General features: G+C 54.8%; 47 protein-coding genes (2 of these 47 cut by a window edge). 33 read left to right on the forward strand and 14 right to left on the reverse strand.

Translation table 11 applies throughout. The features are described from left to right. Positions 1-707, forward strand: partial view of a prolipoprotein diacylglyceryl transferase gene (gene lgt / locus VFO10_RS14740; protein WP_325141437.1) — the 3' portion only. Its footprint begins 121 nt before the window's first position; the window shows 707 of its 828 coding nt (coding positions 122-828); the start codon falls outside the window, past its left edge; its stop codon occupies positions 705-707. A gap of 33 nt (positions 708-740) precedes the next feature. Here lgt and VFO10_RS14745 read toward each other — a convergent pair whose 3' ends face one another. Beyond that, positions 741-896, reverse strand: coding sequence for a hypothetical protein (locus VFO10_RS14745; RefSeq protein WP_325141439.1), 156 nt, complete (start codon positions 894-896; stop codon positions 741-743). 86 nt (positions 897-982) lie between these two features. On the opposite strand from VFO10_RS14745, the gene VFO10_RS14750 reads away from it, so the two are divergent. The 7 genes from VFO10_RS14750 to VFO10_RS14780 all read left to right on the forward strand — a co-directional run bounded on the left by VFO10_RS14750 (position 983) and on the right by VFO10_RS14780 (position 12,929). After that, positions 983-1,987, forward strand: a complete 1,005-nt coding sequence (locus VFO10_RS14750; RefSeq protein WP_325141441.1) for a M28 family metallopeptidase — start codon at positions 983-985, stop codon at positions 1,985-1,987. A gap of 223 nt (positions 1,988-2,210) precedes the next feature. Next, the gene (locus tag VFO10_RS14755; RefSeq protein ID WP_325141443.1) at positions 2,211-4,412 is read left to right on the forward strand and encodes a glutamine synthetase III; all 2,202 of its coding nucleotides are present in this window, start codon (positions 2,211-2,213) and stop codon (positions 4,410-4,412) included. 114 nt (positions 4,413-4,526) lie between these two features. Then, positions 4,527-5,201, forward strand: a complete 675-nt coding sequence (locus VFO10_RS14760) for a hypothetical protein (RefSeq protein WP_325141445.1) — start codon at positions 4,527-4,529, stop codon at positions 5,199-5,201. Positions 5,202-5,212: 11 nt separating this feature from the next. Beyond that, a complete protein-coding gene (locus VFO10_RS14765; RefSeq protein WP_325141447.1) occupies positions 5,213-5,995 on the forward strand; it encodes an orotidine 5'-phosphate decarboxylase / HUMPS family protein in 783 nt (260 codons plus the stop codon). A 207-nt stretch (positions 5,996-6,202) separates the two neighbouring features. Continuing rightward, a complete protein-coding gene (locus VFO10_RS14770; protein WP_325141449.1) occupies positions 6,203-7,972 on the forward strand; it encodes an aromatic amino acid hydroxylase in 1,770 nt (589 codons plus the stop codon). 158 nt (positions 7,973-8,130) lie between these two features. After that, positions 8,131-12,351, forward strand: a complete 4,221-nt coding sequence (locus VFO10_RS14775; protein ID WP_325141451.1) for an ATP-binding protein — start codon at positions 8,131-8,133, stop codon at positions 12,349-12,351. A gap of 101 nt (positions 12,352-12,452) precedes the next feature. Further along, on the forward strand, positions 12,453-12,929 hold the full coding sequence (locus tag VFO10_RS14780) for an acyl-CoA thioesterase (RefSeq protein ID WP_325141579.1): 477 nt from the start codon (positions 12,453-12,455) through the stop codon (positions 12,927-12,929). On the opposite strand, the gene VFO10_RS14785 is transcribed toward VFO10_RS14780, so the two are convergent. Continuing rightward, the gene (locus VFO10_RS14785; protein WP_325141453.1) at positions 12,930-13,385 is read right to left on the reverse strand and encodes a hypothetical protein; all 456 of its coding nucleotides are present in this window, start codon (positions 13,383-13,385) and stop codon (positions 12,930-12,932) included. 198 nt (positions 13,386-13,583) lie between these two features. Here VFO10_RS14785 and VFO10_RS14790 point away from each other — a divergent pair, with 198 nt between their 5' ends. The 3 genes from VFO10_RS14790 to VFO10_RS14800 all read left to right on the forward strand — a co-directional run bounded on the left by VFO10_RS14790 (position 13,584) and on the right by VFO10_RS14800 (position 16,445). Continuing rightward, complete coding sequence (locus VFO10_RS14790; RefSeq protein ID WP_325141455.1) at positions 13,584-14,027, forward strand: DUF4189 domain-containing protein; 444 nt, start codon at positions 13,584-13,586, stop codon at positions 14,025-14,027. A gap of 105 nt (positions 14,028-14,132) precedes the next feature. Beyond that, positions 14,133-15,428 (forward strand): hypothetical protein, encoded by a 1,296-nt coding sequence (locus tag VFO10_RS14795; RefSeq protein ID WP_325141457.1) that lies wholly within the window; start codon positions 14,133-14,135, stop codon positions 15,426-15,428. A gap of 249 nt (positions 15,429-15,677) precedes the next feature. Further along, positions 15,678-16,445, forward strand: a complete 768-nt coding sequence (locus tag VFO10_RS14800) for an FkbM family methyltransferase (RefSeq protein ID WP_325141459.1) — start codon at positions 15,678-15,680, stop codon at positions 16,443-16,445. Here VFO10_RS14800 and VFO10_RS14805 read toward each other — a convergent pair. From VFO10_RS14805 to mnmA, 6 genes are all read right to left on the reverse strand, one after another. Further along, a complete protein-coding gene (locus VFO10_RS14805; protein ID WP_325141460.1) occupies positions 16,431-17,327 on the reverse strand; it encodes a hypothetical protein in 897 nt (298 codons plus the stop codon). The two genes, VFO10_RS14800 and VFO10_RS14805, sit on opposite strands and share 15 nt — an antisense overlap. Further along, the gene (locus VFO10_RS14810) at positions 17,324-18,352 is read right to left on the reverse strand and encodes a glycosyltransferase family 4 protein (protein WP_325141462.1); all 1,029 of its coding nucleotides are present in this window, start codon (positions 18,350-18,352) and stop codon (positions 17,324-17,326) included. The genes VFO10_RS14805 and VFO10_RS14810 overlap by 4 nt, the downstream gene beginning before the upstream one ends. Before the next feature lie 327 nt (positions 18,353-18,679). Beyond that, a complete protein-coding gene (locus tag VFO10_RS14815) occupies positions 18,680-19,492 on the reverse strand; it encodes an FkbM family methyltransferase (RefSeq protein ID WP_325141464.1) in 813 nt (270 codons plus the stop codon). Positions 19,493-19,601: 109 nt separating this feature from the next. Continuing rightward, positions 19,602-20,774, reverse strand: a complete 1,173-nt coding sequence (locus tag VFO10_RS14820) for a glycosyltransferase family 4 protein (protein ID WP_325141466.1) — start codon at positions 20,772-20,774, stop codon at positions 19,602-19,604. Next, positions 20,771-22,012 (reverse strand): O-antigen ligase family protein, encoded by a 1,242-nt coding sequence (locus VFO10_RS14825; protein WP_325141468.1) that lies wholly within the window; start codon positions 22,010-22,012, stop codon positions 20,771-20,773. Before VFO10_RS14825 ends, VFO10_RS14820 begins: the two co-directional genes overlap by 4 nt. A 37-nt stretch (positions 22,013-22,049) precedes the next feature. Continuing rightward, entirely contained in the window at positions 22,050-23,105 is a 1,056-nt protein-coding gene (mnmA, locus tag VFO10_RS14830) for a tRNA 2-thiouridine(34) synthase MnmA (protein WP_325141469.1), read from the reverse strand. A 146-nt stretch (positions 23,106-23,251) separates the two neighbouring features. Between mnmA and VFO10_RS14835 the strand changes: the two genes are divergently transcribed. Further along, on the forward strand, positions 23,252-23,647 hold the full coding sequence (locus tag VFO10_RS14835; protein ID WP_325141471.1) for a hypothetical protein: 396 nt from the start codon (positions 23,252-23,254) through the stop codon (positions 23,645-23,647). A gap of 105 nt (positions 23,648-23,752) precedes the next feature. Further along, positions 23,753-25,348, forward strand: coding sequence for a bifunctional phosphoribosylaminoimidazolecarboxamide formyltransferase/IMP cyclohydrolase (gene purH, locus VFO10_RS14840; protein ID WP_325141473.1), 1,596 nt, complete (start codon positions 23,753-23,755; stop codon positions 25,346-25,348). A 47-nt stretch (positions 25,349-25,395) separates the two neighbouring features. On the opposite strand, the gene VFO10_RS14845 is transcribed toward purH, so the two are convergent. Next, positions 25,396-28,131: a trypsin-like serine protease gene (locus VFO10_RS14845; RefSeq protein ID WP_325141476.1), complete on the reverse strand. Its 2,736-nt coding sequence runs from the start codon at positions 28,129-28,131 to the stop codon at positions 25,396-25,398. A gap of 8 nt (positions 28,132-28,139) precedes the next feature. After that, positions 28,140-28,808: a hypothetical protein gene (locus VFO10_RS14850; RefSeq protein WP_325141478.1), complete on the reverse strand. Its 669-nt coding sequence runs from the start codon at positions 28,806-28,808 to the stop codon at positions 28,140-28,142. A 309-nt stretch (positions 28,809-29,117) separates the two neighbouring features. Here VFO10_RS14850 and VFO10_RS14855 point away from each other — a divergent pair, with 309 nt between their 5' ends. After that, the gene (locus tag VFO10_RS14855; RefSeq protein WP_325141480.1) at positions 29,118-29,447 is read left to right on the forward strand and encodes a hypothetical protein; all 330 of its coding nucleotides are present in this window, start codon (positions 29,118-29,120) and stop codon (positions 29,445-29,447) included. A gap of 65 nt (positions 29,448-29,512) precedes the next feature. On the opposite strand, the gene VFO10_RS14860 is transcribed toward VFO10_RS14855, so the two are convergent. Then, on the reverse strand, positions 29,513-30,844 hold the full coding sequence (locus tag VFO10_RS14860; RefSeq protein WP_325141482.1) for a PhoH family protein: 1,332 nt from the start codon (positions 30,842-30,844) through the stop codon (positions 29,513-29,515). Between the two features lie 236 nt (positions 30,845-31,080). On the opposite strand from VFO10_RS14860, the gene VFO10_RS14865 reads away from it, so the two are divergent. Further along, positions 31,081-33,351 (forward strand): hypothetical protein, encoded by a 2,271-nt coding sequence (locus VFO10_RS14865; protein WP_325141484.1) that lies wholly within the window; start codon positions 31,081-31,083, stop codon positions 33,349-33,351. Between the two features lie 37 nt (positions 33,352-33,388). Here the strand turns inward: VFO10_RS14865 and VFO10_RS14870 are convergent, their stop codons facing one another. Then, positions 33,389-34,636 (reverse strand): hypothetical protein, encoded by a 1,248-nt coding sequence (locus VFO10_RS14870; protein WP_325141485.1) that lies wholly within the window; start codon positions 34,634-34,636, stop codon positions 33,389-33,391. Positions 34,637-34,732: 96 nt separating this feature from the next. On the opposite strand from VFO10_RS14870, the gene VFO10_RS14875 reads away from it, so the two are divergent. The 12 genes from VFO10_RS14875 to VFO10_RS14930 all read left to right on the forward strand — a co-directional run bounded on the left by VFO10_RS14875 (position 34,733) and on the right by VFO10_RS14930 (position 44,632). Then, positions 34,733-35,011 (forward strand): hypothetical protein, encoded by a 279-nt coding sequence (locus VFO10_RS14875; protein WP_325141487.1) that lies wholly within the window; start codon positions 34,733-34,735, stop codon positions 35,009-35,011. A 135-nt stretch (positions 35,012-35,146) separates the two neighbouring features. Continuing rightward, the gene (gene infC, locus VFO10_RS14880; protein ID WP_325141489.1) at positions 35,147-35,632 is read left to right on the forward strand and encodes a translation initiation factor IF-3; all 486 of its coding nucleotides are present in this window, start codon (positions 35,147-35,149) and stop codon (positions 35,630-35,632) included. Between the two features lie 153 nt (positions 35,633-35,785). Beyond that, positions 35,786-36,172 carry a hypothetical protein gene (locus VFO10_RS14885; RefSeq protein ID WP_325141491.1) on the forward strand — a complete coding sequence of 129 codons (387 nt, stop codon included), beginning with the start codon at positions 35,786-35,788 and terminating at the stop codon, positions 36,170-36,172. 76 nt (positions 36,173-36,248) lie between these two features. Further along, the gene (locus VFO10_RS14890) at positions 36,249-36,776 is read left to right on the forward strand and encodes a hypothetical protein (protein ID WP_325141493.1); all 528 of its coding nucleotides are present in this window, start codon (positions 36,249-36,251) and stop codon (positions 36,774-36,776) included. 24 nt (positions 36,777-36,800) lie between these two features. Further along, the gene (locus tag VFO10_RS14895; protein WP_325141495.1) at positions 36,801-37,751 is read left to right on the forward strand and encodes a ribose-phosphate diphosphokinase; all 951 of its coding nucleotides are present in this window, start codon (positions 36,801-36,803) and stop codon (positions 37,749-37,751) included. A gap of 320 nt (positions 37,752-38,071) precedes the next feature. Beyond that, on the forward strand, positions 38,072-38,890 hold the full coding sequence (locus VFO10_RS14900; protein ID WP_325141497.1) for an SDR family oxidoreductase: 819 nt from the start codon (positions 38,072-38,074) through the stop codon (positions 38,888-38,890). 15 nt (positions 38,891-38,905) lie between these two features. Beyond that, positions 38,906-39,385 (forward strand): FabA/FabZ family ACP-dehydratase, encoded by a 480-nt coding sequence (locus tag VFO10_RS14905; RefSeq protein ID WP_325141499.1) that lies wholly within the window; start codon positions 38,906-38,908, stop codon positions 39,383-39,385. Further along, positions 39,378-40,658, forward strand: coding sequence for a beta-ketoacyl-[acyl-carrier-protein] synthase family protein (locus tag VFO10_RS14910; RefSeq protein ID WP_325141501.1), 1,281 nt, complete (start codon positions 39,378-39,380; stop codon positions 40,656-40,658). Before VFO10_RS14905 ends, VFO10_RS14910 begins: the two co-directional genes overlap by 8 nt. 1 nt (position 40,659) lies before the next feature. Beyond that, entirely contained in the window at positions 40,660-40,908 is a 249-nt protein-coding gene (locus tag VFO10_RS14915) for an acyl carrier protein (protein WP_324964654.1), read from the forward strand. Positions 40,909-40,978: 70 nt separating this feature from the next. Then, complete coding sequence (locus tag VFO10_RS14920) at positions 40,979-41,725, forward strand: 1-acyl-sn-glycerol-3-phosphate acyltransferase (RefSeq protein WP_325141503.1); 747 nt, start codon at positions 40,979-40,981, stop codon at positions 41,723-41,725. Beyond that, entirely contained in the window at positions 41,709-42,269 is a 561-nt protein-coding gene (locus tag VFO10_RS14925) for a 4'-phosphopantetheinyl transferase superfamily protein (protein ID WP_325141505.1), read from the forward strand. The genes VFO10_RS14920 and VFO10_RS14925 overlap by 17 nt, the downstream gene beginning before the upstream one ends. 62 nt (positions 42,270-42,331) lie before the next feature. Further along, on the forward strand, positions 42,332-44,632 hold the full coding sequence (locus tag VFO10_RS14930) for a UvrD-helicase domain-containing protein (protein WP_325141507.1): 2,301 nt from the start codon (positions 42,332-42,334) through the stop codon (positions 44,630-44,632). On the opposite strand, the gene VFO10_RS14935 is transcribed toward VFO10_RS14930, so the two are convergent. Continuing rightward, on the reverse strand, positions 44,629-45,012 hold the full coding sequence (locus tag VFO10_RS14935) for a hypothetical protein (protein WP_325141509.1): 384 nt from the start codon (positions 45,010-45,012) through the stop codon (positions 44,629-44,631). The two genes, VFO10_RS14930 and VFO10_RS14935, sit on opposite strands and share 4 nt — an antisense overlap. 286 nt (positions 45,013-45,298) lie before the next feature. Between VFO10_RS14935 and VFO10_RS14940 the strand changes: the two genes are divergently transcribed. The 3 genes from VFO10_RS14940 (at position 45,299) to VFO10_RS14950 (ending at position 52,228) form a co-directional block, all read left to right on the forward strand. Then, the gene (locus VFO10_RS14940; RefSeq protein ID WP_325141510.1) at positions 45,299-48,082 is read left to right on the forward strand and encodes a 7TM diverse intracellular signaling domain-containing protein; all 2,784 of its coding nucleotides are present in this window, start codon (positions 45,299-45,301) and stop codon (positions 48,080-48,082) included. Positions 48,083-48,087: 5 nt separating this feature from the next. Next, positions 48,088-50,868: a 7TM-DISM domain-containing protein gene (locus VFO10_RS14945; protein ID WP_325141512.1), complete on the forward strand. Its 2,781-nt coding sequence runs from the start codon at positions 48,088-48,090 to the stop codon at positions 50,866-50,868. An 85-nt stretch (positions 50,869-50,953) separates the two neighbouring features. Next, positions 50,954-52,228, forward strand: a complete 1,275-nt coding sequence (locus VFO10_RS14950) for a hypothetical protein (protein WP_325141514.1) — start codon at positions 50,954-50,956, stop codon at positions 52,226-52,228. Here the strand turns inward: VFO10_RS14950 and VFO10_RS14955 are convergent. Further along, a complete protein-coding gene (locus tag VFO10_RS14955; protein ID WP_349259372.1) occupies positions 52,225-53,247 on the reverse strand; it encodes a cysteine synthase A in 1,023 nt (340 codons plus the stop codon). The genes VFO10_RS14950 and VFO10_RS14955 overlap by 4 nt on opposite strands. Positions 53,248-53,858: 611 nt before the next feature. On the opposite strand from VFO10_RS14955, the gene VFO10_RS14960 reads away from it, so the two are divergent. The 3 genes from VFO10_RS14960 to VFO10_RS14970 all read left to right on the forward strand — a co-directional run. Further along, positions 53,859-55,055: a hypothetical protein gene (locus VFO10_RS14960; protein WP_325141518.1), complete on the forward strand. Its 1,197-nt coding sequence runs from the start codon at positions 53,859-53,861 to the stop codon at positions 55,053-55,055. A 135-nt stretch (positions 55,056-55,190) separates the two neighbouring features. Further along, complete coding sequence (locus VFO10_RS14965) at positions 55,191-57,167, forward strand: hypothetical protein (RefSeq protein WP_325141519.1); 1,977 nt, start codon at positions 55,191-55,193, stop codon at positions 57,165-57,167. Positions 57,168-57,217: 50 nt separating this feature from the next. Next, positions 57,218-57,671: the 5' portion of a DUF2797 domain-containing protein gene (locus VFO10_RS14970; protein WP_414697034.1), read on the forward strand. The gene runs 305 nt beyond the window's last position; only the first 454 of its 759 coding nucleotides appear in the window; its start codon is at positions 57,218-57,220; its stop codon lies off the right edge, out of view.

Genomic DNA, 57,671 nt, shown 5'->3' on the forward strand with positions numbered 1-57,671 from the left:
TCTTCAAGCGTGAAGGCTACAATGAAGAAGACCTGTCATCGCTGCTCTTTCACGTCATGCTCGGCACCATCATCGGCGCGCGCCTGGGCCACTGCCTCTTCTACGAACCCGAATACTACCTGAGCCACCCCCTGGAAATTCTTTTCATCTGGAAAGGCGGACTGGCCAGTCACGGTGGGACCATTGGCGTCATAATTGCTGTCTGGCTCTATAAACGCAAGCATCCCGACCAAGGCTACGTTTGGCTGGCCGATCGTCTGTCGATCGCCATCGCTTTCACCGCGGCCTGTATTCGCATCGGCAACTTTTTCAATTCCGAGATTCTGGGCAAGCCCAGTGATGTGCCCTGGGCCATCATCTTCAAACGCGCGGGCGAAACCGTGCCACGGCACCCGGCCATGCTTTACGAGTCGGCCAGTTACCTCGTCCTCACCGGCCTGCTTTATTTGCTCTATCAGAAAACGGAAGCCAAAAGACGCGGCCAGATGATCGGCCTGATGTTCTTCTGGATCTTCACCTCGCGCTTTTTCATCGAGTTTTTCAAAGAGAATCAGGTGCCCTTTGAAAATGATCTGCCCTTGAACATGGGCCAGATCCTCAGCATTCCGTTCATCATCCTCGGACTTCTGGCCTTCTCGGGCAAGCTCCTCGAATGGCTGCCCTGGCTTGACGGCACGACCCGGAACCAGGCAAAGAAAAAGGCATGAACGAAGGGAAGGCTCAGGCCTTCCTTTTCCATTTCAGGGCGAGGACGCTGCGTCAGCCTCAGGAGTGCTGCCCGAATTTTCGCTGGTTTGAGTTGCGGAATTCTTGATCCAGTCCTTAATATCGAAACCGAATTGCAAATAGAGAACCACGGCCAATGCGAAGGCCGTTAAAATTAAACGAAACCACATGCTGAGACTCCTCTTTTGCTGCCATTATAAGGCCTGCTCGGGCGGAGCGTAAAGCTCAGGTTACGACCCTTGAAAAGGAGCCTCTTATGATTCGCGGCCAAATCCTTCTGATCGCCGTGTTGATGTCAGGCGCTTTCTGCAAATCCAAGGTGGAGCCCGGACAGGCGCTCCTGCCCTGGGACGAAACGCGGGTCCGAAGCGCCCTTGAATTTTTGGCCGCCGAACCGCACCCCCTGGGATCCGCCCGCCAGGGCCAGCTTGCCGATTGGCTGCAGAAGGAAAGTGAAGCCATAGGTCTGACGGTTACGGTCGATACCTTCACGGCCTCGGTTCCCGATCCGGCCTACCTCGGCAGCAGCGGCGGCAGCGTCATGCAAAAACTCACCTTGGATCTGACAGCGCGCAATGTCTACGCGCAGCTCAAGGTTCCCAATGCGGACTGCGTTGTGCTTCTGGGTTCTCATTACGATAGCAAAAGGCTGGAAACAGGCCCAGGCTTCGGCGCCAATGATTCCGGGTCTTCATCCGCCGCTCTTCTGGAAATCATGCGCCAGATGAAAGAGCAGAGCGACCTCAAGTGTTCAATCATGGCCGTCTGGTTTGATGGCGAGGAAGCCTATCTTCCCGAATGGCGCGATGGCGAGGAGCGGCATCCCGCCAGGCAGCAGGATAACCTTTATGGAAGCCGACATCTGGCGGGTCAACTGCAAAGCTGTGCCTCCGCGCAATGTCTTCCCACACATTTAGGTGGGGAAAAAGTGAAGGCCCTTGTGCTTTTGGATATGATCGGAATGCCGAACGTCAAGCTCACGCTGGATTCCTTATCCGACTCCCAGCTCATGAACATGGCCGTTGCTCTTGACCGCGAGATGTTTCAAGGCGAACTTTATGGACGATCCTACTCCAAGAGCGCCGTCGATGATCATGTGCCCTTCATGGAAAAGGGCGTGCCGGCCATAGATCTGATCGACTTTGATAACCTTCAGACCTGGCATCAGCCTTCGGATCGCCTCGAAACCCTGGATTATAAGAGTATCGAGAAGGTCAGCCAGCTGGCGATGGCGATGCTGCTTAAACTTGCGCAACCTTAAAACCTGGAATCCTGCGCCTTGGATGGACAGGGGTTTTTGCAGCAAAATTACCGAAAAGCTTGAACCTTTTCCGCATTTCCTCCCAAATGGAAGCTTTTTTCCACGCGCAGCGCCTCACCTTTTTCAAGGGCTGCGTTTTCATTTTCCAAACCCTGTGATATTCCCTTGTTTTCAGGTTCCCTATCCCAGATATTTTGGCGCTATCACAGGAGGAGACTATCGCATGAGCCTATTGTCATCCGACACCGTGTTCCACCCCATTCGTACCATTGACCGTCCCCGCACGAGCGATAATAAATTGGCTCGCGTTACGGACTACTTTGGTTCCAACGTGTTTGATCTTCGTGCCATGCGCAAACGTCTTTCCAGCCAGGATGTGGAGACGCTTGATAACGTCATGAAATTTGGCGGAAAAATCGACCCTCACCTCGCCAGTCGTATTGCGACGGCTGTCCGCGAGTGGGCTTCGGAGCGCGGCGCGACTCATTATTGCCACTGGTTCCAACCGCAAACCGGTTCAACCGCGGAAAAGCATGATGCCTTCCTTTGGTTCGATAAGGCCGGCTCGCCCATCGAGCGTTTCACCGGCGCCGAACTCCTGCAGAGCGAGCCCGATGCCTCCAGCTTCCCATCAGGCGGCTTGAGGGCGACCTTCGAAGCCCGCGGATATACCGGCTGGGATCCTTCGAGTCCCATGTTCATCATGGAAACGGAAAGCGGCAAGACACTTTATATCCCTTCTGTTTTCATCAGCTACCACGGCGAAGCCCTCGATTATAAAACCCCCCTCCTCCGTTCCAATGCGATCCTCAACGAAGCAGCTGTGAAAACGATGCGACTTCTCGGCGAGAAGAACGTGTCACACGTTGTGAATACGATTGGTGCCGAGCAGGAATTCTTTGTCATCGAGAAGCAATACTATGACAAGCGTCCCGACCTGAGCATGACGGGCCGCACGGTTCTGGGCCATAAGCCTGCCAAAGGCCAGGAACTGGAAGACCACTATTTCGGTCACATCCCCAGCCGCGTTCAATCCTTCATCAATGAAGCCGAACTTGAACTCTATAAGCTGGCCGTGCCTCTGAAAACTCGTCACAACGAAGTGGCTCCGCACCAGTTCGAAGTGGCTCCTATTTTCGAAAACTCCAACATTGCTGCCGACCACAATCAGCTTCTGATGAAGGTGATGAAGCAGATCGCCGTGCGTCACGGTTTTGTGGTTCTCTTCCATGAAAAACCTTTTGCGGGCGTCAACGGCAGCGGCAAGCACTTGAACTGGTCGCTGGCGGATAACACTGGCAGGAACCTTCTGGAGCCCGGTCATACGCCTCATGAAAACATCGTGTTCCTGACCTTCCTCTGCGCAACGCTGCAGGGCATTCACGATCATGCTGATGTTCTGCGGGCCTCGATCGCCGCCACCGGCAACGATCACCGCCTCGGCGCCAACGAAGCTCCTCCTGCCATCATCAGCGCCTTCCTCGGTGATACCCTGGATCGCATTCTGAATGCTTTGGAATCGGGCAGGACCGAAGGTCTTTCTGCCGAACGCGTGATGCTCGACCTGGGCGTCAGCCATCTGCAGGAAGTGGCGAAAGACAACACCGACCGCAACCGGACTTCGCCTTTTGCCTTCACCGGCAATAAATTCGAGTTCCGCGCCGTGGGTTCAAGCTCTCCCATCAACTATCCGGCCACGATTCTGAACGCCGCCGTGGCTTCAGGCCTGAAAAAGGTCAACGCCAAGCTGGAAGCCAAAGCGAAAAACGGCGTGGTTTCTCCTGAAGATACCATTTCGGTTCTGCGCGGCGTGATCGCGGACACCAAAAAAATCCGCTTCGAAGGCAACGGCTATTCCCAGGAATGGCGTGATGAAGCGGCTCGCCGCGGCCTCAGCAACTACCCGAACACTCCAGCGGCCCTGGAAGTTCTGGCTGATAAGAGCAAAACTGAATTCCTCGTCGAAGGTCGCATCTTCCGTTCGGAAGACGTCGCCAGCCGACTCGCGATTCAGCAGGAGCGTTACCTGAAGCAGCGTTTGATTGAAATCAACTGCGCTTTGGAACTCACCGAGACGGCCATTCTTCCGACGGCGTTCTGCTATCTGAAGGATCTCACCACTCTTGTGAAAAACTCGCAGGAACTCGGTCTTGAGTCCGGCGCCAAGGAAGTGGCGATGATGCTCGGCAAAGAAACCGCCCAGCTGACTCACAAAATCCAGGCCCTTCGCACAGCTGTGACCAAACTCACAGCAGGTGATGCGATGGAACACGATCATCTTCCAGCGACAGCCAGATCGATGGCCAACACCGTTTATCCGCAGCTCGAAGAACTGCGTGAAGCGAGCGACCGCGTGGAAGCCATGCTCCCTCGCGACAAGCAGCCTCTGCCTACTTACGCCGATATGCTCTTCGGCATCGGTTGATACAGTCCGCCTCGCCGCCCTTCCGGGGCGGCGTTTCCCCCTTAAATTCAAGCCTTTTCCAACTCCAGCCTTTGGTGTAGGATGCGCCCAAACTTGCCATAGGGGACCGTTTCGATGACCCTCAGCTTCTCCGAATTCATTCTCAACAATGAAATCATTGGTTTTTTCGATAAACCTCTGACCCTGAAGAGCGGCCGCCTCAGCCATTTTTACGTAAATTGGCGTAAGTCCACCAACGACGCCTGGATGCTCGATCAGTTGACCGACTACCTTGTGACGTTCATGCGTGAAAAGAATCTCGCCTGTGAAACTCTTTACGGCGTGCCGGAAGGGGCCACAAAAACTGCGGTGATTGCCGCGCTGAAATTGGCGAGGCAGTCCCCCAACTTTGCTCAGGGCAGCCATGTGATTGCCATGGGCCGCGCCAAACCCAAACCGCACGGTGACCCTGCCGATCGCTTTTTCATCGGCCAGCCCCGCGGCGCGACCTTTGTCCTGGAAGATACGGTGACGACCGGACTCTCTCTTTTTCAATGTCTCGATCAGTTGCTGGAAGCCGGCGTGGATGTGCGGGGTGTCATCTGTCTGACCGATCGTTGCGAGCGTCGCGATGATGGCCTCACCGTTCCCGAATATCTGCAAAAAAAATACGGCTCCCACATCAGCTATCATCCGATGAGCCGCGCCCCCGAACTTCTGCGTCTCGCGGTGCGTCAGCGTCAGCCTCCCCATGCTTTGGTGGAGGCCTTGGCCACTGAACTCGGTCTGCCTCTTGATCATCTGGTATAAGGAGCCTTCTCATGGATTTTCGTCAAAAATGGCTCGAAGCCGTGCAAAGAAAAAAGAGCCTTCTCTGCGTCGGCATAGATCCTGCGGAAGCTGCGCAAAGGCACGGGAATCAGATGCCCGAGGGCGTGAGCAAAACTGAATGGACGCGTTCCATCATCGAAGCGGTCGCGCCCTTCACAGCTGCGATCAAACTCAACCGCAATTATTTTAAAGACATCTCGCGCGAAGCCATGCGTTCTTTGAACGATCGCATTCACGCGCTGGGGATGGTCAGCATCGACGACAGCAAGCTTGCCGATATCGGCGATACCAACGATGCCGGTATCTATCATGCAAAGCAGGAAGGCTTCGATGCCATCACCTATGCTCCTTTTCCCGGCAATACGCTGCAGGCCGGCAAGCAGGCTCAGGCCCATGACGTGGGATTGATTCCTCTCGTGCTCATGTCGAATCCGGAATACCGCCTGATGAAAACGGCGCTGATCAACGGCGAACCTCTTTATCGTTTCCTCGCTCATCAGTCCGCCGAAGCCAAGGCCGCAGGGATAGTCATCGGCGCGCCAAGTCCTGGCAATCACATCACGCTCGAAGAAATCAGCGAAGTCGCCCGTATTCTGCCGGAAGCCTTGGTCCTGGTTCCTGGCATCGGCGCACAGGGTGGGGACATCGCCCCCATCCTCGGCATCTTTGGCCAACGCACCATAGCCAATGTTGGTCGTGCCATCATTTACGCCAAAGACCCGGCTCAAGAGGCCCGGAAATATCGTGACATGATCGCCGCCGCCCACAGCTGAACACCGGGGGCCCACGCCCCCGATTCCTCAGCTCAAGCAGTCTCACCCCGCCCCACGCAGGCTCGGAACCAACCGCGCGATAACACCTGTTTCGCGCAGGCCAGGAGCCGGCGCACGCAGTCTCACCCCGCTCGGAACCAGCTCTCACTGGCAATTTTCTTGCATTCCCGGTAAAAAAATTCCTGGATCATCTCGAAGGGGGGCCCCATGCAACGTACTTTGGACCGACTTCCGCCTTATCTCCGGGCATACTGCACCGAACACGACACCAGCAAGTACACTGCGCGTGATCACGCCGCCTGGCGCTATATCATGCGTCGGGCTATGGACTTTTTCCCCGAGCACGCGGTCAGCACCTATGTGCCAGGCTTCAAAAAAACCGGCCTGCGGGTGGATCGCATTCCCCATGTCGATGAAATTGATCACGCTCTCCAGGACATCGGCTGGGGCGCTGTGCCTGTCGTCGGCTTCATTGCGCCCTGGGCCTTCATCGAATTTCAGGCCCGCAAAATCCTGCCGATTGCCACTGATATGCGAAGCGTTGAACACATCGCCTATACACCCGCGCCGGATATCGTGCATGAGGCCGCTGGTCACGCGCCCATTCTTCCCGATAAGGACTACAGCGATTATCTCGCCTATTACGCCTCCCTCGGCTCCAAGGCCATCTATTCGAAACAGGATCTGATGCTTTACGAAGCCGTGCGCTACCTTTCCGATATCAAGGAAAAACCGGAAAGCACGGCCGTGATCATAGACGGGGCCGAGCAGCGCCTGCAGGAAGCCCTGAAGGCTTTCACGTACACATCCGAGCAGGCGCTGGTGGCCCGCATGAGCTGGTGGACGGCCGAGTATGGCCTTGTCGGTTCCCTCGAAGCGCCGAAGATTTACGGAGCCGGTCTTCTGTCGTCGGTCGGTGAATCGAAGCACGCGATGACCAGCAAGGTGAAGAAAATTCGCCTGAACCTCGATTGCATCAAGTATTCGTATAACATCACCGAACCCCAGCCTCAGCTTTTCGTCGCCGAAAGCATGCAGCATCTTCATGATGTCCTGCATGAACTCGACGCCATGCTCGCCTATCGCATCGGCGGGATCGAAGCTTTGAAACGCGGCAAGGAAGGCGAAGCCGTTTGCACGGTGGAACTCAATACCAAAGTCGGCATCACGGGACGCCTGACGGAATTCGAAGCCGTCGGTGATCGCGTGGACTTCATCAAATTCGCGGGCCCCGTACAGATCAGCTACGAAAACCGGGAAATGGAAGGCCAAGGCACCGCCCGCCACGCCCATGGCTTCAGCTCGCCGATCGGCCGCCTCGCCGGTCACACCGATCGCGCACTGGCGAGCATGAATGACAATGAACTGCGGGAATTGGGACTCGCTGTGAATCAGAATGCGAAGCTTCGCTTTGCCTCGGGTTTTGAAGTCAGCGGCCGCGTCCTGCGTCTTCATCGGGAAAAAGGCCAGCTCGTGCTGGTCACCTTCACCGACTGCTCCGTCCGCAAAAGCGGTCAGCTTTATTTCGATCCGGCCTGGGGCGAGTTTGATATGATCGTCGGTGATTCCGTACCCTCGGTGTATGGCGGTCCTGCCGATCGTGAAAAATACGGTGAGCAGGAAATCACTCCCGCCGCGACCACGCCGGCGCGCAGCACGCCCTTCACTCCGGAAGAGCTGGATGGAATCTCGTGCTATCAAAAACTGCGGGCCTTGCGGGATCATCTCGCGCGTCCTGGAGCTGATAAAAAATCAGCCATGAGCGAGCTTGAGCAGCTTGCCGATACTGTTGGAAAGCATCATCCCAGTGAATGGCTCCTGCAATTGGAAGTCTACGAACTGGCCCGCGAACATCTTGACTCACAGGGTCTGACGTCAGGCTGGGTTCGCCAGCTGAGCCAGCGTCTTGAGCCTTCGAAACAAGCGAGTGATGATACAAGAGAACTTGTTGCGGAAGGCTTGAAACTCCTCCATTAAACCTTCATGCCGGTCTTCACGGCCGGCCACTTTTCTCTGCGGAATACCGAACAAAGCTGCAAGCTCACGTCATCTATATTATGCTGCTTTCGGTCGCTCATGCCTTCATGCAGAGTCCCGCGACGCAGCCATGCTAAGCCTCAAGATTCGGATGTCTCATGACACGTCAGAGCAGCTCTACTCCCATCGACCTCAATGCCATCCTAGCTGGCGGGGGCAAGATGGGTGTCCTTATTCGCAGCTTTGACTGGTCCACGACTCCCCTGGGTCCGATCGAATCCTGGCCCCAGAGTCTTCTCACGTCCGTCAGTATAATTCTGAATTCCCAGCATCCGATGTGGATCGGCTGGGGTCCGGTTAATACTTTTTTATATAATGATCCCTATATCGACGTGCTCAGCCTCGCCAAGCATCCCTGGGCGCTGGGCCGTCCCGCTGCTGAAGTTTGGGCGGAAATCTGGGACATTTGCGGACCGCTCGCTGATAAAGTTTTTCAGCGGGGTGAACCCTCGTTCGTGAGCGATGTTCAGCTCTTTATGAGCCGCGGTGATTGCCTCGAGGAAACCTACTATTCATTTTCCTATAGTCCCATCCGGGACGAGACAGGCAGCGTAGGCGGACTTTTCTGTCCATCGGCGGAAACAACGGCGAAAATCCTCAGCGAACGCCGTCTTGCCACGCTATCCGAATTATCGGGCCGGGCCCTTTCCGAAAAATCCTCGGATGCTGTATGGAAAGCCGCGGCGGAAGCCCTTTCCAAAAATCCTGCCGATATTCCCTTCGCTCTCCTTTATCGTCTGTCCAGCGATCGGAATCAAAGTCACCTCATGGAGCACTTCGGTCTGGATTCCGCCACAGGACTCCTTTACGAAGATCTGGATGTGCATGGCAAGGCTGAAGGTCAACTGTGGCCGCTGCAAAGCGTAGTGGATTCCCTCCATCCTCAGGTCTGCGATCTGAGTGGAATTCCACACAGGCCCACGGGCCTTGCCCAGCAGACCGTGCACGAAGCCCTGGTGCTGCCTATCGTATCACCGGGACAGGATCAGGCGTCGGGTATTTTGATTGCCGGCATCAATCCATGCAGGAAGCTCGATACTGAATATGAAACCTTTTTAAAGCTCGCAGCCAATCAAATGGCGGCCGCACTTCAGAGCGCGGAAGCTTATGAAAGCGAGAAGAGTCGGGCCGAGAAGCTGGCTGAACTCGACCAGGCCAAGACCCGCTTCTTCAGCAATATCAGCCACGAGTTCCGTACGCCACTGACGCTGATGCTCGGGCCCCTCGAAGATATTCTAGCGAAGCCTGATCTTTCGCCTGACAAGGTTCGCGAGGAAGTTGAAGTCGCCCATCGCAATAGCCTGAGACTTCTTAAGCTTGTGAACACTCTCCTCGATTTTTCGCGGATTGAAGCGGGCCGCATCCAGGCTCGCTACGAGGAATTGGATGTTGCAACGTTCACGACAGACCTCGCCAGCATGTTCCGCTCCACCATTGAACGGGCGGGACTCAATTTATACCTGGAATGCCATGCGGTCCAGCATCCCACCTTCATCGATCCTGATATGTGGGAAAAAATCGTTCTGAACCTTCTCTCCAACGCGTTCAAGTTCACGCTGCAAGGCGGCATCACCGTGCGCTTGCATGAGGCGGATCAAACTCTGATCCTGACCGTCAGCGATACTGGAATCGGCATTCCGCCCGAGGCTCTGCCTGATCTTTTCAAACGCTTCCATCGCGTGGATGGAGCCCGCGGCCGCACCCACGAAGGCAGCGGCATCGGTCTGGCCTTGGTGCATGACCTTGTGCATCTGCATGGCGGCACGATCGACGTTCAGAGCATCCCAGGAGAAGGCACCCGTTTTCGCATCATGATCCCAACCGGCTCGTCGCATCTGCCCGCGGATCGTATCGTCAGCCAGGGTCAAGGCTCGCGAACGACGCGGGCTGCAGCGTATATCGAGGAAGCCCGCCGCTGGCTCGGTGGTCATGGTGAGACGCTTCCTCCGTCTCACGATATGGATCCACGCTTCAAGATGACCAGCGGCGCGCGCGTTCTTCTCGTCGATGACAACGCCGACATGCGGGAGTATTTGCAAAAAATCCTGCAGCAGAACTGGACGGTGATGACCGCATCGAACGGTGCGGAAGCCTGGGAGATCGCGCGTGCAACCGTCCCGGACCTTGTGCTGACCGATGTGATGATGCCCATCCTTGATGGCTTCGGACTCTTGAAAGCGCTGCGCGAGGATCCTCGAACGCGGCTTATTCCCATCATTATGCTTTCCGCTCGCGCGGGTGAAGAATCCCGCGCCGAGGGGATGGAAGCCGGAGCGGATGATTATCTGGCCAAGCCCTTCAGCGCTCGCGAGCTCCTGGCCCGCGTCGGCGCCAACCTTGAAATGGCCCGCATCAGCCGTGAGGCTCGTGAGCGCGAGCATATGCTGAGGCGGGAAGCGGAAGAGGCTCATGCGACCACGCTTGCCGTCCTGGAAAGCATCGGGGACGGCTACCTGGGACTTGGTCCCAACTGGGAAATTACGGCGTTTAATGTGCAGGCGGAAAAAATCAATGGTCTCCGCCGCGAGGATGTTCTAGGCAAAACCCATTGGGAGGTTTGGCCTGCCTCCGTCGGCACGTCTTTGGAGCAGGAATACCGACGGGCTGCGATTGAAAGAAAGCCCCGCGTCATTGAGAATTTTTATGAGCCTCTGGGCCGCTGGTTCGAAGTCAATATCTATCCCGCCAAGGACGGCGGCATCTCCTGCTTTTTCCGCGATATCACCGAACGCAAGGAAGCCATGCTGCGGCACGACCTCGCGAGGCGGGAACTGCAGAGCATCTTCAAACATGCGCCGGTGGGCATGGCGGTTTTGGAAGGCGCGGATTACACCTATTCCCTTGTGAATGATGAATTCATCAAACTCTGGACGGGTTCGTCCGACGTTCTCGGCCGCACGTTTCTTGATGTCACCCCGGATGCCAGGGAACAGGGTTTCCTGGCGATTCTCGATCGCGTGTATCAGGGTGGACAGGCGGAAACCATTCACGATATGCCGGTCCGCTCTCGACTGACCGATGGCCGCCTTCAGGAATTCCACGTGGCCTTCGTCTATGCGCCGAAGCTGGATGACAAGGGTCGGGTCACTGGCGTCGTGGCGATCGTGATCGACATCACCGCGCGAAAAAAAGCCGAGCAGGAACGCGAGAAGCTCCTTGCACACCTGACCGAAGTCGATCGACGCAAGGATGAATTCCTCGCCGTGCTGTCCCATGAACTCCGGAGTCCTTTGAATGTGATCGGGGGGCATGCGGAACTCCTGCGCTATGAAGAGCCCGGCACGCAGGAATTCATGGATTCCCTGGATGCGATTGAACGCAATACCAAGGCGCAGACCCAGCTCATCTCCGACCTTCTGGATATCTCCCGCATCGTAACCGGAAAATTCCTGCTCGATGTCAGCAGTTTCGCCCTGACTCCCGTCGTGCATGCCGCGGTCGATGCCGTTCGTTTCGGAGCGGAATCCAAGGGCGTCCGCATCAATCTGCAGCTCGATCCTCGGGTCGATTCCTTTATGGGCGATGCCATGCGCGTGCAGCAGCTGATATGGAATCTTCTGTCCAACGCTGTGAAATTCACGGCGCCGGGCGGCTCTGTGACGTTGGCCACCGAGCTTTTGAATGGCGCCATTGCCATCCGCGTGAATGATACCGGCAAGGGCATCAGTCCTGATTTCCTGCCTTATGTCTTCGATCGTTTCCATCAGGAGGACGCGTCGAACACCCGTAAATTCGGGGGTCTTGGTTTGGGTCTGGCCATCGTCCGGCACATTGCCGAGCTGCATGGGGGCTCCGTCGCAGCCAGCAGCGAGGGCCGGAACAAGGGTTCGACGTTTACCATCCGGCTTCCGGTTCGCATTCATAACCCGCATGAAGTTTTGGATGATACGGCCGAGGAAAAAAGCCTGCAAAGGGCAAGGAGGCCTCTGGAGGGCCTTAGCATTCTGGTGGTCGATGATCAACAGGACGCGCGGGAGATGGTTTCCAAAGCCTTTCATCACATGGGCGCCATCAATAACCTTGCGCCGTCCGGTGCGGCCGCCCTGGAACTTCTCACCATCAAAAAATTCGATGCGATCGTCTGTGACGTCGGCATGCCCGAGATGAATGGACTTGAATTCATTCAGCGCTGGCGGGCGATTGAAAAAGAACGGCAGCTGACGATCACCCCGGCCATTGCCTTGACGGCCTATGCCAGCGAGCAGGATCGGCTGGAAGCGCTGGAAGCCGGTTTTCAAGCCCACCTCACCAAGCCCATGAGGATTTCCGAGCTGAGCAAGGCCGTCGCCGCCATCTGCAAAGACGCATTGGATAATTGAGAGTTTTTTGGGTTTCGCCCCAAAACAGGAAATTACAGGAAAAAGAGCTTGCTCCGATAGACACTTATCAACTGTCGAGAGGAAGCCCTGCCGTGCGACGTATGGACCCGAAAACGCCCAGTGAAAGTTCCGTGATCATGACGCAACTGGTTCTGCCTGAGCACACCAATCCGCTCGGCTCCATCTTCGGGGGTGTGATCATGTCCTGGATGGATATCGCCGCCGGGATCTGCGCGCAGAGGCACAGCCGGACCGAAGTCGTCACGGCTGCGGTGGATACCCTTCATTTCTTAAGTCCAGTGAAGATCGGCTGGGTCGTGACTCTGAAGGCCACGGTCAACTACGCCCGCACATCCAGCTGCGAGGTCGGAGTTCGCATTGATTCTGAAAATCCGCTGACCGGTGAGCACTTTCACACAGCCAGCGCTTACTTTACGATGGTGGCCCTTGGCAGTGACAAGCGTCCGACCAAGATCCCCCCGCTCCGTCCGGAATCAGATATTGAAAAGCAGCGTTTTGAAGAGGCGGAATTCCGCTGGCAGGAGCGGCAAAGGCTCAGGAAACAGGCGAAAGACTGATCAGTCTTCCGCGGTGTTCACCATCCATCCGGAAAAGCCATCCAGGAATTTTTTAAAGCCGTCCAGATGCTGCAAGGGAAACTGATAACGCTCCGGGTGCTCCAGCACTCGGTAAAAGCAGGCGAGCCACTCCCTCCGATGCGCTTCCGTGATGCGGAAGGGCAGATGCCGGGCTCGCATGCGCGGCGGCCCATAGGTTTCCATATAAATCGGCGGGCCACCGAGAAGTCCGATGAAGAACAGAGCTGATTTTTCCGAAGCCCGCACGAGTTCCCGCGGAAACATTCCGGCAATCGCCGACCGTCCGAGCCCTTCATAAAAATCGCGCAGCATCGCTTTGATATTCTCATCACCCATAAGGCCATAAATCTCGCGACTTGGAGCTGCCGCACCATTCGGACCTGAATCGGGCACATGAAGCGGAGAATCCGCCTTTCGAAAGAACTTTTCGCGCATGCAGAAAACCTCCGCTTGAGGCTTAGTCCTAGCCGGCCCCCGGGTTTTCGTCAACACTCTTCCGACTGAGAGCGGCAAAACGAGCCCCCCTCGACCAGGATTCGGTGGTGAAGACCAGGCACATAAATTTTTTCCTGCAACAAAATTTTTTTTCAAGCGTCATGACGTTGAATCTTCTTTTAACTTGGAGATAATTCTATGCAAGGACGCTTGAGTTTCGCCAAAACAGGAATCATCGCACTTTTCCTTTCTCTGACCGCACAGTCTTCTCTTCATGCGGACACAGCGGCTGCAACGGTCGGTTCCGATCCCGAGCAACTCCACGGAGCCAGCTCTGAATCGCTCGACCTCAGAGCCAACACCTACATCGCCGTCTACTACTCACCCGCCAACGGAAATTGGGGATGGGGACGTTCCAACGATTTGGAGTTGGCCAAAGCCATCGCGCGTGGTTACTGCAATGACAACAGCTGCCAGTACATCTTCTGGACGCAAAATGCCTGCGCCGTGCTCGCCGTCGGATCCGATCGCGGCTACGGCTGGGCATGGAACACCGACCGCCTCGCTGCCGTTCAGAATGCTCTGCAGAACTGCAGTAACTTTGCTTCGAGCTGTAAGGTTGTGTTGAACGAGTGCACCTGATCCCACTGACGGGGTTTCCGGGGCAGGCTCATCCTGCTATGAAGCGGCCGTAAGGGCCGCTTTGTAGCCTGGGACTAACCCAGCCATTTATCGGCCAGGGGACAAATGGCTCTTGCTCACACTCTCATCATCTTGCTAGTCTTCACTTTTGCCGAGCTCTTTACCTTCGAGATCAACATCAGCATGCTCAAAGAGAAGATACGTTCGCAAGTGGGCAGGGTAACACAGATAGCCGCAGCCCTTGCCAATGGCGCCGTCACATTCATAGTCCTCAAGGCCTTGAACAGCCTTGTTCCTGATGCAGCGCTTTTCTCGCAGGTCACAACAGTCTTCCTGCTCTTCTCGCAATATCTCACGGCGCTCGACCTTGGGTCTCATGCGGAATTTTTACGACTTTTTCCGCGCCTTAAGTCATCAGAAATACCAGCTGCCCTTTCCAATCTCTTCGGTTTTCGTTTTATTTGCTGTCTTGTTGCGATTGGGATTTCTATTGCGCATGGTCTTGTGGCAGGATTTTCAGGTCCGGTTTTCGTCTCCTTCCTTCTGCAGGCCAGCACTCTTCTGCCCCTTGCTGCACTTTCGGTTTGGGACAGCTATCAAATCGCCCAGGGCCATCTGGTTAAAGCCATTCTCTTGCGCATGGGCCGGCTCGTGGCATCCCTCGTTTTCCTGCTTTACTGGATACTCAGCCCTTCGCCACAGGTGATCCCGTCCTATGTAAGCTTCGCACTTACACTTTGGTTCATGGCGCTGGTATGTTTCTTCATGCTTCCTGTCATGCGAACACTCCGTCCCACAAGGCAGGCTTCCTATTCGGGCTTTTTAAAAACCAGTCTCTTCGTAGGTGCCGCGACCGTTGTCGCCCTCCTTTTCCATGCCGTCGCCGTCAATCTTATCGGAGAGACGGGAATGGCCCGCATCAACGTCGCGATTGCTATCATTACACCGTTGATGATCGTTTTCCAAACGCTCATCAGCCTCGCTCTGACCCATATCTTTCATGCCGAGAATCCATTGGCCTATCGTCGCGCGACACGCAAGACCCTCTTGAAAATTACCCTGCTCGCACTCGCGACTACCTGCGTACTGCTCCTAAGCTGGAAGACAGGAATTCTGAACTTTGTCTTCCCGCAGTCGCTGAGCTTCTGGCATGTTTTGGTTTACTATATCGGCCAGCTGGGCGCTATTTACGCCGTCCCTTACACGGCGTTTTCGATTCACTCGGAAAATCAACGGGCCGGAATTCTGGTATACCTCGGCCTGGGAGGCCTGGGTTTAGGCCTGCTCCCTCCCATGATCCAGGCATGGGGGGATTTGGGCTATTTGCTGTTTATGAATGTCTATTGGCTGGCCGTAATCCTGATTTTTTATGGGATGCTGCGCTTGCGAAAAGCAGCCTAAGCCAAATCTGATGACAGTTGACATCCCCCCTGTTATCATTTCAGCCACTGGAAGGCATTCTTATCCAAAATAGCACAGTGCCAAACACGCTTGGCTTTAGCACAAAGAATAAAAATGAGTCGATTGAAGTCAATCCCAGCTCTTCTGACAAAGCCTGAGTACCTTTTCCAACCTGCTCAGATTTTTAAACGCTTCGCAAGTAAATCAACGGAAGAGACAGCTGTCGTTTCATTACCCTGGGGCATTTCCATGCGCGTTTTCCCCGGTGATGCGATCGGGACAGCGATCCTGAATTCCGGCGTTTACGATATGGCCCTCTGCGAAGCGATCTTCCGCCTTGTCGATGCTGGCGACACCGTCGCCGATGTTGGCGCAAACATCGGGTACACGGCCAGCTGTATGGCGACAGCTGCGGGTCCGCAAGGCAAGGTTCTGGCCTTCGAACCCATGCCCGAACTCTACCAAATCGCCAGTACCAACATTGAAAACTGGAATCATGCACTGACCGCGAAGGTTTTGCTGGAAAATATAGCGCTGTCGTCCTCGGCGGGAAAGATGGCGATCTTCGTTCCTGAAGAGTTTGCGAAGAATCGCGGCATCGCGACGATGCAAAAGCCCAGCAGCGGTAGTTCCACCTCTCTGATGGTGGATGTCGCACGTTTGGAGGACAAGATACCCGCGAATGGACTGGGACTGATGAAAATTGATGTCGAAGGCCATGAGCTGGATGTTTTCAAGGGAGCCGAGAATCTCTTGCGCGAGCATCACATCCGCGACATCATTTTTGAAGACCACGGTCTCTATCCGTCGCCCGTGTCGAGCTATTTGGAGTCTTTCGGTTATACGATATTCACTCTGCGCAAGGGCATTTTCAAGCCCCATCTGCAGGACAAGAAAGCCCGCGGCACGAGCGTTTACTGGGAAACGCCAAACTACATCGCAACAGCTGATCCGGAGCGCTGCCGCAAGCGTTTCAGCAGGATGGGCTGGCTATGCTTGAAATCACGCCGAAGCTGAAGGTGCCGCTATGCCTTTGGCGCCACCTATTATTTTTGAAGAAGAGCAGCTGGGTCCGAGCGTTACCTTATGCTGCTGGAATATGAAGTATTGACTCAATGGCATTCGGAAGGGCTCGTACCAACGTTCCGAGGTAAACGGCCCCACGAAATGATCCCCGAGCAGGTCTTTTCTGACAAAAAACGCGTTCACTCCGGTGACATTGCATGCGACCAAGGCATAGCCTTGACTGCCCTTGTTTTGCAAAATATTCTCGAAGCATTTGAGCGAAGCTCCGAAATGATCGTCGCCGAAGTTTTCGACTGCATCATCCACGGACCAGTCTATCTGAGGCCCGAAACGAGCATTATACTCCACGATGATGACGCGAGGGTTGATGACGTTGATCGCCTGCAGAACGAAAGCGTCTTTGCTGTCAATATCAAGGGACAAAAGATCGATCTCGCCACTGAAATGCTTCTGTATGTAGCTGTTGATGTTGTTCTTGTCGATGAAGACGTTCTCCAACTGCAATTGATTCCGGAATTTTTCTGCGCATAGTTTTATTTTTTCACTCGCTACGCCTTCAATCCAAAGGCCTTTCCAATTCTGATACAAAAGAGTCAGCGTATTGCATTCGCGTCCATCGCCCACGCCGATCTCAATGAAGGAATGATTCTTCACTCCAATTCGCCTGAAAATTTCAGCGATGATGCCATCTTCCTCGTTCTGAGAAAAATATTTCTGGCCGAAATGCAGCAAGGCCCTGGGATCCTGGTATTTTGGCTGCTGCAGAATCTGCCTGTAAAGGGATTCCGTGATCGCTTGATAAGCAAATGTTTTGGGCAGGAACGCGTTGAAAAACTTTAGAAAAATGGTTCGGAATGCGTCTTTAAAAATCACGAAGGCCTCTTGTCAGAAAAATATCGGTTGTAAGCTCGTAATGTTTGCTCTGCGATCACCCGCCAAGAGTATCGGTCTTTGATTTTTTGGGCTTGCCCTTTGCCATTCCTGCTATCGTTCAGGGCTGCTTTCAGTGATGTCGCAATACTTTCCACATCAGCGTTGCACATAAAACCCAGGTCACCAAAATATTCACGGACGGGCGGACATTCCGTCACGACCAGATTGCATCCGTTAAGACCTGCTTCGAGGCTTGATAATCCTGTTGTTTCCCAGTGACTGACTAAAGCATGGACGTGAGCGGCAGCATAGGCATCCAGAAGGGTCTGGTGATCGACCTTTCCAAGATAGCGAACCGTACTGGCTGTGGAAATCCTGTCCATGACCTGCGAGCTGTATGCCTGCTGTTTACCTTCACCCAAAGCACCGATCAGAATAAGCTTCACCTTGAGCCGGTCGGCGGCCTCGACAAGATTGAAGGTATTTTTTCGATCTTCAATCCGGTGGACGGACAGGACGAATTTTTCCCCAGGCTTCAGAAAATTGGAGAGCTTGCTATAGAACCGATTCGGATCTCCACCTTGAAACGTTTCATCGACGCCATTAGGGATTTTCTCGATTTTCCTGGGATCCATGCGACAGATCCTCGCAAGCTGGTAAAGCTCTGAGTCGGAGTTAGGAAAGATCCCAGACGCCAGGAGCAGAGTCTTACGCAGATCATAGGCGTAGGTTTTGGGGATGAAAGCCGATCCCTGCAGGTAGGCAGCCTTCAAACTCGAATTCCAAAAAATCACAGGCGATATGAACATAGGCTTTCGGTCAGCTGCAGCCTGCGCCAAATGCAAATTATTGGGACCAAAAAAGTGGTAGACATCGGCCCATTCGCGCTGTGTTCTGGATTCGAAATCAAGGTATTCAACGTCGCAGCCAAGCAGCCTCAAATGTTCGATGGTCTTCTGAATCTGAACTTCCTGTCCGCCAACCATAAAACTAAAGGGGATGTTTGGAACAACAACAACTTTCATCTTTCACCATATTTAGAAAAGCACATGATGACTTGAAAAAATCATCGCAGGGTATTGGTTATGGAGTGAAGCCCTTCAATAAGCGTCGCATTTTAGCCAATACAGGGGGTGCTAGCAATCTATAAGGTAAAGTTCGCAACCTGCATTCTGTCACAAGCCTCACCAGTCCACGACAAGATGTCATACCCTTAAAGATAAACTTTCCAGTGGCAGAGAATTGTTGACCGCTTCGTATCCTGAAGGGACCGTTTGGGGGGGGGCAAAGAGCAAGGTCCATGATGCAGGATCCAGAATCGAAGGAGTTCTGTTTCCGCCTCTGCATCGCTATCAAACTCGCCCAGGCAACTCACAGTAAAGATTCCAGCACCCACCCTGGAGCCTTGCATCCACCGGCGTCAGCCGCTTCTGGTCCTCATCAATCATGGACACCTGAAAACCTTTTTCCGTCAGCTGCTCCAAAAGCTCGGCAGGCGTCGTGCCTGCTCGTTCCAAAGCCGCAGCGTTCGATTCAATAAACAAATAAAAGGGCCCGCGCTCGCGCACCTGGCGCCAGAAGGCATCCCCACCTTTCAGCACATCCAGCTCCGCGCCTTCCACATCGATCTTCATCAGCTGCGGCAAACCCTGCGTTTCCGCAGCCAGTTGATCGAGCGAGGTCGCGGTGATCTCCAGAGTCTTCAGCTTCTTCGGGTCTTCAAGCTTCACAAGGCTTGAGACATCCGATTCCATCTCATCACAGAAAAACTGCAGATGCCCTGGCTTCGCGGCAACCGCCAGCTGCTGGGCCTTGATGCGACTGTCCAAACGATTTTTTTGAACGTTACGCTGAAGGAAAGTATAAGTCCGCGGATTGGGTTCAAAGGCCAGAACCGGCCCCTTGAGTTTTCGGGCCGCCAGAAGACTATAAACGCCCACATGCGCCCCGATGTCCCAGAAGCTATCGCATCCCTCAAGACATCGCTCAAAAAGATATGTCATGTAAGCCTCGCGCCGGCCTTTGGACAGTTCCTTCAAAAGCCCAAAATCCTGGAAGGCCCCTTCGACCTGGAGGCCCTGAAACTGAACGGACTTGGTTTTGATCCACCGCGACAGCAGCGCCTTGCCAAAGACTCTTACCCTTTTCACCAGACCCTGTGACATGCAATATTTCCCCAAGTGCCGCCTGCATCGCAAAGGACGGATTTGAATTTCCTAGGATGGCTTTCATAACGACAGAAGTGAAGCACGAAAAGCCTCAAAACGCAAGATTTTAGCCGAACTGAGGCCCTGCTGACAGGCGTGCTTCAGGCCTTTGCTGATAAAGTTCCAGCATGGCGTCAAGGGTTCGGGCCGCGATCACTTCATTGGTGAAATGACTCTGGGCTCGGCGTCGCCCCTTGGCGGCAAGTTTTTGCGTGAGGCGCGGGTTTTCACACAAAGTCCGAAGACGCTGCGCGAGGATGGAAACATTCCCTTCCGGAAAGACGAGGCCACCGCCGCGGATCACGCGCGGAATCTCGCCTGAATCCGAGCCCAGCACGACAGCGCCGCTCAGCATCGCTTCGACGAGGATGCGTCCGAACTGCTCCTTCCAATTGCTTTTGGTATGCGAAGGCAGAGCCAGGACATCAATCTGCCGAAGATAACGATAGACGTCGGTGGATTTTTTGGACCCAAGGAAGTGCACGCGCGCCCCAACGTCCAGTCTATCCGCCGCCTGCTTCAAAGCCTCCTGGTAGGGCCCGCTGCCCAGAATAACAAGGTGAATCGGCAGATCCAAAAGCGAAGGCAAGGCCTGAATCAGGTCCTGAATCCCCTTCTCTTCCACAAGCCTTCCTGCAAAGGCTACGATAAAAGCATTCTCAAGCCCGCTGTCAGGACCGAAGACCTCGGCACGCGTTTCACTCGGAATTTTCGCAAGCGTCGCCGTATCCGCACCCATCTGCGGCAGGATATAGGCCCGCTTTTGAAAACCTTTTTTGCGCAGAATATCCAGCGCCTCCTGATTGCCGGCAATCGCCAGGGGGCAGGATCGAAAGACCAGCTGTTCAATCCAGGAGAAAGGCAGAGGGTAGTTCTTATGAATATTCTGCCAGGTATAAAAAGTGCAGGGAACACCGCGCTTTTTCGCCAACGAGAGAGCCTGGGCCGTGACGAGGGAATAGTGCTCCTCTTCAATATTAAAAACATCGGGAGCAAACTCATCAAAGGCCGCGGTCAATCCTCGATAAAGATGCAGATGATTGTGCCCGTTGAAAAGAAGAGGCAGCCGGCGTATCCAATAATTATCCCGCGCATCCGGTTCAAAGTCTTGCCCGGCCCAGTTATGCGGAACAACCAGCCCAATTTCAAAACGCGGATCCGCCGCCATCAGCTGAAATTTTTGACGATAGGATGCAGCCACATAAGGTTTCGATAGAAAGAGCACTCGGATTTTTTTCATGCGGCCCTCTCAGGCTTATGCGTCCAGGCCGGCAGATTCAAAAAGAGGACACAGAAAAGGATCACGACTCCCATCCGCACGCAGGTGTCATCGAAGGCGTTCTGCGTCAAAACTCCGAGCGAAAATATCAAAAGCGTCTGCTGCCCCGTGTTCCTTATGAACGCATCCCCTATCCATCGTTTTAGAACCCTCCAGGTCATGACCAGCCAGAATCCATAAAGGGCCAACGCAATCAACCCGCCCTCGGCCACGATCTGAATATACTGATTATGAGCCTGGTACTGCTTTTTAAAGTCCCCCAAACCGAGGCGCTCATAGTAGGGTTTGCGGAAGGCATTCCCCTGATGCACGCCATGCCCGAGCCAGGGTCTTTCCTGAATGATAAGAAGATGCGCGTGCCAGAAAGCGAGCCGATCATCCGGATAATCCGACATCACATCCTGCGCTGTCGGGTGCAAAAGATTATGAAAGCGCGCTGACACCGGATTATCCGTCACAGCAAGGCCGGTCCCAATCAAAAGCGAGGCCATCAGAGCCAGAAGACGCTGACGCCCCGAGAGCATGATGAACACATTCCCCAGCACAACGAGCGCCGCCAGCAGCTGAACGATACGCGACATGGAAAAGAGGAGAAGCATGGCCGCGCCCGCTGCGAAGCACCAGCTTTGCCAAAGGCGCGGTGATTTCAAAAGAAGGCGCACGGCGAAGGGCCAGATCAGTAGCGAAGCATAGGCGAGGCTCATAGGATGCGAATAAAAACCCTGCGCGCGGCGCGTGGTATGTTCCACCAGGGAAAGACCGGAAAGTCGCCAGGGGAAAAGATACTGACTGAAAACAGCAAGGCCCCAGATCAAGACCAGCCCAGCCGCGAAAGACAGGAGCTTTTTTTTCTGCGCATCATCCAATTTGGGAAGCAGACCCGTGAGCCATGGCAGGATAAAAAGCGGCGCGTAGCCCACAAAATAGGACCCGGGTTCCGCATGATGCTGGCTGGGACTGATCAGTGTCGCGAACACATTCCAAAGCAGAAAAGCAGCCATGCCCCCGAGCAGCCACCGCACATCACGCGGCATGGTTTGAAAGGATGAAACGAGGCGCGCGCGGCCAAGATAGAGTGCAGAGAGAAAGACAAGGGCCTGCCCGAGACTTTGAAAGGCCGGCCCGAAGGGAAACACACAGAAGAGGAGGACCAACACAATCAAAGTCGCCCTGGACGAGCCGTCATCGGAACCCTGCATTCAACCACCGCCGCTGAAAGATGAACAGTCTTCGCAATCAATCAATAACACCGGCACCCAGACAAAGATCACCGTCATAGATCACAGCATACTGCCCCGGGGCGATCCCGCCGTCGGGCTGTCCGAGTTCCACCTGCAGGCGTCCCTCACCCAGATCGCTGAGGCGACATTCCGTAGTGCGTTCGCCATGACGAATCTTCACGGTATAGAAACGATTCAAATCCGGCTTCTCTTCCAGCCAATGCATGCTGCTGATGCTGAAATTCAGCTGCGGTCTCTGCAGTCGTCCTTCTTCCGATGATACGTAGACAATATTCTTTGCAGGATCCTTTTGCACTACAAACCATGGCCCGCCGCTTAGACCAAGTCCCTTGCGTTGTCCGATGGTATGGAACCAAAAACCCTTATGCGCGCCGAGGACACGCCCGCTCGCGACGTCTATGATGTCACCGGGCCACTCGCCCAGATGGGCTTTCACAAACTCACTGAACTTCAATTTGCCGAGGAAGCAAATACCCTGGCTATCCGGACGCGCCTGAGTCGGCAGATCATAATGAGCCGCCAGAGCCCTGACTTCGCGCTTCGGAATATGACCGATCGGGAACATCGCGCGGTCGAGCTGGACGCGACTGAGTCGTGATAAAAAATAGGTCTGATCCTTGATCGGATCGACGCCTTTCAAAAGCTGCTGATGGCCGTTATGCAAACGCTGCCGCGCATAATGCCCCGTGGCAATGCGATCGTAGCTGGCATCAATGAGGTCACAGAAAGCCCCGAACTTGACGTTCTGATTGCAAAGGATATCCGGGCTCGGCGTCCGACCCGCCTTCAGTTCAGAGATGGAATGCGACACGACGCGATCCCAGTACGCGGTCTGAAGGCTCACGATTTCCAAAGGAACGCCCAGCTTTTCGCATACGCCCTGCGCATACTGAAGGTCCTCTTCCCACGGGCATTGACCCAGGTACTGCAGATCATCTTCAAGCCATATTTTCAAATAGAAGGCCTGGATTTGGTGCTTCTCTTCGCGCACCAATTCCGCCAGGGCCACCGAACTATCAACACCACCAGAGAGCAGCATGGCGATTTTCATAGAGTCATCTTCCTTCTGGTATGAGGCACCAGGACAGCCCTTTTAGCATGGAAAATTCAGGGCCGAAAGCCCTGTTTTCAGCTGAACGCTTGCCCTCGGCCATAGGCTTGCCTATCTTAAGCCGAACCTGGAACCAGGAGACGGACATGGACATGGAAAGTCACGACGCGCTTGAAGAAGGCCGCGTCAAAAAGATCACGGTAAACGAATACAAGCATCATGAGGCCGGCCTCGACCTTATTCTGAAGAACATGACGCTTTATCTTTTGAATGAAGACGACTTCGGGATCAATCCTGATCAATTTGACCCGGAGCGGCACGAGCATTCGATACCCAAGTACGAAATGGCCCGCATTTACTTGCTCGTCTGTGCGCTGACCGGGGATGACCTGGGATTTACGCCCGAGGACCGCGATGATCCCGTCTATCACATCTACGAAAAGGCGTACCATCGCTGCCTGGTTTTGGAAAGCGATCCCGAACTGATCCGGCGTCTCGACCAGATCGCACAGACCTGTGGATTTGCCCGGCCGCACTCCTGAGATTTGTCCGCGTCCCGGCGTAAAAAGTCTTGGGCCAAGGGGGAAAAGCTGTTAAAAGGGGCGCGTTCCCCCACCTTGGACCAACTTTTTCAATTGGATATCGACATGACTCAGCTTCCCGGCAAACCATTGGCCTTGATCTCGGTCACCGACAAAACCGGTATCGTTGACTTCGCCCGTTCCCTGGAACACTTGGGCTTTCAAATTCTGTCCACCGGCGGAACCGCCAAACTCCTCGCCGAATCCGGCGTGGCCGTAACCGAAGCCGGAGCGCATACCGGCAGTCCTGAAATCCTCGATGGACGCGTCAAGACCCTTCATCCCAAAATTCATGGCGGCATCCTCTACGATCGCGAGAAGGACGCCCATGTCGCGCAATGCCGCGAGCACAGCATCCAGGGCATCGACCTTGTGGTGGTGAACCTTTATCAATTCGCCGCGAAAGCGGTCGGCCAGCAGCTCGATCTGCCCAAGGCCATCGAATATATCGACATCGGCGGACCCACGATGCTCCGCGCCGCAGCGAAAAATTATCGCTTCGTCGCGCCGCTCCTTGATCCCGCGGATTATGATCGCTGCCTTGCGGAACTCAAAGCAGGCGGCCTGACTGATGAGTTCCGACGTTACCTGGCAGCCAAGACCTTCCGCGCGATCTCACAGTATGACAGCATGATCGCAAGCTACTACGAAAAGAGTCTGGAAACTGATACAGCCGAAACCCTCGCCCCTGCCTATGACCTTCGCCTCGAATCCCAGCAGACTCTGCGCTACGGTGAAAATCCCCATCAAAAAGCCCGTTTTTACCGCTCGAATCTGAGCACCACAGGCGGACTTCAGGACGCCAAGGTTCTGCAAGGGAAAGAGCTTTCCTATAACAACCTGCTCGACTGCGATGCCGCCGTGCAGATGGTTGCAGACTTCCCGGAATATACCGCCGTCACCATCATCAAGCACAACAATCCCTGCGGTGCCGCCCTCGGCCGTACAGGTGAACGTCTGCTCGACGTTTATAAACGCGCGCTGGCCGTCGATCCCAAATCCGCTTTCGGCGGTATCGTGGCCGTGAATAAAACCATAGATGCGGAAACAGCCGACGCTCTTTCGCAGCTCTTCCTCGAATGCATCGTGGCTCCTGCGTTCAGCCCGGAAGCCCGGACGGTTCTTGCGACCAAGAAAAACCTGCGCCTTCTGGAACTCCCCTATCTCCTCCCGGCCAACAGCGCCAATGCACCGAAACAACTCGATGTGCGTTCCGTGCTCGGCGGCATCCTGGTCCAGGATCGTGATCAGATCCGCGCGGAAAATGGCCGTTGGGAAGCTGTGACTCAGCTGAAACCCACCACAGCCCAAGCGGAGGACCTGACCTTCGCCATGCGTCTTTGCAAGCATGTGAAGTCCAACGCCATCGTCTATGTGAAAGACCTCGTGACCGTCGCCGTCGGCGCGGGCCAGATGAGCCGCATTGATAGCGCGACTTTCGCTGCAGAAAAAGCCAAGGAATTCGGCCGCACGGTCCAGGGCTCCGTCATGGCCAGCGATGCCTTCTTCCCCTTCCGCGATACTGTGGACCTCGCCGCGAAACTCGGCGTGAGTGCGATCATTCAGCCAGGCGGCTCGATGCGCGATGAGGAATCCATACAGGCCGCCAATGAACATAAGATTGCGATGGTGTTCACCGGCGTTCGTCACTTCAAGCACTAAAAAGACATAAAAAAAAAGCCCGGTGATCACGCACCGGGCTTTCTTTTTTAGTTGCGCAGAGCTTTTCCAAGACCAGGAATCACCTGGTTCACTTTCCAGTTAGAACCCATGAGACTCGCGCCGTCTGCTCCAAAGGTCGCGCCTTCGAGAGTTTTAGTTCCCGTCTGGCAGCTGCCGTAAAGGATGGGGCAGGTATCGAGTTGATACTGGTCTCCGAAGAAGACCGTCGCGCCGATGAGGGTATTCAAAGGCGAAAGGTCAGCGACCTTGGTGCCTGTGATATCGAGCTGGGAGAGAGCCTTGAGTCGGTCCACGCCCTTCAGATCCTGAAGCGGATGGCCACGCAAAGACAGTTTGGTCAAAGACGGCAGTTCGGTTTTATCACCGATGGTCTGCACGCGTCCGCCGTTCAAGGCTGCCAAACCCTCGGAAGGCAGCATTAGACTTTTCAGTTTCGGATGCGAGAGGGCTTCCAATGTGGTGTAAGGGAACTCGGCATAGCTCAGGTTTTCCAGCTTCGGAATCTTACCGATGAAGCCAAGGTCTTTGGTTTTCACAGCATTCAAATCAAGGTTGGTCAAATTGGAAAGCTCGCTCAAAGCGTCCGCATAAGCAAGTGTGACATTACGAATCTTCAGACTCTTCAGACCGACAAGGCTCTTTAAAACCCGCATATCATAGTTCAAACCATTCGGCAGATACCAGGTGAGATCGCCATTGAGTTCCACCGAAGTGGAGCTTTCCAAAGACTGCTGCAGGAGATCACAGATCGCATCATCATAGTAAACTGCAAAAAAGCCTTGATCTGTCAACAGCGCTTTAATGGTCGTTCCATAGAAGTAGTCTTCGTTGTCGACCGTATTCCGACAGAAATCAGCCACTTTTTTAGGATTGGGCACGCGATCAAAGGTGCAGCTGACACCGGCCGGGCACTCTGCAAGGCTCACGGGGTTATCGCGCAGATCAGCCTTTTGCAGAACCTTCAGGTTCTTAATAAAATCCGTACTGGCAAGAAGGTTGCTACTCACAGAAAGTTCCTGAACATCCGCAAAGCCTGCTGCCGGAAAATCAACTTCCGTCAAACGGCTGCCAGGAACGGTAAGTTTCCTGATGCCTTTTTTGTGAAAGCTCCTCAGCACCGCAGGCTCAGACAGAACTTCCGAACCGATTTCGAGTGTCTGAATGGATTTCACGGCGGAGATATCGAGCCAGCTGAGATCCGTTTTGTGATCCAATTTCAATTCCAGAGTCCCCAGAGCAAGGTCCTGAGGCAATGAAATTTTGGAAGCATAAGGCCAGCTTGAAATCTTCAAGGACTCAAGATTCTTCAGCCCGCTCATATCCAAAACCGCTTCGGGATAACCACTTTGAGCTGCAAAATCAAGGTTCTTCAGCTGCGTAAAGGACCCAAAAGCAAGCGTCTTCAGTTCACCCGGGGTCATGTCATCCAACTTGAGGTCTTCCAGAACCGGGCCCAATTTCTCAAGGGGCTTCAGATTCAGTTGACCATAGGGGCGCCGGCTGCCAGGACTCAGCTTAAGCTTCCGCAGCGCAGGCAAACGGGACAGGGCCTCAAGACCACGGGATGTGTAGTCGCCAATGACATTCACCTCCTGAAGGCCGGTCCAGCTTCCCAAAGGACGCAGATCGGACGGCTGGTCATCGTACTTCAGCTCGTCACGCTGGCTCTTCATCAGCTCGTAGCTTGTGATCTCCTGCACGCGGGCCTGAGAGAAATCAGGATCCACCCAAAGTTTTACGTGTTCGTCATCACCCAGCAGCGGACGATGCTTGGCCCATAGATCAAAAAGCAGGCGATCGACCGTATTCCAGGCCTGCTCATTATGATAGGGATACTCAATCCACTCGGCCCAGGTTCTGGGTTCGGGAACATCATCCGCTCTCTTTTCGCCCTTGATAACAAAAGGAGCATCGCTACGATCTGGGTTCCGATCGGCCAGCCGCTTCAATTCCTGGGCGGAACGCTTTTCCAGCCAGGGAACGTAGTCACCGATGAAAGTATAGATATCGCTCAGAGCCTCACAGGAAACCGCACGATTGGCGAAACTTTCCGGGTTCACATAAGCCGTGACGCCGTTGGTCACACCGATCAGATACCATTTATTATCAATCTTCGCATAAGCCGGACCGCCCGAATCTCCGTTGCACGCGCCACCCAGTTTTTGCTCCACCGACCCTTTGAACACGAGAAGGCTCATAAGACGCGGCGTATCATAATATTTTTCCAACGCGGTATTGGTCTGAAGGAGTTCATCCTTGCAGCCCGCATCGCGGCAGCCGGTTTTTTCATAACCATAGCCGGCCAGACGGAATTCATTCGCCTCTTTCAGCTTGGACGGATCGCGCAGAACTTCCATCGGTTCGAAGCCCTGAGGCACGGGAGTCTTGAGCTGCACCCAGGCGATATCGAAGTTGGGAAAGGCCGCGGCGCCATACGGCTTGTACATATCCACTTTTTCGACTTCGACGCGAGGCATCACGGCTTTGGGATCACCAAACACCACCGAGAAGGGTCGACCATCATCCACGCAGTGCGCGGCTGTTACAATCATGTCCTTGGCCACCACGCTGCCGCTGCAGAAAGTACTCAGACCATCACGGCTCAAACCCACCACGTTATGCAGGGCCGGACCCTCGGGATCATTCGTGACGGGACGACCACCGATTATATCAAGTTTGCTATCACTTTTCGAATGGCAGGCTTGAATCGCACTCAAAAACGCCAGGGCAGAGCCCAGTATCATCTGCTGTTTAAATTTCATGATAGACCTCACCCTTCCACAGGAGCGAATTGATTCAAGCGACCATCCACAAAGCAACCATTTTTCACGTCATAGGCATTCAGCTTTGTGACCGTATGCACGTCCTGCAAAAGACCGCCTTTGATTTTGCTCAGGCGCAGATAGGGATTGCCAAAGCCTTCCTGCAGATAGAAAAGATTGGGATCATTTTCGTTGGGAATAAAGGTCAAGGATGGCTTCGCATTCTTCAGTGCGCAGGGACCTTTGATGTGCTCGAGTTCAATCGTCCGTTTGGCCGAAAAGAATGTAGCCTTGAACTCATGACGTTCCGCCATGATCTCGGTCTTGCCTTTGCCGTAGATCAAAAGACTCATCAGCACATGACCATCGGGACGGAAGGTATAGGTGACGTTGCCGAAGTAGTTCGGATCCGAGAATGTCGATTGCCAGTCACCGACCACCCCCGCGATCGGCGTTGTTTGACCTTCGGGCGCTGGCGTGACCGTGGGACTCGGAGTCGGCACGGGGCTTGGCTTTGGTGTCGGTGATGGCGTTGGAGTCGGCGTAGGTTTTTGATTGGGATTGACGGTCGTGGTCGGCGCTGGCGCAGGCCCCTTCTTGTTCGAAGAGGATGAACAGGCCGAGAATAGACTGCCAAATATCAGCAGCCCGGTTGAAATCAAATGCTTGCAGGCCATGGTGTGCTCGGGTTACGGGTGATTGAAAGAGTCCTTGGGCAAGACGCATGCGCTTGGCTTATATTGCAAAAAAGGGTGACAGTCAAGCCACTTAGACTTACCTATACCAAATATACCCGGGGTAAAAATGCGGCTCATTTTTTCAAAAAGTCTGGGCTGGCGAACTTTTCACGCTGTAAGAGGATCCTTCAGCTTGTGGGGATGCTTGAGAAATCCGGCCGCTTTTCAGTTTTCAGCGCGGGGGCCGAAGGATTCATTAATAGGTGTGGGGATGGTCCAAACACCGGAACACTAGAGAAGGAGTCTTCCATGCGCATCGCCCGCCATCTGACTCTTGCCGCTTTCCTGATCGGAAGCAGCATCTTCGCCGAGGCTAGCCACGCCATAGAGAAAGAAGATACAGGGACAGATGAGGGTCGCATTGCTTTTGTATACGGTGGGGAATGCAGCCAACTGGCGCAACTCAGCCGCCTGCAGATTCAAGCCGTGACTCATGCGGTGCATGCAGAGAATTTCGATCGCTTCTGTCATGCGCAGGGCATTTATAGCTGCAGCGATTACACAGCCATGCTCGAAGGAGCCGGCGTGCTAGAGGAAAACGATAGTTTCGGCTGCAACTTCGTGCCGGCCAGACGCTGAGATCAAAAAACTGAATAGTTTGAATTGAAGGCGGCCGCCCCAAAAGCGGCCGCCTTTCACATTTGTCAGAGAAGTCTCGCCGCTTTCGAAGCCAGTTCGCTCCGCTCACCCTTCTGCAGGGTGATATGAGCCGCGATCTCTTCCTTGCGGAAACGTTCGATCACATAGGTCAGACCGTTGTTCTGCGAATCGAGATAGGGGTTATCGATCTGATAGGGATCGCCCGTCAGGACGATCTTGGTGCCTTCACCGGCGCGAGTCAGGATGGTCTTAATCTCGTGCGGCGTCAGGTTCTGCGATTCATCGACGATGAAATACTGCGCAGGCAAAGACCGGCCGCGGATATAGGTCAGAGGTTCAACCGCCAGCATGCCCTGATTGATCAGCTCCTGATAACTCTTGTTGAAGCGCTTCTGCCGTGATCCGGGCGAACCGCCGAGCAGGAGGTCAAGATTGTCATAGATCGGCTGCATCCAGGGATTGAGTTTCTCATCAATGTCACCCGGCAGATAACCGATATCGCGACCCAGGGGAAAAATCGGACGCGACACCAGCAATTTCTGATACTGGTCTTCGTCCGTGGTTTTCACAAGGCCGGCGGCGATGGCCATCAAGGTTTTGCCTGTGCCGGCCTCCCCACTGATGGTCACCAGCCTGATTCTATCGTTCAGAAGACACTCCAAGGCCATGGCCTGTTCCATGTTCCTTGAATAAATCCCCCACACACCTTCGTTGCGGGGCTCGATCATCTTGATCACGTCTTCAAGCGCATCATAGATACCAAATACGACCGAAGTCTTATCATTCTCGTCCTCGAAAAGGACGAACTGGTTGGGAAAAAGCTCCTCATCGGGCAGGCGGATTTCGCGATTCGTATAGAAATCGTTGATCACGTCCGGCTTAACCGTTACGGTGATGAAACCCGTGTAAAGGTGGGAGATATCCACCTTATCGGCGGCAAAGTCTTCCGCTGCGAGGCCGAAGGCATCCGACTTGATACGCAGGTTGGTATCCTTGGTGATGATCAGAACCTTGCGCGTATCCCCGAACTGCTTCTGCAGCGTGAGTCCGATGGCCAGGATATGGTTGTCGGTGCTGCTGGCCAGGAGTTCGGGCAGGATGTCCATGTTGTGACCAAGGTACACGTACAGCTGTCCGGAGTCTTCGCGGTTGTCGAAGAGTTTGATGCCGGACGAAAGAGTGCCCTTCATTCTCAAACGGTCCAAGATACGGGATACTTCACGGGCATTGCGGCCTATATCGCTCTGATCCTTCTTGAAGGTATCAATCTCCTCGATGACGGAAATGGGGATAACTACGTCGTTATCGTCAAATTTAAAAATGCTGAGGGGATTGCTCAATAGAACGTTTGTATCCAGTATGAAGACTTTCTTCATCAGGGGCCCTCGTAGCTTGTTGACTTGTATGGCTCTTTCTCACCATTAGCATAATTCTCAGGGCATCAAAAGTCGCGAATCGTGAATTTCCTAAAAAAAGGCGGTGCCCTGGGCTGCTCCTTCTCCGTTATAGGGCTTTCCCCTGTGGAAAGTAAAGACGATGACTCTCGCTGACAAACGATGCAGCCCTTGTTATGCTACGGGGAATGAACTTTCGTCAGCCGGAGGCAGGACCCATGGCAGAGGCTACAGATCTCCTCTATCAACTCAATCAGCAGTCGCGCTCGCTCTTTCAGGAAAGGCAGGTCATCCTGAGTTTCAGCGGTTTTCTTCGAAAGCTGCGCGAGCGCCCGAGTCACTTGATTCGCAACTCCGCCCAATATCTTTACGATACCTTCAATCACTTCGGCCGCACCGAGCCAGGCAATGGCCTCGAGGATTTCGCGCGCTGGAAAGTTTTCGACCTCGGCACGCACAAGAACGTTCCAATCGTTGGGTCTGAAGGCGTGCAGGACGAGATCTTCAAAGTCATCACCGGCTTCGTCCGCCAGGGCTACTCAAACAAACTAATCATGCTGCACGGGCCCAACGGCTCGGCCAAGACTTCGATCATCGAATCCATCGGCCATGCCATGCAACGTTACTCGGAAACCGAGGAAGGTGCCGTCTATCGTTTCAACTGGATCTTTCCCACCGATAAATCGCTGACGTCCAAAGCGATGGGCGCCGTGGGACCGATCGGCTTCAGCGGCATCCAGGGCGAGGACAGCAGCATCCGTGAAGATTCCTTTGCCTTCCTCGATGAAAGCAAGATCGCGTCCAAGATCCACTCCGAATACAAGGAAAATCCGATCTTCCTGATCCCGATGCCGCAGCGCGCCATCTGGCTCAAACAATGGATTTCCGAGGAAACAGGCGTGCCTGAATCCGAAGTGGAAATCCCTCAGCACATTCTGCTCTCGGGTCTTTCCAAACGCAACCAATTGATCTGGGAAAATCTGCTGGCGGCGTATGACGGCGACCTGGCGAAAGTCCTGCGGCATGTTCAGGTCGAACGCTTTTTCTTCTCGAAGCAGTATCGCGTCGGTATCGGCACGGTCGAACCCCAGATGTCGATCGACGCTTATGAAAAGCAGCTGACCATCGACCGCAACATTGCCAACCTGCCGCCTGTTCTGCATAACATCAGCTTCCACGAGGCGGAAGGCCCCCTGGTCGAGGCCAATCGCGGGATCCTGGAATTCTCCGATATGCTGAAGCGCCCGATCGAGGCCTTCAAATATCTTCTCACGACGGTGGAAAAGGGGTCCGTGAACCTGCCCTCATCCACCACGCATGTGGACGTCGTCTTCTTTGCCAGCACCAACGAGAAGCATCTGGACGCGTTTAAAACGATTCCTGACTTCGCCTCGTTCCGTTCGCGCTTTGAACTCGTGACCGCACCCTATCTTTTAAAACCTTCTCTGGAGCAGCAGATCTATGCCCAGGACATGCGGGCGCTGGGGAAAAGCAAGCCGATCGCGCCGCATGCTCTGGAGATGCTCTGTCTCTGGGCGGTGATGACTCGTCTGAAGCAGCCGAACCCGGATTATTATGATTCGAAGTACAGGGCGCTGATTGCACGTCTTGACCCACGGCATAAAATTAAGCTCTACGAGGGCGAAACGCTCCTGCCTCTTTTCAAGCCACAGGAAGAGGCGACGCTGCGTGAACTCCGTCGAGCCATCCTGGATGAATATCAGAACGTCGTGGCCTATGAAGGGCGTTTCGGGGCCTCACCTCGCGAAGTGCGCAGCATCCTCTATCGGGCGGTGCAGAATCCAAAACACACCACTCTGACACCCATGGCGCTCTTTGATGAATTGGAGCGTCTTGTGAAGGACCGCACGGTCTATGAATTTCTGCAGCTGGAGCCGCGCGGGAAATATCACCAGCCTCAGGAATTCATCACGGTCTGCAAACGCGACTTCGCCGATGTCTTTGAAAAGGAAGTCACGGCCTCCATGACTCTGGTGGACGAAGAGCAGTATGAAACGCTTTTGAGCCGTTACATCGAAAACGTGGTGGCCCAGGTCAAGCGTGAGAAGCTCTATAACAAGATCACCGGCAACTATGAGCAGCCGAATGAAAACCTGATGCGCGATGTGGAGCGCATTCTGAAGGTGAACGGTCCGATCGAAAAACACCGTGAGGCGCTCCTCGGCCGTATTGCAGCCTTCAAGATTGATAATCCCACCGCCGCGATCGTGGTCAGCAAGATCTTCCATGAGTACATGGACACGATCAAGCAGCACTACTACGAAGAGCAGAAAAAGCAGGTGGAAGATAACTTCAAGGCGATGCTGGTCCTGGGAACGGACGAGGCCAAGAACTTCAAGGACGATGACCTGGCTCTGGCCGAGACGACCTATAGGAATCTGGAAAAGCGCTTTGGCTATCCTCGTGAAGCGGCGTTTGAAAGTCTGAAGTTCCTTCTGACCTTCCGCACCCAGCACACCGTCACCTGATAAAAAAAAGGTGGGCGCTGGCCCACCTTCTTTCTCTTTACGCGACCAGCACTTTCCTTCGCAGCATTTCCGCCAAAAACCCTTTGCCACTTTCCAGGGCTTTCACGGCGGGCTCCATAAGGAGCGTCGCATCCAGCTCGCGGCTTTCGTCCGTGAAGAGATCCAGAACGGCTTTCTGCTCGGCGGAGATGGCCAGTTTCCACTCGACGGATTTGCTGGCCTTGCGCGTATGATAAAAAATAATAAAGGGCTTATCCTGATAATACTGATCATGCGGCGTCGCCTGCGGATTCGGATGAATGCGCACCTTGCCATTCAGCATGAAGGAACCCTCGGGCAGATCCCAAAGCTTCCCATAGGCCTTGAGCACGTCCTGCCAGATCACGCTCGGCCGCACGGTTTCGCCGCCGCCTTCTTCCAAATCCTCGGGATCAATCTGATCCTCAAGGCGTTTGGGAACCGCTTTCACCATCGCCTTGTCAAAGGGCACCGATTCGCGGATCGGCTGGCTGTTGGCGATCTCCCAGAGGTTGTCCCGCTCGCGAACCACGGCTGCGGCGCAGGCCCGCATGAGTTCCTTCTCACGGCCGAGCCAGCTTCCCCAAAGGAGTTCGCGCGCTTCATCCTGCCAGCCGCTCGGGGCCGATGTCTTATGAATATTTTTGGCGAGCTTATCAAAAGCCTTAAAATAGCGATCCAAATCAAACCCGGCCTGAGCCAGGGCCCATTGGCCCAAGGCCATTTCCACCTGGCTCCCCAGGACCTGGACCTGATCCCAGAAGCTGTCACCGGCCTCGCCATGATCCTTGTAGCAAAAGAAGGTGGAGCACACGGAATTGCGGAACGCGTGAATATTGCAGTAGCCCGTCGCCTGATCGAGGTTCGGGCACAGCACCTTTTCACTGCGGCCAAAGGCATCCTTCTGCAGATCATCCAGGTAATCGACCCACTGCAAAGGCGCATAGTGCATGCCTTCCGGGATCAGCATGCCGCGATCAAGGAGTTTATCGAGCACCGCTTCGCCGTTGGGAGTTTCCGCCGCCAGCCCCAAAAGAAAATTCGCCACGCGCGGATGATAGGTGCAGCAGCGAAAGTCGCGCCGATAGCCTTCATAAGCGGCTTTCGGACAATTCATGCAGGTCGCGCGCCGCTCTTCCGGGATTCTGAGCCCAAAGAGTTCGCGCGGCATCATCGCCGTCCATATACCAGGAAAGTTATGACTCCCGAGCCGGGACGGACGCAGGAATGGATCGTCTTTTTGCAAGAGAGCTTTCAGTTCAATCATGGCAAGATGGTCCGCTAGTAGGGTGGCTAAGAAAGGCGGCAAGGCTAACGAAATTCGTGGCCCCTGGCAAGAACTCAGCTCGCAGGATAGCATGACATGACCGACGATCTCACATCGAAACTCCGCGGCCTCAAGTCCCAGCTCCCGGCAGCCCGCGCCCCATTGAGCGAAGCCGAGAAGGATGCCCTGATCGTGGCCCTCGGTGGCCCGCGGACGGCCGAGAGCATCCGCAAGGCCATGAGCAACTTCCCCCACGAACGGATTCCCTGGCTATTCAGCAGTCTGGATAGCCAATTGGTCGTTGATGTCATGGCCAATGATATGGAAGCGGCCATAGCCCGCGCCAAAGCAGGTCAAAACCGCGAACATTCATGAACTACGCACTTTTTTTCATTGCCCCCCCATCGCCCTGCCGCTATATTAAGGTTGCCAAACCCGGACTCAGCCGTATGAGCATACGTGGTCATTACAAGGCTTGGCCGACTGTTACCATATAGGAGTAAGATCTTTTTGAAAGTACTAGAGCGTTCTGATCTGAGGACCATGAAAGAGGTTCGGCTTGTAGGCGAAGGTCGCAATGACATTGTCACCGCAAGTGAAGCGTTGCGTATCGCGGAAGAAGAGGGACTTGACCTCGTCCTGGTGAGCACGCCGGAAGTTGTTCCGCCTGTTGTCCGGATCGAAGACTTCAAAAAGCTGCAGTACGAGAAAAAGAAGAAACAAAAAGCCAATCGGCAGACCTCCGATCTGAAAGAGATTCAGCTGAAGGCGAATATCTCGGATCACGATCTGCAGACCAAGGTGAATAATATTGATCGCTTCCTGGAACGCGGAGACAAGGTGAAAATCGTGGTCCGCCTTAAGGGTCGCGAACGCGATAACCCCCAGCGCGCCCATGACCTGATTGACAAGGTGATCGGCACGGTCACGATCGCCTGCAAATCCAACAAGATTCCGGGCCCCATCGCGACAGCTATCCTGGAACCTGCAAAATAATTCTTATGCTCCTTTGAGACTGCATAACCCGCGTCGCCCAAGAGGCAACGCGGGTATCGGCATTTCCACCCACATAACTCCTCTCATTGGAGCTTCATAGGACCTTGGTTATGATCATCCCATGACCAACACTTCGTTCGAAAGGAGCGGACTATGACAGAGCAGGACAATCGTGCCGTCGATGCCATCTGGAAAACCGATCTGGAACATGCCAACGAAAAATTGGTGCTCTACCATCTGGCCAGCAAGCATGAACTGGGGGACCGCTATTCGTCTGCGTGGAAGAGTGTGGAGCGATTCATGGATGAATTCCAGCCGCGCTGGTCACACCTGAAGGACCTTAAGGAGGCGACTCAGCTCAGCGATGTGAAACTGCAAAGAACCATCGAAGCTTTGCAAAAAAGGGGATATATTGAAACCCAGCCCAACAATGAAGTCCGGCACCGCGGAGGACTCGACGCCTTTGTCTATGGCATCACGCCCAAAATCTTCAATGACTATCGGCTCGGTCAAAGCCAGGCGAAGAAAAAGCAGGCTTAGTCTCGGAGTCGCCGCAGGACTGTGGTTCGGGGCCAGCTCTCTGGCCACGGCCGCCGTCCCCCTGACGACAGCACGCATGGGACTTGGTCCCACCTTCGTTCAGACCAAGGATCGCGATCTGACGACCTGGGGCAATTACGGAACCTTCCGTTTGGGCGCTTTTCAGGAGCGCCTGAACCTTATCGCCGGCCTCGACCTTACCGCTTACCGGCTGCAGGACGCACCCGAAGCCAGTTTCCGTTATGACATTCACGGCAACGACGTCCTTTTTTTTCTAGGCTATTCCGAAGGTTCCTGGAGTCTATGGGGAGGCGTGGGCGCTGGTCAGATGCGTATCTACGATAAGGAAGCTCCGCTCGATGCGGATAAGAAAGAGCAGGACCAAACAGACGGCGCATACGACGAAAGGCGCGCGCATCGCTCCATCAGTCAGGTCACTGAAGCCGGTGTCAGCTATGATCTTTATCGCGCTCAATACGGAAAAATAGACGCCAGCCTCAGCTGGAGGCGGCTTGTGCCCGAGAAAGGCTGGCGTTCGGCTTACGCATTGACTATGATCGACTGCCTTCAATTCGAAGTGGGCTTTAAGTTGTTGGGTTGGTGATCACGCGCATAGGTAAAGAGCAGCATGCCGCAAAAAAATAATACAGCCGTCATCATTGGCAGCGCTTGTCCAAGTCTCGGCCAAAGCATCTGTAAACATCTTGGGATCGAACCCACGCGATCGGAAGTGCTGACCTTCAGCGAAGGGAATACCTTCGTACGGGCGCTCGAAAGCGTGCGGGGCAAGGACTGCTATATTATTCAGGGCGTATGCTATCCCGTTGATAAAAACTTCATGGAACTCATGTTCTGGGTCGATGCTCTGAAACTGGCTTCGGCATCCAAGGTTACCGCTGTGATTCCCTTCTTTTCCTATGCGAAAGGCGATAAGAAGGACGAGCCGCGCGTTTCGATTCGCGCACGCGTTTGCGCGGACGCATTGGAGGCCGCCGGCATCGACCGCGTGCTCGCCATGGATTTGCACAGCCCACAGATCCAGGGATTTTTCCGCAAACCTGTCGACCACCTGAATGCCCGTGGCGTGCTCGCCGATTATTTCCGCAAACTCGATCTGAAGGACTGGGTCGTGGCCTCGGCCGATGTCGGTTACGGCAAGAATGCTTTCAAGTTTGGCCAGGAACTGGGTTGCCCGGTCGTGATCGGCAACAAGATTCGCAAGGATCACAGCGAAAGCGCTCAGGTGTGGAACATCGTCGGTGATGTCAAAGACAAGAATATGCTGATCGTCGATGACATCATCTTCACAGGCGGCTCTCTGATCGCGATGGCTCAGGCCGCGCGGGCGCAAGGCGCGAAAAAAATCGTCGCGGCCGTCACCCATGGGGTTTTGACCGCAGGGGCCATGAGCAAGGTGGATGCGAGTATCATTGATGAGCTGGTCATTACTGATAGTGTGGAGTATCGCTTCGAAAAGCTCAGCCCGAAAGTCAAGATCGTGTCGGTTGCACCCCTTTTCGCAGAAGCGATTCGACATATCCATGATAATGAATCCGTCAGTGAGCTCTTCCCGAACTAGGGCAGCTCAAGCGTCCCAGCGGGCCTCAAAGGTCCGCTTACCAGGTCCTTCAGGCTGTATTGCCTGCCCCTTTTGACATTCCGAATCCTTCCTGTCGGCTCATCCCGGCCACCTCGCCGAAGCTTTTGATGCGCCAAGCTTTTGTTGTAATTTAGCCACAGTCCGGGAGCTTTTTTTGCCCTATTTGTGCGTAGCATCGTGACATGCAAAAGAAATTAGGGTGGACAGTGCTGAGCGCACGGGTGTATTGACCAAAGATCACCTCGTTCCAGGCACGACAGAGGTGATCCATCTCAGAGGGATCAAGAGAGGAGTCAAAAGTGCAAGGTAACGTATTGTCTAATAACTGGGCTCTCATTCTAGGGGGCTCCAGCGGTATGGGTTTGGCCACGGCCAAGAAACTCGCTCAAAACGGCTACAATCTGTTTGTCGTTCATCGCGACCGTCGCGGTTCCATGAAAACCGTCGATGCCGCCTTTGATGAAATTCGCGCCATGGGCGTGAAACTCGAAGCGTACAACATGGACGCTCTGAGCAACGAAGGCCGTCAGGCGATTCTGAACAACATCGCGGACACGCTTCACGATGGCAAAATCCGCGTTCTGCTGCACTCCATCGCTCTTGGCAACCTCAAGCTCGCTGCGCCCAAGTCGGATCCGAGCCTACCCTATGACGACAGCAACCTTCTGAACGAAGAGGACGTCTCCCAAACTATTTATAATATGGGAACGAGTCTGCTCTTCTGGGTCCAGGACATTCATAAGCGCGGCATGTTCGCCCCTGATTCGCGCGTGTTTGGTCTGACCTCGGAAGGCAACCAGGTCGCCTGGCTTGGCTACGCTGCCGTGTCGGCCGCGAAGTGCGCGCTGGAATCCATGGCCCGTACCATTGCCAAGGAATTCGCCCCGCACGGCATCCGCTGCAACATCCTGCAGCCCGGCATTACCGATACGCCTGCTCTCCGCCTGATTCCAGGCAGTGAAAGCATGAAAGAACATGCGATCAAGCGCAACCCGCTCGGCCGCATGACGACGCCGGAAGACGTGGCCGGCGTGGTTTATCTTCTCAGTCGCGACGAAGCCTCTTTCATCAACGGCGCCTTGATTCGCGTTGATGGCGGCGAAAGCATCAGCGGCTAAGGGAGCTGTTCATTTATGAGTTCTTATCAAGATCTTCCGCTGGAAGAAAAGTTTTCGCGGATCCTGTCGCTGGTTCCTCAGCGCGAGCCCTTTCGCTTCGTCGATCGCATCATTGAAGTCGACGAGCAGAGGATCGTGGGCCAGTACACCTTCCGTGAAGATGAATGGTTCTATCGCGGCCACTTTCCAGGGAATCCCGTGACACCCGGTGTGGTGCTGGTCGAATGCATGGCTCAGATCGGGCTCGTGGCATTCGCTATGCATCTGAAACTGAGCGCGGGTTTGGATCCTTCGGAATACGTGACCCTGTTTCAAGAAAGCCAAGTGGAATTTTTGAAGACAGTGCTGCCAGGCGATACGGTGACCGTGAAGGCGGAACAGGTCTATTGGCGACGCGGCAAGCTGAAAGCCAAAATCGATCTTTATCTTCCTGGCGAAGTTCTGGCCGCATCCGGTACGATGGCCGGCATGGGAGTGAAGAGTAACAATGCATAAGCAGAGACGAGTGGTGGTCACAGGCCTTGGCGTCGTGGCCCCCAACGCGAAAAATTGCGCGGAATTTGTGGAAGCCTTGCGTGCGACGCGCTCGGGTTTGCGATTCATTCCCCGCCTGCAGGAACTTGGATTCGCCTGCCAGGTCGGTGGCATTCCCCAGGGCATGAAGGAAGTTGCCGAGACGCTCTTCTCGGAAGATCTTCGCTTCGCTATGAACGAGTACATCACCTATGCTGCGATCGCTTCTTTGGAAGCCTTTGCGGATGCGGGCCTCAAACCCGTGCCGGCGAACGCGGACAAAGCGATGGAAGATACCGGCGCCATCATCGGCACCGGCATCGGTGGACTCGATACCTTCTCGGATAAAGTTTACCCCAACGTCGCTGCGCACAAGATCAAACGCCTCGGCTCGTCCGTGGTGGAACAGATCATGGCCAGCGGTGCCTCGGCGCGGGTCGGCGGTTTGCTCGGTTTGGGTGGTGAGGTGACGAGCAATAGCTCCGCCTGCAACACCGGAACCGAAGCCATTGTGATGGGCGTACGCTCCATTCAATGGGGTCTGGCCGATCGCATGGTGGTCGGGGGTGCGGAAGGATCAGACCCGCATATCTGGTCCGGTTTTGATTCCATGCGCGTACTCAATCGTGGTCATAACCACGATCCGGAAGCTGCCTCACGCCCATTGAGCGCAAGCGCCGGTGGATTTATTCCTGGCAGTGGTGCCGGGATCCTGGTGATTGAAGAATTGGAAACCGCGCTGAGACGTGGTGCTAAGATCTATGCAGAAATTATCGGAACAGCTGCGAACTCCGGCGGGATGCGTGCAGGCGGCAGCATGACCGCGCCAAGCGCTCCGGGAGTCCAGGTATGTATACGAAAAGCCTTGATGCAAGCTGAGATTTCTCCTGATAGTATCGACTACATCAATGGTCATCTCACTGCGACAATGGCTGACCCCATGGAGGTTAGGAATTGGTCTGAAGCATTGGAACTCGGTCCTGATCGATTCCCACGGATCAATTCCACGAAGTCCATGATCGGACATGCTCTTGGTGGGGCGGGTGCAATCGAATCGGTTGCCACTCTCTTGCAGATGAACCACGGATTTGTGCATGGGTCACGCAACTGCGAAGACTTCCATCCAGAAGTCCAGGCATTTGAAAACTGTGTGCCCAAACAGTCTCTTGACATGCCGATCTCCATCGCGGCCAAAGCCAGTTTTGGATTCGGGGATGTAAATAGCTGTATCATTTTCAAAAAATGGAGTCAGTGACATGGAACAACAGGAAATTTACTCGAACGTCGTCCGCATTATCTCGAAGCATGCGAAGAACGAAGAAGCCCTCAAGACTCTGAGCCCAGAAACCCACATCATCAACGACCTGCAGGTGAACTCTGCGCGTCTGGTTGATATCGTTCTCGATTTCGAAGACACCTTCGATCTTGAAATCAGCGACGATGATGCCGATAAGATCAACACCATCGGCGATGCGGTCAAACTCGTAAAAGACCTGCTGCACTGATTCTAAGCAATCAAGGTACCCAGCTCGCCCCTTGAGCTGGGTTATTTTTTTCCTTTTGGAATGCCCGACTGTGGAACTCGCAGCCAGACATCGCATATCCCTTCGCGTCCAGAAATTCTGGGGCTGGATCAACCTCTTTTGGTTTGGGCCATTGTTTCTGTTTCTGCTGCGCTTCGTGGGTGGTTACCGCTGCCTGAATCGTGAAGCGGTGCGCGAGAAGCTGGAAGGCATTCTGAAAGATCATCCGAACCGGCCCGTGCTCCTCTGCGCGAATCACATGACCATGATCGATTCGATGCTGATCACGCGCTTCCTCTTCCCGTTCCCGACCCTCTTCACCCACTTCGAACGCTTTCCCTGGAACATTCCCGAGCTGCAGAACTTTGGGGTCAACCCTTTGACAAGGCTGATGTGTTACCTCGGCAAGTGCGTGTACGTGGAGCGGAGCGGCTCTGTGGAATCGCGGAAGCTTTCGTGGTCGAAGGTCACCTGGCTCAATCATCAGGGTGATTTCATCTGCGTTTTTCCCGAAGGCGGTCGCACCCGCATCGGTCGCGTCGATCGTGACGCCGCTGTCTACGGCGTGGGTCAGCTGATTCAGGATAACCCAAGAACCCTCGTCGTCTGCGTTTACCTGCGTGGCAAGGGCCAGGACAATTACAGTTTCTTTCCGCGCTACGGCGAGGAATTTTTCCTGGACGTCGAAGTCTGCGACTGCAAAGTGATTCCGGGCCGTCGCGGCCAGAAGGAAATCACGATGCAGATGTTTGATAGCCTTGAAAACCTGGAGAAGAATTATTTTGCGGCTCGGCAATGACATCGTCGATCGCAAAGCCACAGCCGGTCACAACCCGCGTTTCACCGATCGCATTCTCAATCCGCTGGAAAAATCGAGGCGTCAGTCCTGGTCCCTGGATGAATCCTTCATCTGGTTTTACTGGGCCGCGAAGGAAGCCGCTTATAAGGCCATTCGTCAGTCCCGTGACATTCCCTTTCATCATCGTGAATTCATCGTATCGGACGACATGACGAGGATAGTCTGGAAGGACGAAGCCTTTCAGCTTCAGCTCATCGAAGACGCCGATGCGATCTTCGCCCTGGCCACCGATGGCCAGACGTGCCAGTGTCGTTCGCAGAGGGCTGCTTTTCCCGAGGAACCGACGCCCGCGCTTCAAAGTGAAAAGGCCCGCGCGCTTCTTTTGGATCTGGCGGCCACGCATCTTTCCCTGCCGCGTTCTGAGCTATCCTTTCAGGCTGAAAACCGTATTCCCAAATTGATTCATCAGGGAAAGCCCCTGCCCCACGCCATGAGTCTCACGCATCACGGTCGTTACGTCGCAGCTTCCCTGGCCATCCCATAAGCCCTGGACAGAACCGGGGTCCCCCTATATGCTCTTTGCCCGTCAAACACGAGGACTGATGCATGAGCAGCCACGAATTAACGGACGAAGAAGAGAGCCTGATCCGCGAAGAGGAAGAGATTTTCCGCGACGTGATCGAGGCCATCTATGAAGCCCGCCGCAAGCGGCAGGCCAGCCATGAACATCTGGCCCAAAGGCTGGAGGACCTGCGCGAAGAGGCGTCCAAGGCCAAGACCGCTGACCTTCCGGCGCTCTTCGATCAGATGAACACCCAAAGGGCGCTGATGGAACGTCAGCCGAAAAACACCCTGCCGGATATACAATCGCCCTATTTTGCGCATATGGGACTCGAGGAAAATGGCAAGCGCCGGGAAGTGCTGCTCGGCCATTTGACCTTTCTGGAAAGCCGCAAGCTGCCCATCATCGACTGGAAGCACGCTCCGATCTCGCGCATCTTCTTCAACTACCGCGAGGGCGAGGAATACGAAGAGGAACTGCCGGGCCGGGTCGCCTACGGAAAAGTCGTGAAGCGCCGCGTGGTCACGATTGCTCGCGGCCAGCTCTGGCGCATTCATGCCTTCGGCAAAAGCTATCGGAAAAAAGATGATGGCAGCTGGGTCCGCGATTCCGCTGGCTTCATTCCCAATCTTGCCGGGGGCTCCGGTTCCGCAAGTCGCACACTGCAATCGGGCCTTGGTCTGACCAATACGCCTGGGCCTGATGTATCGGCGCTGCTGGATCCGGAACAGTTCCGACTTTTGACCGCGGATGTGGAGGATCCTCTTCTGATCCTCGGCGGCGCTGGCTGCGGAAAAACCACCGTGGCTCTGCATCGCATTGCGTTCCTGCATCATCAGGATCCCAAGACCTATCCCCAAAATAAAATACTCGTGGTCGTGCCCGAGGAAGGCCTTGTGCGCCTTTCGCGAAAACTCCTCGACAGCCTGGGGCTCGCCTCGGTGGAAGTGCGGACCTTTGATGCCTGGGTTGAAGTGCAGGCCCGTCGCATGCTGCGTTCTTTGCCGGCTCGCGTTTCCGACTACACGTCATCCAATGTCAGCCGCTTGAAAAGGCATCCCGCTCTTCTGAAGATCTTCCCCGAAATCGTACGGCGGCAGTTGGAAGAGATCATCAAGCAGCTCGATCGTCATATTCCAGGTTCGCAGCATCTCCACGGACTTTTGCGGGATCGCACGGACCTCACCATGCTCGATCGCCTGAATCAGGCGGAAGCCCAGCTGATCAAAGAAGCGGAAGCCAACGCCGGCCATACCGCGCCGATGCAGCTGCAGAACATCAAAAAATTCTTTGATGATCGCAGAAAGCGTTACATGAACACCGTGGGCGATCGCGCGGATCTTTATACAAACTATGAACTACTCCAGCTGGCCGCCTCGCATGCGAACGGTCAGATCACAGACGGCATGATCAAAGACACCATGAGTCACGTCATGGAGCAGCTGGGACAGAATGCCGAGCAGCAGTACAGCGGCTATGCCTCCGATGTCTTGGAAACCGTCGATGGCCGCTCCTTGATTGATGATGAAAAAGAGCAGTCGATAGCCGACACGATTGATGTCGAGGACTTTGCCGTTCTCCTTGAACTCCATTACTTCAAAAGCGGCAAGGACGTGTCCCGGCACGGCCGCCTGAAAACCTATGCGCATATGGTGATCGACGAGGCGCAGGATCTGGCTTCCGTGGAACTGAAGGTCCTCGGTCGCGCGCTCGAAGAAGGGGCGGCGATTTCCATCGCCGGGGATGCCGCCCAGCAGATTGATCCCACGCACAGCTTCGCATCCTGGGAACATGTCCTCGATGAACTCGGCCTGCCGCGCGTTCATGCGAATCACCTGCAGACGACCTACCGTTCCCCGGAACCGATCGCGGCCTTTGCGCATGCGATACTCGGGCCTTTGGCTCCCGCGAAAAGACCCCAGGCCATCCGCGATGGATTGCCAGTGGCCAGGACGCTCTTCCCCGATGAAGGCCAGATGGCTGTATTCCTGAGCGATACGCTCACGAACCTGATGCTGAATGAGCCCCTGGCCTCGATCGCGATCATCACCAAATCCTGGGAATACGCGCTGTCGCTCTATAAGCTTTTGGAAGATATTCCGAAGGTGAGACTGGTGGAGGGCGGCGAATTTGAATTCCGTCCGGGCATCGACATCACGCCGGCGTCGGAAGTCAAAGGCCTGGAATTCGATTACGTGATCGTACCGGACGCCAACATCAACATCTATCTGGACAAGCCCGAGGATAGACGCCTTTTGCATGTGGCAGCGACCCGAGCGATTCACCAGCTTTGGGTGATCTCCGTGGGCCGTGAATCGCTGATACTGCCAACGCTGTCCGATTAAACGGAAATCATGCCCTGCTTCTGCAGTTCACGAACGCCTTTCTCTGCCTGCAAAACCTGGGGAGAAAGGCCTTCCTCTTCCACTAAAAAATCATAGGCCGGTTTATAGGGCATGGATTCCAGGATATGCTTGGCCAGATGGGATTTCAAAGTCGGAGTCCTTTCCGCATTGAATTCATGAATCAAGGTGTCCTTCGCAGCGGGATCGAGCTTCATCAGCTCCCGGATGGCTTCCGATTCGAACTCGCTATAGACGCGCATCGAATCCTTGCGCAGATACTGGATGAAGGCTTTCAGCGACTTGAAGCCCCAGGACCATTCCTGTTCCACCTCATCTTCAAAAAGTGAAATGCTGAACAGAAGGGTTAATTCGTTCTTCATGGTATGACTTTCATGTGAGAGGTCCCCGGAATCCAGAACCCTCGGTAATGCAAAGCCGATGCCTGCCTTATGGATGCCGTATCCAATTGAACCTATTGAAATAATTGGCCGCAGAAGCTGTCAACGGCCTGATCGTTGGAGTGAAGTCGCCAAAGCCTGGTCACCCTGCGTGTACACCTGCGCACTTCTTACTTTTCGATGATTTAAGGGTTTTCCCGATGGATTTTCAAAGAAATGGGTCGATGACGAGGATGGACTCAAGTCCTTACACAGGAGACCCCAGGTTATGCAAACTCTTCTGCGCCTGTTCTTTATTGCTCTTCTTGGATTCACGGCAAAGCCGCTATGGGCTGACGCTGTGGAAATCTCGACGGAAATGCATGGACTGGTGATCGGACCATCGCTGCGCTTCATCGAAGACGCCCAGCGCCAGATGACCAGCGAGGATATCTTCGCTTTGGATCCCAAGGCATGGAAATCGAGCCCGCAGCAGAATCCCAACTTCGGATTCACCCGCTCGGCATACTGGGCCCGCTTCCAGATGAAAAATCCCTATGCCACGACCCAGCGCATTTTCCTGGAATATGGTTACGCCAACGCTGATTACATCGACTTCCACATGCCCAACGAAAAGGGCGAATACAGCTGGAAGCGTTCCGGCGATCAGATGCCGATCACCGTGCGCGAAATTTCCTATCGCCTTCCGGTTTTCGTCGTCGATGTTCCGCCCGGTATCCATACCTATTTTATGCGCATTGAAACCGAAGGCGTCGTGCAGTTTCCCCTGAGGGTCTGGACACCGGAGGCTTTTCATAGCAAAAGAGCCTCCGAATCCGCCTTCCTCGGCACGGTCTACGGTTTCTTCCTCGTCATGGTCTTCTATAACCTTCTGCTCGGACTGAGCGTTCGCAGCGCCAGCTCCCTTCTTTATGTTGGATTCATCCTGGCCGGAGCCGGAAATTTCTTTGGCTACCAGGGTCTTTGGCTGGTGTTATTTCCCGACTCGATCAGTCCGCTGCTGGCCAACCAGGGTTTCATCATCTCTTCAGGATTTTTCGCATCCTTTGGCGCCATGTTCACCTATTCGTTTCTGAATCTCAAGGAACATCCACGCTTCATCCGCTGGATGATCTATCTCGGGGGTGCGATTGGCATCTTCGTCGTCCTTCTCTGCCCTTTCTCCTATAACCTTTCTGCCAAAATATCGACGGCCAATGCTTTCGTTACGGCCTTTGCCATACTCGCCGCTGCGGGCCTCGCGTGCTACCGCCGCTTCCGTCCGGCATATTTCTTCACCTTCGCCTGGCTTCTGAGCATCGTCGGCAACATGCTGAACCCTCTGGCTCTGGCGTCCTTGATTCCTGTCAACATGTTCACGCTTTGGGGGCCCTTCCTGGGTGTGGCGGCTGAAGTCGTGCTTATCTCCCTCGCCCTCGGCGACAAGATGCGGCTCGCGCAGGAGGAATCCGAGCAGCAGATCCGTGAACTGAACGCCGACCTGGAACGCAAGGTGGAAGAGAAAACCCGCGATATCATGGCGATCATGAAGAACATCAAACTCGGCATCTTCGCCATTCAGAAAGAAAGTTTCGCCATTCACAAGGATTATTCGCAGCACCTTGAAGACATGCTGCATCAGACGCAGCTGCACAATCGCCCCGCGCTGCCTCTTCTCTTTCAGAACAGCACTCTTTCCAATGATGAGCAGCAGCAGGCGAAATCGGCTCTCGACTCCAGCCTGGGCGAAGATGAAATCGCCTTTGAGACCAATGCCCACTGCCTTCCGCGCGAATTGCATTACAAGGCGCCTCATGCCGAGCAGACCTTTGAACTGGACTGGAACCCCATGACCAACCCCAAAGGCGAAGTGGAGCGCGTTCTGGTGACCTGCAAGGATGTGACGGAAATCCGCCGCTATCAGAAGGAGGCCGAACATCGGCAGAAGGAACTGAACTACATCGCCGAGCTGATCAATATCAGCCAGGAGAAATTCAGTAAGTTCTCGGCCTCGGCTCATCATTTCCTTGAAGAAAACAAGCGTCTTCTCAACGCTTCAGCCCAGAGTGGCGATGTCCTCAAAATTCTTTTCATCAATATGCATACGGTGAAGGGCGCCGCCCGCTCTCTCGGCCTGAAAGAATTGACCAATTCCGTGCATGAGGCCGAAAACACCCTGACCTCCCTGCAGAAGGGCGAAGGAACCTGGGATCGTGAGCGGATGCTGCGTGAACTCGAAGCCGTGGCCCAGTCCCTGGCCCAGTATGATTGGATCAGCACGAACCGCTTGAATCGCTCCCTGCACACCATGGATAGCATCGAAGTCCGCATCGAGGATCTGGAGAAGGAAGTTCAGGCCATTGAAGAACTTCAGGCGAACGTCGATCATAAGACCATGAACAGCTATCTGACGACGATGAAGCGGCGGATGGCCCGCTATGCCTTCCGTCCCGCGGCCGATGTCTTCCGCGAACTCTGTGAGCCGGCGCCGCGCCTGGCCAAGGATCTGGGCAAGCTGGCCCCGCGCATTCACATTGAAGCGTCGGATATCTGCTTCACCCATCGTTCCGTCGAACTCCTGCGCAACGTCTTCGTGCACATCCTCCGCAATGCTCTGGATCATGGCATTGAAACGGAATCCGAACGCAGGATGTCGGGCAAAGCCCCTCAGGGAACCATCGCGGTCAGCATGAAGGTCGAAGCGGACCGCAAACTCTCCCTCTGCATTCGCGATGATGGACGCGGCCTGGCGATCGGCATGATACGGGAAATTGGTATCATCAAAGGCTTTATCAGCAGCGACCAGGCCCCAGGCGCGGATGCCCTGGCCCAGCTCATTTTTGAATCGGGTTTCAGCACCAGCGCTGGCGTCAATGAAATCTCGGGGCGTGGCGTGGGCATGGATGCCGTGAAGCGCATACTCGAAAAAGAAGGCGCCGCAGTGAATATTGAACTGGATAAGACCAATGTCCCGGTCGGTTCCGAGTTCATTCCTTTCTATTTGCACATCACGCTTCCGGTCAGCCTTTACCGGCGCGTGGAAGCGGAGCAGAACCTGGCCATGGTGAGCTGAAGTCCATGCTGAAACTGTTAATAATCCTGCTCTTAGGGCTGCTCGTGTTTGATCGTCGGGCCGAAGGCGACATTCTGCGATTGCCCGGCGTGATGCCAGGGATTTCCCTTGGAACCCACATTGAAACACTTGAAGATAGAACGGGTTCCCTCCTGCTTGATGATGTGCGCGCTCCTGATGCCGGCTTCGTGCCTTCGCATCAGCAGCATCCGAATTTCGGCTTCACCCGCTCGGCTTACTGGGCTCGTTTCCAGGTGGAAAACCCCGGAACCAAACCCATGCCGGCTTACTTTGAATATGGTTATGCCAACACCGATAAGGTGGCCTTTTATTTTCCTGATGAGCAGGGTCAATATCAAAAGAAGGAAGCCGGGGACCGCGTATCCTATGCGACCCGCGATATCGCCTATCGCCTGCCGGTCTTCGTGACGGAAGTGCCGCCCGGCGTTCACACCTATTACGTCCGGGTCCAAACCGAAGGCGTGAACCAGATTCCCCTGCACGTCTGGTCGCCTACGGAATTCGATAGCAAAAGAGCATCCGAGGCCGCTTTTTTGGGCGTGATCTATGGCTTCTTCGTCGTCATGCTCTTCTATAACGCCTTTCTGGGCATAGTCTTCCGCAGCCTATCCTATCTTTTCTATATCTGTTTCATCCTGTGCTCGATCGCCAACCACTTCGGCTATCAGGGCCTCTATCTCGTATTCTTTCCTGCGGAAAGCGCGCATTGGCTGGCGAACGAAGGCTTCATCATGGCGACCGGCGCGCTGGTTTTCTTCGCCTGCACCTTCTCGCTGATGTTCTTGAATATGAATCGCGTGGCGCCGCTTGTGAAGTGGGCTCTGCTTATTGAAGCCGGCCTTGGGCTGCTGGTCTTCCCTATTGCGCCCTTCTCCTACAATATCGCGGTAAAAATCGCGACGGTGAATGCGTTCCTCGCTTCGGGCGTGGTGCTCACCGCCTCCGTGATCGCCTGTGTCAAACGCTATCGGCCCGCGTATTTCTTCACGCTCGCCTGGTTTCTGACCATAGTCGGGAACCTCGCCAATCCTTTGGCTCTGGCCGGCATCATTCCCATCAGTCTTTTCACCAACTGGAGCCATTTCATAGGCATCGCGGTCGAAGTCGTTTTGATCTCGATCGCCCTGGGTGACAAGATGCGACTCGCCCAGGAACGCTCCGAGCAAAAAGTCCGCCAGATGAACGAAAAGCTTGAGGAGATCGTTGACGAGAAGACCCGCGATATCAAATCCATACTGAGCAACATCAAACTCGGGATCTTTGCCATCGTGCCCGAAAAATTCGCGATCCACCGGGACTTTTCCATGCATCTGCGCGAGATTTTCAAGAGCCGGAAGATCGAAGAGAGCAATGCCCTCGATCTTCTCCTGGAAGGCAGCGCGGTCAGCGGCGATCAGAGGCATCAGATCAAAGCGGCCCTGGAGGCGAGCTTTGGTGAAGACGAAATGGTCTTTGAAATGAATGAGGGGGCCCTGCCCAAGGAAATTCAGTATCGGAGCCTCGACAGCACCCAACGCATCCTGGAGATTGATTGGAATCCCATGCTGTCCAAAGCCCGCAAGGTCGAACGCATCCTTGTGACCTGTAAGGACGTGACGGATCTGCGGCTTATTAAATTGGCCGCGGAAAACCAGCAGAAGGAACTCGAATACATCGGTGAACTGATCAATGTGAATCAGGAGATGTTCAGCAAGTTCGCCACAGCCGCGCGCCGCTTTCTGAGCGAGAACGCCGGTCTTTTGCAGAACAACGATGTCATCCGCCCTGACATTCTGAAGATGCTCTTCATCAACATGCACACCATCAAAGGCGCAGCCCGGTCCCTCGGCTTTCGTGAACTGACCAATACCGTTCACATGGCGGAAGAAGCCTTGAGCGAGATTCAAAAAGGCAGCCGGATCGCGGACAAGGCCGCGTTGCTGGCGGAACTGGCCCAGGTGGAGACCTCCCTTGGGACCTATGAATGGATCAACAATAAAAAACTCAATCGCACCCTGCATACGCCGGATACGATAGAGCTGCGCGTCGAGGATCTGGAACGCGAGATTATGTTCATCGAGGACATCGAAAGACTGAAGGACCTTGATTCCGTGACGCGGTCCCTCAGCCAGATGAAGCAGAGGCTCGTGCCCTATGTCTTCCGCAATGCCCAGCAGGTTCTGACCGAGATCTGTGAATCCGTACCCAAACTCGCCAAGGATCTGGGCAAGGAATGCCCCGAGCTGCGCATCGAGGCCAAGGATATTTTCCTGACCCACGCGTGTACGGAGATGCTGCGGCATATTTTTGTTCATATTCTGCGCAATGCCCTGGATCATGGCATTGAATCAGCAGCGGAGCGCACCCTGTCCGGCAAGAACGAACGCGGCGTCATCGACATCAGCATGGTCCCGGATTCCGCCGGCTGGCTCACGCTGACAATTCGCGATGACGGGCGTGGACTTGCCCTGCAGCTGATCAAACAGATTGCCGTCATCAAAGGTTTTTTACCCCAGCACAGTCCCGTGCAGCCCGAAGATGTGGCCCAGTTCATTTTTGAATCCGGATTTTCCACCAGCGCCGGTGTCAGTGACATATCGGGTCGGGGCATCGGGATGGAAGCCGTCCGCCGCCTTCTGCATCAGCATGGTTCGCGCATTCGCCTCGTCTTGAACTGCGAGGGTGATGATGAAAAAAGTTTCGTTCCCTTTTCGTTTCATATCAGTCTGCCGCCGGATATGTTCCGCCGCATGGGACCTCTGAAATCTCTGGCCCTTGTCGTTTAACTCTGCCCTTGCCAGACAGGAAGCATCCTTCTACGATGGCTGCACTTTCCTGTTTGAAAAGTTTTGGCATAAGGAGTTAAACGCCATGAAGATGTTGGCATTCACCGCTCTGCTACTGGCTCCATCCGTCCATGCAGTTGAACATCCGGCGACGTTTCGCGCGTCCTCACCCGAGGCGGTTACTTATTATCAGGATGTCGCTCCGATCCTCAATCGTCAGTGTCAGACCTGTCATCAACCAGGAGCACTGGCCTCGTTTCTGCCGCTCGATTCCTATGAACAGGTCAAGCCTCTGGCGCGATTGATTCGCAGCGTGACGCAATCCAAAAAAATGCCGCCGTTCATGCCTGATAATTCCGGCAGCTGCGCGACCTATGAAAACGCCAGGGTGCTGAGCGAAACAGAGCTTGCGACGCTCGCGGCCTGGGTGGATCAGGGCACTCCGGAAGGCAGCTGGGCTGAACTTCCCGCACCGCAGCAGCCGAATGAACTCCAAGGCTCCACGCATCAAACTGCGATGGAGGAAGCCTATACGCCGAACAAATCCTTGCATGATGACTATCGCTGCTTTCTTTTGAACCCGGGCTTCTCGGGATCGAAATCCCTTTATCTGACCGACTACCTCATGATTCCTGGCAACGATAAACTCGTGCATCATGTGGTCGGCTACCAGGTGACCACCGCACGCGCGGCCGAGGAAGCCCGGAAGAAGGATCAGGCTGATCCGGGACCGGGTTACAGCTGCTTCGGTGGGGCTGGTGTTTCCGGTGTGCGCATGGTCATGAACTGGTCACCGGGGACAGGGATTGTCTCGATGCCGCAGGATACGGGCATTCGTCTGGATCCTGATCTGCCGCTCGTCTTTCAGATGCACTACCATATTATGGATGAGAATCCCGGTTCGGATCAGACGACCATCAAAATGAAGATGGCCGAGAGCGTTCCTTACGAAATGACTCCAACCTTCCTGAGTCCCCGCCTTCCGCTGGTCATCCCACCGAAGACGGCTTCGCACGTGCATGAGGGCACAGCCTCACTTCAGCCTTATTTTGGAGCGGGCAAACCCCTTCGGGTCATGGGCGTGAGAGCCCACATGCATAAACTGGGAAGTCAGATGAATGTGTCGGTGATCAGGGCCGGGAGCCAGGAGAACCGCTGCCTCGTCGATGTCCCGCGTTATAACTACGCCTGGCAAAGCAGCTACTTTTTGAATCAGCCCATCGACATCATGAGTCAGGACAGCTTCAACATTCGCTGCGTTTATAATTCCATGGGAACGGACAAGACCACGACCTGGGGTGAAGGGACGGATGACGAGATGTGTCTCGCCACCATCTATACGATCGAACGGAAGAATTAAAGACTCAGCTCGTGATACTGCGCAACCAGCTGCCCCATCGTGGGCAGCCCTTCATCCAGCTTCTGGGCCTTCAGATATTCAGGGCTCCAGAGCTTGGAAAAGGAACGCTCACCCAGATCGCAGGCAAAGGTCACCACGCGGTGACCCGGCCCCATCTGCAAAGCCGTATGAAGCGCAGCGGCCGCATTCAAAGCCGAACTGCTGCCCAATACCAGTCCATCTTCATCCCGCACGTAGCGCGCGACTGTAATCAGCTGCCTATCCGTCACGCGCACGGCGGTGTCCACTTTCGCCTGAGCAAAGTTTGCGACCAGTCGCATGATGCCGATGCCTTCGGTGAGCGACGAGCCTTCACTCTTGAATTCGCCGGTCTTCACATAGGTATAAAGACCCGAGCCTTCAGGATCGGCCAGCACCACCTTGATATCCGGCAGCTGCTCTTTCAGATAAACCGAGCAGCCCCCGATCGTCCCGCCGGTGCCCGCTGCGGACACCAAGGCATCCAAACGCCCGCTGGTCTGCTGCAGGATTTCCGGGCCGGTGAAATCATAATGCGCGCGGAAGTTCGAAAGGTTTTCAAACTGATTGGCCCAGAAATACTGATCGGGTTTTTCGTCCGCGATGCGCTTTGCGGTATGATAAAAATGTTTCGGGTCCTTGAATGGACAGGGGTCGACCAGCATGAGTTCGGCTCCATGCAGAGCGATCATGCGTTCTTTCTCTGGGGTCTGTCCCTTTGGCATTACCACCAGCATCTTGAAGCCAAAGGCTTTGGCTGCGATGGCCAGGCCGATCCCGGTATTTCCGGCGGTCCCTTCCACGATGGTCATGCCGGGTTTGAGCCGTCCGTCTGCGATAGCGTCCTGAACCATGGCCAGGGCTGCGCGATCCTTGATGGATCCACCCGGGTTCATGAACTCGCATTTGACGAAGATATCACACTGGCTCAAGCGACTGAGGGAAGGGATTTTGAGAAGTGGTGTACGGCCGACAAGTTCCACGAGGTTGTGAGCAAGCATAGGCTTCATGGGTGACAAACTCCTATGGGAATCCCTTCAAAAATGCTGGAATGCATTCCGACCTTGCCACAGATTTTCTGAGGAGGCCAGCGCAGTCTTAAGAGGCGATGCCCGCGCTGGACTCAGCGCCTGGGTGTCAGCCAACATGTGTCAGGGATAATAAAGAAAAAATATTGACGAGCGAACGAGGGCCTCGTGTTTGGCGACTGACGCTCGCGCGTCATCGGGAGGAGCCAAACAATATTCCTCTAGCACCTGAGTGCCAAGTCCCTCATCCACTCGCCCTAAAGGAGTCTGCAACGTTTTATATAAAGCAAGGTGCGGGCCACTGCGGAAAGGCCCCGAGCCTTGGGATAAACGCCGAATACCAAAAACTTTTTTCAAACGCGGCGAAGCCCTTCGCCTGTCAGCATCCTGGTCATGTCTCGAACTGCTACACAGAGCGTTTTCACCGTGTTTTCCCCCGCTAAATCCGCTATTTGGACAATCCTTACCGGGCCTGTAAGGTGAACATTTCTTCATTCCATGCAATCTTTCACGGCCGGCATACCAATTGCACCAAGGCGTACGAGTTGTTGCTGATCTCTTTGCTGTTGCTGAGGTACTGAAGAATGAAGCTGATCCACCTGCCAATGCTAGGCCTTTTCCTGGCAGCTGCGGCCCCGGCCGCCGACCTTTCCATGAATAAAGTGGGCGCCTTACTGCAAAAGCCTTTGGAGCCACAGGTCTATCGCTTGGGTTTGGATTATGTCCAGGCCGATAGCGAGACCGAGCAGCGCGTCATCACAAGGCGATTGAATCTGGCCATCGGTCTGCCGGCCCGGTTCGAATTCGGCTTCGCTCTGCTGGACGTTCAGGAACCGGCGGTCGATCATAGCAGCAAACCCCTGGGCGGCAAGGTCTGGGTGAAGTGGAACATGCTGCAATCTTCAATCTTTAACGCCGGAGCCACGCTGCAGTATCAGCCCGGGCTTGCAGGCGCCGAGAGTTTTTATCAGGCGAGTCAGGACCGGACATCCTTCGGCCTTGACATGAGCCTTGCGCCCTTCACCTGGATGGAAGCCGCTGTCTACGGAAACTACAGTCGTCGGAAGGATGAGCGCCTCGGTGCTCTGGTCCTGGGTGATGAGTCCGTGGTCGGTGCGCGCCTCAGCTTGGGAACGGTGAACTACGGAATCTACGGTGATGCTTCGCAGCGGCATCTGACTGAGGAAAGCCGCAAGCTTTTTGCCCGTGAATGGGAAGCTGGCCTTTATCTGGGAACGGATGGCGTTCAGCTGAAGACCTTTGCCCTGATCCCCGATACGCATCGTTATTTCGGAATGCCGGAACGCGGTTTCGGAGCATCCTTGACCATGACCATCGGCGGGACTGCCAAACCTTTGGATCTTCGCGATCAGCCCGGTGATGCCCTGGAGGCGACGAATAGAGCCGAACGCGCGGCCGCCAGTGAACAAAGCGCCAAGGCTCCCGTTGAAGCGGGCGTGAAGATTCTGGAAACGAACGAGCTCGATGAGTTTCAGCTGCTCGAGAAGAAAGCTCAGGATAATGTGAAGAATCAGCAGGAAACCGCCGCGGAAAAAGCCGAGCGCGAACTGCGCGAGAGCCTGGAAGCCGAAAAGAAGATGGCCGCCCAGAAAGTGCTCGACGATGAAAAAGCCCGACGTGAAGCCGCAGAGGCTTATCAGAAGCGCGTTCAGGACGATCAGGACGCGTACAATGAGTACAAAGATGATGTGAACGAGGAAGTGAACCGCTACACGCTCCCTGACCAGGAAGACCTGAACTGGAACGGCCTGACCCCTTAAACCAGGCCATTATCCCACACCCATAGCCCATCAGCTATTTGGATTAAAATTCTGCCAGATAGCTGTTGCAAAAGACCTGGGGCTCCATTAAGCAAGCTGGAGCTTCAATGTCTTTCTTTGCTATCGAGGTGTTTCTTGAAATTCAAAATCAATGGACTCTCCAGCCTGCTTCTGGCTGCGGCGTGCTTTGCTTGCCATCCGCGCGAAGTCCAAAAATCCGAACAGAAAATAGTCGACACATCCCATCTGGATCGCGATCTGCTTGCATCCGGTCCTTATGGGTTTGACGAGACGCTCTATCAGGTCGCTCCGAGTCTGGATCGCGACATTCTTCCTGAGCCACCGTTCGGCCAGCCGGAAGTAAAAACGGACATTCGCGGCAAACTCTATCTGCCAAAGGGCAATGGTCCTTTCCCCGTCCTTGTTTTTCTGCATGGCAATCATGGAACCTGCGGGCTGCTCACAGGTCCGGGCAATCCAAGGCTGGATACGACGGTCGATTACACGCTGAATGGCTGGTGTCCCTCCGGGCTGGTGGAAGCGCCGAGCTTTCTGGGTTACGAGTATTCCGCAAGGCATCTGGCCTCATGGGGCTACGCGGTGCTTTCCATAAACGCAAACCTCGGCATCACGGGCCGCGATGGATACAACTCGCGTGATGGCGGTCTGGTGTATGCCCGCGGCGCTCTGCTTTTGAAGCATCTCATTAACCTGCGTCAATGGTCGCTCGCGGGGAATGCGCAGGCGCTCGATAACAAGAATCTCGAACTCAAAAATAAATTCGATTTCAGCGAAGTCGGCGTGATGGGTCATTCCCGTGGCGGCGAAGGCGCGCGCTATGCTTATAACATTTATCAGAACGCGAGTGCCGATAGCGTTTGGAAACGCGAACTCCCCGATCTGAGAATCAAGGGCGTCTTCGAAATCGCGCCGGTGGATTTCGGAACGGGCGAAGAACCTTTGAAAGTTGAAGCCCTCGGTACCGCATGGGCCGTGCTCCTGGGCGGCTGCGATCGTGATGTCAGCAACTTCATGGGCCAGAATCCATATGCCCGCATGCTCGGTGGTCAGGACGGTTTCCCGAAAGCGGTTTTTGCCGTCTGGGGCGCGAATCATAATTTCTTCAACACCGAGTGGCAGGTTTCCGATGCACCGCACAGCTGCTTCGGCAATCAAAAGCCCCTGTGGAATACCGCAGCCCAGCCGCTTCCCGGCGGGATTGCAGCCGATGATCCCAACGCGCTGGAAGGCGTGACCGGCTCCGAGTCTCAGCAGTCTTTTGCCAAGGCTCTTATGTTTGCCTTCTTCAAGGCCAACGTCGGCAAGGATGTGGATCCCACTCTGATGCATACCTTCGATTCCCAGTACGCCCTGCCGCGCGCCTTGGATCAGCTCGCACCGAGCAGCCGGGAATTTATTCTTTTGAATCAGAGCGTGCAGGTGGCCCGTCCGGGTCAGACGATGCCGACCAAACATCGGGAAGGCGCCATCACCTGGCAGACGCTCGATGATAAATTGAAAGACGATCTGCCTTTGCTTCAGAAATACTGGGATGCCTTCGCCCAGGAAAACGGCTACACGCGGCTTGATGTCACGCTCCTGCCCGACAGCTTCCCGCGTCCTGCGCTGGTGCTCGAAGCGCCTGCCCTCGCGGAAGCCCAGACTCTTGATATTCCCTGGAGCGAGCCGACCAACACCCAGGATTACTGGACCGTGGACGCCACCCTCTCCCGCCGCACGGGCTGCTATACCTATCCTGAAACCGCCTGCGTTCCCGACTTCAGCACCCTGGAAGTCGAAGTGGCTTTGATTCAGGAAGACGGCAGCGCATCGAACTTTGTGCGCCTGACCGATTACATCAAGCTGCAGAACTATCACAGCAACTATTTTGAAATGGCTTACGCAGAACCCATTGCAAACTCGGGCAATTCCTATAGGCTGGGATTCAGCTACGTGCCGCTCTTGTTTAGCACAGCCCGTTTTGAACTGACGGATTTCGCTTTGCAAAATCCCAAGATCAAGGGCCTGCGCTTCAAATTCCCCGCAGGTCAGCCAGTCTCTTTGGCTCTTGATGAAATCCGGCTGGTTAAACGCGCGAACGTGGCTCACTAAAAGGACCAGAAGCGGAGCCGCCCGACGTGTCGTTACAGACTTTGCGCAAGATGAAGACCGAGTTTCGTGAAGATAAGCCGATCCTTTACTTTCTGCAGGCGGAAGCTCCGCCTCTGAACGAAAGGCTTGGTTCCACCTTCGCCCTGCGGGCCACCGGCTCCATCTTCTGCATCGCCTGCGGCCGTAAGACCAGCAAAAGCTTCAGTCAGGGTTACTGCTTTCCGTGCATGCGGACTCTGGCGCAGTGCGATAGCTGCATGATCAAGCCCGAGCAGTGCCACTATCATCGTGGCACCTGCCGGGATCCGAAGTGGGGCGAGTCATCCTGTATGATTCCTCACCTTGTTTATCTCGCCAATTCCTCCGGCTTGAAGATCGGTATCACGCGCGCCTTCCAGCGGCTCACCCGCTGGATGGATCAGGGCGCCGTGCAGGCCATTCCCCTGGCCACGGTGCAGAATCGCCTGGATGCCGGCTTGATTGAAGTGGCTTTGAAGCAGCATT

This window comes from Oligoflexus sp., from assembly GCF_035712445.1.
GTDB lineage: Bacteria > Bdellovibrionota_B > Oligoflexia > Oligoflexales > Oligoflexaceae > Oligoflexus.

What these genes read in the sequence shown, in the direction of transcription:
- VFO10_RS14745 (WP_325141439.1), bottom strand. Translation starts at nt 896, where the DNA reads ATGTGGTTTCGTTTAATTTTAACGGCCTTCGCATTGGCCGTGGTTCTC.
- VFO10_RS14750 (WP_325141441.1), top strand. Translation starts at nt 983, where the DNA reads ATGATTCGCGGCCAAATCCTTCTGATCGCCGTGTTGATGTCAGGCGCT.
- VFO10_RS14755 (WP_325141443.1), top strand. Translation starts at nt 2,211, where the DNA reads ATGAGCCTATTGTCATCCGACACCGTGTTCCACCCCATTCGTACCATT.
- VFO10_RS14760 (WP_325141445.1), top strand. Translation starts at nt 4,527, where the DNA reads ATGACCCTCAGCTTCTCCGAATTCATTCTCAACAATGAAATCATTGGT.
- VFO10_RS14765 (WP_325141447.1), top strand. Translation starts at nt 5,213, where the DNA reads ATGGATTTTCGTCAAAAATGGCTCGAAGCCGTGCAAAGAAAAAAGAGC.
- VFO10_RS14770 (WP_325141449.1), top strand. Translation starts at nt 6,203, where the DNA reads ATGCAACGTACTTTGGACCGACTTCCGCCTTATCTCCGGGCATACTGC.
- VFO10_RS14775 (WP_325141451.1), top strand. Translation starts at nt 8,131, where the DNA reads ATGACACGTCAGAGCAGCTCTACTCCCATCGACCTCAATGCCATCCTA.
- VFO10_RS14780 (WP_325141579.1), top strand. Translation starts at nt 12,453, where the DNA reads ATGGACCCGAAAACGCCCAGTGAAAGTTCCGTGATCATGACGCAACTG.
- VFO10_RS14785 (WP_325141453.1), bottom strand. Translation starts at nt 13,385, where the DNA reads ATGCGCGAAAAGTTCTTTCGAAAGGCGGATTCTCCGCTTCATGTGCCC.
- VFO10_RS14790 (WP_325141455.1), top strand. Translation starts at nt 13,584, where the DNA reads ATGCAAGGACGCTTGAGTTTCGCCAAAACAGGAATCATCGCACTTTTC.
- VFO10_RS14795 (WP_325141457.1), top strand. Translation starts at nt 14,133, where the DNA reads ATGGCTCTTGCTCACACTCTCATCATCTTGCTAGTCTTCACTTTTGCC.
- VFO10_RS14800 (WP_325141459.1), top strand. Translation starts at nt 15,678, where the DNA reads ATGCGCGTTTTCCCCGGTGATGCGATCGGGACAGCGATCCTGAATTCC.
- VFO10_RS14810 (WP_325141462.1), bottom strand. Translation starts at nt 18,352, where the DNA reads ATGAAAGTTGTTGTTGTTCCAAACATCCCCTTTAGTTTTATGGTTGGC.
- VFO10_RS14815 (WP_325141464.1), bottom strand. Translation starts at nt 19,492, where the DNA reads ATGTCACAGGGTCTGGTGAAAAGGGTAAGAGTCTTTGGCAAGGCGCTG.
- VFO10_RS14820 (WP_325141466.1), bottom strand. Translation starts at nt 20,774, where the DNA reads ATGAAAAAAATCCGAGTGCTCTTTCTATCGAAACCTTATGTGGCTGCA.
- VFO10_RS14825 (WP_325141468.1), bottom strand. Translation starts at nt 22,012, where the DNA reads ATGCAGGGTTCCGATGACGGCTCGTCCAGGGCGACTTTGATTGTGTTG.
- mnmA (WP_325141469.1), bottom strand. Translation starts at nt 23,105, where the DNA reads ATGAAAATCGCCATGCTGCTCTCTGGTGGTGTTGATAGTTCGGTGGCC.
- VFO10_RS14835 (WP_325141471.1), top strand. Translation starts at nt 23,252, where the DNA reads ATGGACATGGAAAGTCACGACGCGCTTGAAGAAGGCCGCGTCAAAAAG.
- purH (WP_325141473.1), top strand. Translation starts at nt 23,753, where the DNA reads ATGACTCAGCTTCCCGGCAAACCATTGGCCTTGATCTCGGTCACCGAC.
- VFO10_RS14845 (WP_325141476.1), bottom strand. Translation starts at nt 28,131, where the DNA reads ATGAAATTTAAACAGCAGATGATACTGGGCTCTGCCCTGGCGTTTTTG.
- VFO10_RS14850 (WP_325141478.1), bottom strand. Translation starts at nt 28,808, where the DNA reads ATGGCCTGCAAGCATTTGATTTCAACCGGGCTGCTGATATTTGGCAGT.
- VFO10_RS14855 (WP_325141480.1), top strand. Translation starts at nt 29,118, where the DNA reads ATGCGCATCGCCCGCCATCTGACTCTTGCCGCTTTCCTGATCGGAAGC.
- VFO10_RS14860 (WP_325141482.1), bottom strand. Translation starts at nt 30,844, where the DNA reads ATGAAGAAAGTCTTCATACTGGATACAAACGTTCTATTGAGCAATCCC.
- VFO10_RS14865 (WP_325141484.1), top strand. Translation starts at nt 31,081, where the DNA reads ATGGCAGAGGCTACAGATCTCCTCTATCAACTCAATCAGCAGTCGCGC.
- VFO10_RS14870 (WP_325141485.1), bottom strand. Translation starts at nt 34,636, where the DNA reads ATGATTGAACTGAAAGCTCTCTTGCAAAAAGACGATCCATTCCTGCGT.
- VFO10_RS14875 (WP_325141487.1), top strand. Translation starts at nt 34,733, where the DNA reads ATGACCGACGATCTCACATCGAAACTCCGCGGCCTCAAGTCCCAGCTC.
- VFO10_RS14885 (WP_325141491.1), top strand. Translation starts at nt 35,786, where the DNA reads ATGACAGAGCAGGACAATCGTGCCGTCGATGCCATCTGGAAAACCGAT.
- VFO10_RS14890 (WP_325141493.1), top strand. Translation starts at nt 36,249, where the DNA reads ATGGGACTTGGTCCCACCTTCGTTCAGACCAAGGATCGCGATCTGACG.
- VFO10_RS14895 (WP_325141495.1), top strand. Translation starts at nt 36,801, where the DNA reads ATGCCGCAAAAAAATAATACAGCCGTCATCATTGGCAGCGCTTGTCCA.
- VFO10_RS14905 (WP_325141499.1), top strand. Translation starts at nt 38,906, where the DNA reads ATGAGTTCTTATCAAGATCTTCCGCTGGAAGAAAAGTTTTCGCGGATC.
- VFO10_RS14910 (WP_325141501.1), top strand. Translation starts at nt 39,378, where the DNA reads ATGCATAAGCAGAGACGAGTGGTGGTCACAGGCCTTGGCGTCGTGGCC.
- VFO10_RS14915 (WP_324964654.1), top strand. Translation starts at nt 40,660, where the DNA reads ATGGAACAACAGGAAATTTACTCGAACGTCGTCCGCATTATCTCGAAG.
- VFO10_RS14930 (WP_325141507.1), top strand. Translation starts at nt 42,332, where the DNA reads ATGAGCAGCCACGAATTAACGGACGAAGAAGAGAGCCTGATCCGCGAA.
- VFO10_RS14935 (WP_325141509.1), bottom strand. Translation starts at nt 45,012, where the DNA reads ATGAAGAACGAATTAACCCTTCTGTTCAGCATTTCACTTTTTGAAGAT.
- VFO10_RS14940 (WP_325141510.1), top strand. Translation starts at nt 45,299, where the DNA reads ATGCAAACTCTTCTGCGCCTGTTCTTTATTGCTCTTCTTGGATTCACG.
- VFO10_RS14945 (WP_325141512.1), top strand. Translation starts at nt 48,088, where the DNA reads ATGCTGAAACTGTTAATAATCCTGCTCTTAGGGCTGCTCGTGTTTGAT.
- VFO10_RS14950 (WP_325141514.1), top strand. Translation starts at nt 50,954, where the DNA reads ATGAAGATGTTGGCATTCACCGCTCTGCTACTGGCTCCATCCGTCCAT.
- VFO10_RS14955 (WP_349259372.1), bottom strand. Translation starts at nt 53,247, where the DNA reads ATGCTTGCTCACAACCTCGTGGAACTTGTCGGCCGTACACCACTTCTC.
- VFO10_RS14960 (WP_325141518.1), top strand. Translation starts at nt 53,859, where the DNA reads ATGAAGCTGATCCACCTGCCAATGCTAGGCCTTTTCCTGGCAGCTGCG.